55 protein-coding genes and 1 pseudogene (1 of these 56 running past the window's edge) are annotated in these 57,671 nt (G+C 65.2%); 20 read left to right on the top strand and 36 right to left on the bottom strand.

The features are described 5' to 3' along the window. The 5 genes in view from fadD3 to A5634_RS03860 are tightly spaced (at most 1 nt apart) and all read left to right on the top strand, a layout consistent with a single transcriptional unit that may run on beyond the window. On the top strand, positions 1–222 hold the end of the coding sequence (fadD3, locus tag A5634_RS03880) for a 3-((3aS,4S,7aS)-7a-methyl-1,5-dioxo-octahydro-1H-inden-4-yl)propanoate--CoA ligase FadD3 (protein ID WP_065142767.1). It extends 1,308 nt beyond the left edge of the window; only the last 222 of its 1,530 coding nucleotides appear in the window; its start codon lies beyond the left edge, outside the window; the stop codon is at positions 220–222. Between the two features lies 1 nt (position 223). Further along, positions 224–1,369 (top strand): acyl-CoA dehydrogenase family protein, encoded by a 1,146-nt coding sequence (locus tag A5634_RS03875; RefSeq protein ID WP_065142766.1) that lies wholly within the window; start codon positions 224–226, stop codon positions 1,367–1,369. After that, on the top strand, positions 1,369–2,301 hold the full coding sequence (locus tag A5634_RS03870) for an acyl-CoA dehydrogenase family protein (protein ID WP_065142765.1): 933 nt from the start codon (positions 1,369–1,371) through the stop codon (positions 2,299–2,301). The genes A5634_RS03875 and A5634_RS03870 overlap by 1 nt, the downstream gene beginning before the upstream one ends. Continuing rightward, positions 2,298–3,248, top strand: coding sequence for an acyl-CoA dehydrogenase IpdE2 (gene ipdE2, locus A5634_RS03865; protein ID WP_065142764.1), 951 nt, complete (start codon positions 2,298–2,300; stop codon positions 3,246–3,248). The genes A5634_RS03870 and ipdE2 overlap by 4 nt, the downstream gene beginning before the upstream one ends. Next, positions 3,245–4,411, top strand: coding sequence for a pyridoxal phosphate-dependent aminotransferase (locus tag A5634_RS03860; protein ID WP_065142763.1), 1,167 nt, complete (start codon positions 3,245–3,247; stop codon positions 4,409–4,411). The genes ipdE2 and A5634_RS03860 overlap by 4 nt, the downstream gene beginning before the upstream one ends. Here A5634_RS03860 and A5634_RS03855 read toward each other — a convergent pair. Beyond that, positions 4,376–5,221 carry an arylamine N-acetyltransferase family protein gene (locus A5634_RS03855; RefSeq protein ID WP_065142762.1) on the bottom strand — a complete coding sequence of 282 codons (846 nt, stop codon included), beginning with the start codon at positions 5,219–5,221 and terminating at the stop codon, positions 4,376–4,378. The genes A5634_RS03860 and A5634_RS03855 overlap by 36 nt on opposite strands. Positions 5,222–5,320: 99 nt before the next feature. Between A5634_RS03855 and A5634_RS03850 the strand changes: the two genes are divergently transcribed. Further along, positions 5,321–5,773 carry a hypothetical protein gene (locus A5634_RS03850; protein WP_065142775.1) on the top strand — a complete coding sequence of 151 codons (453 nt, stop codon included), beginning with the start codon at positions 5,321–5,323 and terminating at the stop codon, positions 5,771–5,773. 274 nt (positions 5,774–6,047) lie between these two features. On the opposite strand, the gene A5634_RS03845 is transcribed toward A5634_RS03850, so the two are convergent. Genes A5634_RS03845 through A5634_RS03805 form a run of 9 tightly spaced genes read right to left on the bottom strand, consistent with a single transcriptional unit; the run spans position 6,048 to position 14,505 of the window. Further along, positions 6,048–6,674: a hypothetical protein gene (locus tag A5634_RS03845; RefSeq protein WP_065142761.1), complete on the bottom strand. Its 627-nt coding sequence runs from the start codon at positions 6,672–6,674 to the stop codon at positions 6,048–6,050. Continuing rightward, positions 6,671–7,636, bottom strand: coding sequence for an MlaD family protein (locus tag A5634_RS03840; protein WP_065142760.1), 966 nt, complete (start codon positions 7,634–7,636; stop codon positions 6,671–6,673). The genes A5634_RS03845 and A5634_RS03840 overlap by 4 nt, the downstream gene beginning before the upstream one ends. Continuing rightward, positions 7,633–8,637: an MlaD family protein gene (locus A5634_RS03835; protein WP_065142759.1), complete on the bottom strand. Its 1,005-nt coding sequence runs from the start codon at positions 8,635–8,637 to the stop codon at positions 7,633–7,635. The genes A5634_RS03840 and A5634_RS03835 overlap by 4 nt, the downstream gene beginning before the upstream one ends. Continuing rightward, a complete protein-coding gene (locus A5634_RS03830; RefSeq protein ID WP_065142758.1) occupies positions 8,634–9,767 on the bottom strand; it encodes an MlaD family protein in 1,134 nt (377 codons plus the stop codon). Before A5634_RS03830 ends, A5634_RS03835 begins: the two co-directional genes overlap by 4 nt. Before the next feature lies 1 nt (position 9,768). After that, a complete protein-coding gene (locus A5634_RS03825; RefSeq protein ID WP_065142757.1) occupies positions 9,769–10,779 on the bottom strand; it encodes an MlaD family protein in 1,011 nt (336 codons plus the stop codon). Continuing rightward, a complete protein-coding gene (locus A5634_RS03820; protein WP_065142756.1) occupies positions 10,779–11,795 on the bottom strand; it encodes an MlaD family protein in 1,017 nt (338 codons plus the stop codon). Before A5634_RS03820 ends, A5634_RS03825 begins: the two co-directional genes overlap by 1 nt. Beyond that, entirely contained in the window at positions 11,792–12,751 is a 960-nt protein-coding gene (locus A5634_RS03815; RefSeq protein WP_065142755.1) for an MlaD family protein, read from the bottom strand. The genes A5634_RS03820 and A5634_RS03815 overlap by 4 nt, the downstream gene beginning before the upstream one ends. Positions 12,752–12,754: 3 nt before the next feature. Beyond that, on the bottom strand, positions 12,755–13,627 hold the full coding sequence (locus A5634_RS03810; protein ID WP_065142754.1) for an MlaE family ABC transporter permease: 873 nt from the start codon (positions 13,625–13,627) through the stop codon (positions 12,755–12,757). Next, positions 13,627–14,505 carry an MlaE family ABC transporter permease gene (locus A5634_RS03805; protein WP_081290180.1) on the bottom strand — a complete coding sequence of 293 codons (879 nt, stop codon included), beginning with the start codon at positions 14,503–14,505 and terminating at the stop codon, positions 13,627–13,629. Before A5634_RS03805 ends, A5634_RS03810 begins: the two co-directional genes overlap by 1 nt. Positions 14,506–14,828: 323 nt before the next feature. On the opposite strand from A5634_RS03805, the gene A5634_RS03800 reads away from it, so the two are divergent. Then, entirely contained in the window at positions 14,829–16,580 is a 1,752-nt protein-coding gene (locus A5634_RS03800) for a GMC oxidoreductase (RefSeq protein WP_065142753.1), read from the top strand. A gap of 8 nt (positions 16,581–16,588) precedes the next feature. Here A5634_RS03800 and A5634_RS03795 read toward each other — a convergent pair whose 3' ends face one another. The 5 genes from A5634_RS03795 to hsaA all read right to left on the bottom strand — a co-directional run bounded on the left by A5634_RS03795 (position 16,589) and on the right by hsaA (position 20,869). Then, positions 16,589–17,197 (bottom strand): hypothetical protein, encoded by a 609-nt coding sequence (locus tag A5634_RS03795; protein ID WP_065142752.1) that lies wholly within the window; start codon positions 17,195–17,197, stop codon positions 16,589–16,591. A gap of 141 nt (positions 17,198–17,338) precedes the next feature. Next, a complete protein-coding gene (hsaB, locus tag A5634_RS03790; protein ID WP_065142751.1) occupies positions 17,339–17,905 on the bottom strand; it encodes a 3-hydroxy-9,10-secoandrosta-1,3,5(10)-triene-9,17-dione monooxygenase reductase subunit in 567 nt (188 codons plus the stop codon). Positions 17,906–17,907: 2 nt separating this feature from the next. Further along, complete coding sequence (hsaC, locus tag A5634_RS03785) at positions 17,908–18,810, bottom strand: iron-dependent extradiol dioxygenase HsaC (protein ID WP_065142750.1); 903 nt, start codon at positions 18,808–18,810, stop codon at positions 17,908–17,910. Beyond that, positions 18,807–19,685 (bottom strand): 4,5:9,10-diseco-3-hydroxy-5,9,17-trioxoandrosta-1(10),2-diene-4-oate hydrolase, encoded by an 879-nt coding sequence (hsaD, locus tag A5634_RS03780; RefSeq protein WP_065142749.1) that lies wholly within the window; start codon positions 19,683–19,685, stop codon positions 18,807–18,809. Before hsaD ends, hsaC begins: the two co-directional genes overlap by 4 nt. Next, positions 19,685–20,869, bottom strand: a complete 1,185-nt coding sequence (gene hsaA / locus A5634_RS03775; protein ID WP_065142748.1) for a 3-hydroxy-9,10-secoandrosta-1,3,5(10)-triene-9,17-dione monooxygenase oxygenase subunit — start codon at positions 20,867–20,869, stop codon at positions 19,685–19,687. The genes hsaD and hsaA overlap by 1 nt, the downstream gene beginning before the upstream one ends. A gap of 183 nt (positions 20,870–21,052) precedes the next feature. On the opposite strand from hsaA, the gene A5634_RS03770 reads away from it, so the two are divergent. Then, a complete protein-coding gene (locus A5634_RS03770; RefSeq protein WP_155769345.1) occupies positions 21,053–22,126 on the top strand; it encodes a ferredoxin--NADP reductase in 1,074 nt (357 codons plus the stop codon). Between the two features lie 31 nt (positions 22,127–22,157). After that, complete coding sequence (locus A5634_RS03765) at positions 22,158–22,685, top strand: hypothetical protein (RefSeq protein WP_065142746.1); 528 nt, start codon at positions 22,158–22,160, stop codon at positions 22,683–22,685. A gap of 103 nt (positions 22,686–22,788) precedes the next feature. Here A5634_RS03765 and A5634_RS03760 read toward each other — a convergent pair whose 3' ends face one another. Next, on the bottom strand, positions 22,789–24,900 hold the full coding sequence (locus A5634_RS03760) for an acyl-CoA dehydrogenase (protein WP_065142745.1): 2,112 nt from the start codon (positions 24,898–24,900) through the stop codon (positions 22,789–22,791). Positions 24,901–25,115: 215 nt separating this feature from the next. Here A5634_RS03760 and kstR point away from each other — a divergent pair, with 215 nt between their 5' ends. Continuing rightward, positions 25,116–25,715 (top strand): cholesterol catabolism transcriptional regulator KstR, encoded by a 600-nt coding sequence (kstR, locus tag A5634_RS03755; RefSeq protein WP_065142773.1) that lies wholly within the window; start codon positions 25,116–25,118, stop codon positions 25,713–25,715. Positions 25,716–25,791: 76 nt separating this feature from the next. Here kstR and A5634_RS03750 read toward each other — a convergent pair whose 3' ends face one another. After that, on the bottom strand, positions 25,792–26,871 hold the full coding sequence (locus tag A5634_RS03750) for a LacI family DNA-binding transcriptional regulator (protein WP_065142744.1): 1,080 nt from the start codon (positions 26,869–26,871) through the stop codon (positions 25,792–25,794). A 174-nt stretch (positions 26,872–27,045) separates the two neighbouring features. On the opposite strand from A5634_RS03750, the gene A5634_RS03745 reads away from it, so the two are divergent. The 4 genes from A5634_RS03745 (at position 27,046) to A5634_RS03730 (ending at position 30,811) form a co-directional block, all read left to right on the top strand. Next, positions 27,046–27,759 carry a sensor domain-containing protein gene (locus A5634_RS03745; protein WP_065142743.1) on the top strand — a complete coding sequence of 238 codons (714 nt, stop codon included), beginning with the start codon at positions 27,046–27,048 and terminating at the stop codon, positions 27,757–27,759. Positions 27,760–27,893: 134 nt separating this feature from the next. Next, entirely contained in the window at positions 27,894–28,652 is a 759-nt protein-coding gene (locus A5634_RS03740) for a LamB/YcsF family protein (RefSeq protein WP_065142742.1), read from the top strand. After that, positions 28,652–29,566, top strand: a complete 915-nt coding sequence (locus A5634_RS03735; RefSeq protein ID WP_065142741.1) for an MBL fold metallo-hydrolase — start codon at positions 28,652–28,654, stop codon at positions 29,564–29,566. The genes A5634_RS03740 and A5634_RS03735 overlap by 1 nt, the downstream gene beginning before the upstream one ends. A gap of 3 nt (positions 29,567–29,569) precedes the next feature. Beyond that, entirely contained in the window at positions 29,570–30,811 is a 1,242-nt protein-coding gene (locus tag A5634_RS03730; protein WP_065142740.1) for an SLC13 family permease, read from the top strand. A 5-nt stretch (positions 30,812–30,816) separates the two neighbouring features. On the opposite strand, the gene A5634_RS03725 is transcribed toward A5634_RS03730, so the two are convergent. The 7 genes from A5634_RS03725 to carD all read right to left on the bottom strand — a co-directional run bounded on the left by A5634_RS03725 (position 30,817) and on the right by carD (position 39,262). Next, positions 30,817–32,196: a cytochrome P450 gene (locus A5634_RS03725; protein ID WP_065142739.1), complete on the bottom strand. Its 1,380-nt coding sequence runs from the start codon at positions 32,194–32,196 to the stop codon at positions 30,817–30,819. Positions 32,197–32,288: 92 nt separating this feature from the next. Further along, positions 32,289–34,910, bottom strand: a complete 2,622-nt coding sequence (locus A5634_RS03720; protein WP_065142738.1) for a helix-turn-helix transcriptional regulator — start codon at positions 34,908–34,910, stop codon at positions 32,289–32,291. A gap of 199 nt (positions 34,911–35,109) precedes the next feature. Further along, complete coding sequence (rlmB, locus tag A5634_RS03715; RefSeq protein WP_065142737.1) at positions 35,110–36,036, bottom strand: 23S rRNA (guanosine(2251)-2'-O)-methyltransferase RlmB; 927 nt, start codon at positions 36,034–36,036, stop codon at positions 35,110–35,112. After that, on the bottom strand, positions 36,037–37,443 hold the full coding sequence (gene cysS / locus A5634_RS03710; RefSeq protein WP_065142736.1) for a cysteine--tRNA ligase: 1,407 nt from the start codon (positions 37,441–37,443) through the stop codon (positions 36,037–36,039). 174 nt (positions 37,444–37,617) lie between these two features. Further along, positions 37,618–38,097: a 2-C-methyl-D-erythritol 2,4-cyclodiphosphate synthase gene (gene ispF, locus A5634_RS03705; RefSeq protein ID WP_155769341.1), complete on the bottom strand. Its 480-nt coding sequence runs from the start codon at positions 38,095–38,097 to the stop codon at positions 37,618–37,620. After that, positions 38,094–38,765, bottom strand: coding sequence for a 2-C-methyl-D-erythritol 4-phosphate cytidylyltransferase (gene ispD / locus A5634_RS03700; RefSeq protein WP_065142734.1), 672 nt, complete (start codon positions 38,763–38,765; stop codon positions 38,094–38,096). The genes ispF and ispD overlap by 4 nt, the downstream gene beginning before the upstream one ends. A gap of 8 nt (positions 38,766–38,773) precedes the next feature. After that, a complete protein-coding gene (gene carD, locus A5634_RS03695) occupies positions 38,774–39,262 on the bottom strand; it encodes an RNA polymerase-binding transcription factor CarD (protein WP_065142733.1) in 489 nt (162 codons plus the stop codon). A 307-nt stretch (positions 39,263–39,569) separates the two neighbouring features. On the opposite strand from carD, the gene A5634_RS03690 reads away from it, so the two are divergent. Genes A5634_RS03690 through disA form a run of 3 tightly spaced genes read left to right on the top strand, consistent with a single transcriptional unit; the run spans position 39,570 to position 42,698 of the window. Then, positions 39,570–40,127, top strand: a complete 558-nt coding sequence (locus A5634_RS03690) for a hypothetical protein (RefSeq protein WP_065142732.1) — start codon at positions 39,570–39,572, stop codon at positions 40,125–40,127. A 54-nt stretch (positions 40,128–40,181) separates the two neighbouring features. Beyond that, a complete protein-coding gene (radA, locus tag A5634_RS03685; protein WP_065142731.1) occupies positions 40,182–41,591 on the top strand; it encodes a DNA repair protein RadA in 1,410 nt (469 codons plus the stop codon). Between the two features lie 30 nt (positions 41,592–41,621). Beyond that, positions 41,622–42,698 (top strand): DNA integrity scanning diadenylate cyclase DisA, encoded by a 1,077-nt coding sequence (gene disA / locus A5634_RS03680; RefSeq protein WP_155769340.1) that lies wholly within the window; start codon positions 41,622–41,624, stop codon positions 42,696–42,698. A 79-nt stretch (positions 42,699–42,777) separates the two neighbouring features. Here disA and A5634_RS03675 read toward each other — a convergent pair whose 3' ends face one another. Both A5634_RS03675 and A5634_RS03670 read right to left on the bottom strand, forming a co-directional pair. After that, a complete protein-coding gene (locus tag A5634_RS03675; protein ID WP_155769344.1) occupies positions 42,778–43,569 on the bottom strand; it encodes a hypothetical protein in 792 nt (263 codons plus the stop codon). Positions 43,570–43,663: 94 nt separating this feature from the next. Then, positions 43,664–44,293: a carbonic anhydrase gene (locus A5634_RS03670; RefSeq protein WP_065142729.1), complete on the bottom strand. Its 630-nt coding sequence runs from the start codon at positions 44,291–44,293 to the stop codon at positions 43,664–43,666. On the opposite strand from A5634_RS03670, the gene A5634_RS03665 reads away from it, so the two are divergent. Next, on the top strand, positions 44,292–45,230 hold the full coding sequence (locus A5634_RS03665) for an A/G-specific adenine glycosylase (protein ID WP_065142728.1): 939 nt from the start codon (positions 44,292–44,294) through the stop codon (positions 45,228–45,230). The genes A5634_RS03670 and A5634_RS03665 overlap by 2 nt on opposite strands. On the opposite strand, the gene A5634_RS03660 is transcribed toward A5634_RS03665, so the two are convergent. After that, positions 45,179–45,958, bottom strand: a complete 780-nt coding sequence (locus tag A5634_RS03660) for an alpha/beta fold hydrolase (RefSeq protein ID WP_155769339.1) — start codon at positions 45,956–45,958, stop codon at positions 45,179–45,181. The two genes, A5634_RS03665 and A5634_RS03660, sit on opposite strands and share 52 nt — an antisense overlap. A gap of 14 nt (positions 45,959–45,972) precedes the next feature. On the opposite strand from A5634_RS03660, the gene mhuD reads away from it, so the two are divergent. Both mhuD and A5634_RS03650 read left to right on the top strand, forming a co-directional pair. Continuing rightward, the gene (gene mhuD, locus A5634_RS03655) at positions 45,973–46,290 is read left to right on the top strand and encodes a mycobilin-forming heme oxygenase MhuD (RefSeq protein ID WP_065142727.1); all 318 of its coding nucleotides are present in this window, start codon (positions 45,973–45,975) and stop codon (positions 46,288–46,290) included. Further along, the gene (locus A5634_RS03650; protein WP_065142726.1) at positions 46,265–47,623 is read left to right on the top strand and encodes a serine hydrolase; all 1,359 of its coding nucleotides are present in this window, start codon (positions 46,265–46,267) and stop codon (positions 47,621–47,623) included. Before mhuD ends, A5634_RS03650 begins: the two co-directional genes overlap by 26 nt. 50 nt (positions 47,624–47,673) lie before the next feature. Here A5634_RS03650 and A5634_RS29825 read toward each other — a convergent pair whose 3' ends face one another. The 9 genes and pseudogenes from A5634_RS29825 to A5634_RS29160 form a co-directional block, all read right to left on the bottom strand. Beyond that, positions 47,674–49,026 carry a PE family protein gene (locus tag A5634_RS29825; protein ID WP_065142725.1) on the bottom strand — a complete coding sequence of 451 codons (1,353 nt, stop codon included), beginning with the start codon at positions 49,024–49,026 and terminating at the stop codon, positions 47,674–47,676. A 126-nt stretch (positions 49,027–49,152) separates the two neighbouring features. Beyond that, complete coding sequence (gene clpC1, locus A5634_RS03640) at positions 49,153–51,693, bottom strand: ATP-dependent protease ATP-binding subunit ClpC (protein ID WP_065142724.1); 2,541 nt, start codon at positions 51,691–51,693, stop codon at positions 49,153–49,155. 334 nt (positions 51,694–52,027) lie between these two features. After that, positions 52,028–52,366 carry a histone-like nucleoid-structuring protein Lsr2 gene (gene lsr2 / locus A5634_RS03635; RefSeq protein ID WP_055577626.1) on the bottom strand — a complete coding sequence of 113 codons (339 nt, stop codon included), beginning with the start codon at positions 52,364–52,366 and terminating at the stop codon, positions 52,028–52,030. A 114-nt stretch (positions 52,367–52,480) separates the two neighbouring features. Next, positions 52,481–53,992 (bottom strand): lysine--tRNA ligase, encoded by a 1,512-nt coding sequence (gene lysS / locus A5634_RS03630; RefSeq protein WP_065142723.1) that lies wholly within the window; start codon positions 53,990–53,992, stop codon positions 52,481–52,483. Between the two features lie 312 nt (positions 53,993–54,304). Continuing rightward, the gene (locus A5634_RS03625) at positions 54,305–55,123 is read right to left on the bottom strand and encodes a type III pantothenate kinase (RefSeq protein WP_065142722.1); all 819 of its coding nucleotides are present in this window, start codon (positions 55,121–55,123) and stop codon (positions 54,305–54,307) included. 2 nt (positions 55,124–55,125) lie between these two features. Beyond that, on the bottom strand, positions 55,126–55,545 hold the full coding sequence (panD, locus tag A5634_RS03620) for an aspartate 1-decarboxylase (protein WP_065142721.1): 420 nt from the start codon (positions 55,543–55,545) through the stop codon (positions 55,126–55,128). Continuing rightward, positions 55,545–56,468 carry a pantoate--beta-alanine ligase gene (panC, locus tag A5634_RS03615; protein WP_065142720.1) on the bottom strand — a complete coding sequence of 308 codons (924 nt, stop codon included), beginning with the start codon at positions 56,466–56,468 and terminating at the stop codon, positions 55,545–55,547. The genes panD and panC overlap by 1 nt, the downstream gene beginning before the upstream one ends. Further along, a complete protein-coding gene (locus A5634_RS03610; protein WP_065142719.1) occupies positions 56,465–57,376 on the bottom strand; it encodes a Rossmann-like and DUF2520 domain-containing protein in 912 nt (303 codons plus the stop codon). Before A5634_RS03610 ends, panC begins: the two co-directional genes overlap by 4 nt. Positions 57,377–57,479: 103 nt before the next feature. Further along, positions 57,480–57,581 (bottom strand): annotated as a pseudogene (locus A5634_RS29160) (hypothetical protein); the annotation flags it as partial. Positions 57,582–57,671 lie beyond the last annotated feature (90 nt).

Below are 57,671 nucleotides of genomic sequence, written 5' to 3'. Positions count from 1 at the left end.
GACGCCGCGGTGATCGGCGTTCCCGACGAGCGACTCGGCGAAGTCGGCCGCGCGTTCGTGGTGCCCCGGCCCGGCGTCGAGCTGGACGAAGCCGCGGTAATCGCTTATACCCGTGAACATCTGGCGAACTTCAAGGCACCACGCTCGGTGCGGTTCGTCGAGGAGTTGCCGCGCAATGCGGGCGGCAAGGTGGTCAAACCACAACTGCGAGAGTTGGCTTGAATTGGACCTGAACCTAGACGAAGAGACGCTGGCTTTCCAGGCCGAGGTACGTGAGTTCCTGGCGGCCAATCGAGATCATATCCCGACGAAGTCCTACGATAACGCGGAAGGTTTTGCGCAGCACCGTATTTGGGACATGGTGTTGTTTGACGCGGGCCTGTCGGTGATCAACTGGCCGAAGAAGTACGGTGGCCGCGATGCGCCGCTACTGCACTGGCTGGTCTACGAAGAGGAATACTTCCGCGCCGGCGCCCCGGGTCGGGCCAGCGCGAACGGCACTTCGATGCTGGCACCAACGCTGTTCGCACATGGCACCGAAGAACAACTAGACCGCATCCTGCCGAAAATGGCGCGTGGCGAACAGATCTGGGCCCAGGCGTGGTCGGAGCCGGAGTCCGGCAGCGACCTGGCGTCGCTGCGGTCCACCGCGACCCAGACCGACGGCGGCTGGCTGCTCAACGGGCAGAAGATCTGGAGTTCGCGAGCGCCGTTCGCCGAGATGGGCTTCGGTTTGTTCCGCTCGGACCCGCAATCGCAGCGGCACAACGGGTTGACGTACTTCATGTTCGACTTGAAGGCCAACGGCATCACGGTCCGGCCGATCGTTCAACTCGGCGGCGACACCGGTTTCGGCGAAATCTTTCTCGACGACGTCTTCGTGCCCGACGAGGACGTGATCGGCGCGCCGAACGACGGCTGGCGCGCGGCCATGAGCACCTCGAGCAATGAGCGGGGAATGTCGCTGCGCAGCCCGGCCCGCTTCCTGGCCGCGGCCGAACGGTTGGTGCAACTGTGGAAAGACAGCGGGTCGCCGCCCGAATTCGCCGAGCGCGTCGCCGACGGCTGGATCAAGGCCCAGGCCTACCGGCTGCAGACATTCGGCACCGTCACCCGGCTGGCCGCCGGCGGCGAACTGGGCGCCGAATCGTCGGTCACCAAAGTGTTCTGGTCCGACCTCGACGTCGAACTGCACCAAACCGCGCTCGATATCCGCGGCGCCGACGGCGAGCTGGCCGGACCCTGGACCGAAGGTCTGCTGTTTGCGCTGGGCGGCCCAATCTATGCCGGCACCAACGAGATTCAGCGAAACATCATCTCCGAACGGCTGCTGGGTCTGCCCAGAGAAAAGACCGGAGTGAAGCGCTAATGGAATTCGCCATCGACGAACAGCAGCGGGACTTCGCTGCCAGCATCGACGCGGCCCTGGCAGCCGCGGATCTACCCGGCACTGTGCGCGCCTGGGCTGCGGGCGATACCGCACCCGGGCTCAAGGTGTGGGAGCAACTGACCAACCTCGGCGTCACCGCACTGATCGTGCCGGAGCGCTACGACGGGATCGAGGCGTCGCCGGTGGATCTGGTGGTCGCGTGCGAGCGTCTCGGGCGCTGGTGCGTGCCCGGACCCGTCACCGAATCGATCGCCGTTGCACCGATTCTGCTCGCAGACGACGAACGCAGTGCCGGTCTGGCTTCCGGGGAACTGATTGCCACCGTCGCACTGCCGCCAGAGGTTCCGCGGGCCGTGGACGCCGAGACGGCTGGGCTGGTCCTGTTGGCCGGACGGGAGGTCAGCGCAGCTGATCCCGGGGACGGGCACGAATCGGTCGATCCCAGCCGTCGCCTTTTCGACGTGACGGCATCCGGTGACTCCTGGCCTGCCGACATCCAGCGCGCCTACGAGTTCGGCGCGCTGGCCACCGCGGCGCAGCTGATCGGAGCGGCCGAGGCGCTGTTGGCCGGCAGCGTCGATTACGCCAAGCAGCGCACGCAATTCGGCCGGGTGATCGGCTCTTACCAGGCGATCAAGCACAAGCTCGCCGATGTGCACATAGCGATCGAGTTGGCCCGACCACTGGTCTACGGGGCGGCATTGACGCTGGAATCCCGCGACGTGAGCGCGGCCAAGGTCGCGGCCAGTGAGGCGGGTCTGCTGGCCGCCCGGTCGGCGTTGCAGACCCACGGTGCGATCGGCTTCACTCAAGAGCACGACCTGTCGTTGTTGCTGCTTCGGGTGCAGGCACTGAGATCGGCCTGGGGCACACCGGAATCGCATCGACGCAGGGTACTGGAGGCGCTGTGACCGAAGAACGGGAGATGCTGCGAGAGACCGTGGCTTCGCTGGTAACCAAGCATGCCGGTCCGGCGGCGGTGCGTGCGGCGATCGAGTCTGAACGCGGTTACGACGAGTCGCTGTGGCAACTGCTGTGTGAACAGGTCGGCGCAGCGGCCCTGGTGGTTCCCGAGGAGCTGGGCGGGGCCGGCGGCGAATTGGCCGACGCCGCAACGGTCTTGCGGGAGTTGGGTCGGGCATTGGTCCCCTCGCCCTTGCTGGGTACCACGCTTGCCGAGCTCGCGCTGCTGGCCGCCCCGGAGCCCGATGCGCAGACGCTGGAAGCACTCGCCGAAGGCACCTCCATTGGTGCGCTGGTTTTCGACCCCGACTATGTCGTCAACGGTGACGTCGCCGACGTCGTCGTTGCCGCCGACGGCGGTCAGCTGACCCGCTGGACCGAGTTCAGCAGCGAACCCGTCGTCACCATGGACCTCACCCGCCGGCTGGCCCGTGTCCAGCCGAAGGGCACCTCGCCGTTGGGCGACGACCCGGGACTGGCCGATATCGCGGCAGTGCTGCTGGCGGCCGAGCAGATCGGAGCGGCAGAACGCTGCTTGGACCTGACCGTCGAATACACCAAGAGCCGAGTGCAATTCGGCCGGCCGATCGGCAGTTTCCAGGCGCTCAAGCATCGGATGGCCGACCTGTATGTCGCGATCGCCGCGGCTCGCGCCGTCGTCGACGACGCATGCATCGACCCGACGCCCATCAACGCCGCAACCGCACGACTGGCCGCCACCGAGGCGCTCAATACCGTTGCGGCCGAGGGTATCCAACTGCACGGTGGCATCGCGATCACTTGGGAACACGACATGCACCTGTACTTCAAGCGTGCCCACGGCAGTGCGCAGTTGCTCGACACAACACGAGACGTGCTGCGCCGGCTGGAAACTCAGGTGTTGCAAACCAAGTGACCCATCACGTCGCACTGCGTGCCGGCATCCCACCGTTTTATGTGATGGATGTGTGGTTGGCTGCCGCGGAGCGCCAGCGTACCCACGGCGACCTGGTGAACCTGTCGGCCGGCCAGCCCAGCGTGGGAGCCCCGGAACCGGTGCGGGCGGCCGCCGCGGCAGCACTGCATTTGAACCAACTGGGCTACACCGTGGCGCTGGGCATTCCGGAGTTGCGGACGGTGATTGCCGAGGATTACCAACGCCAGCACGGCATTTCGGTCGAACCCGACGCGGTGGTGATCACCACGGGATCTTCGGGCGGGTTCTTGTTGGCGTTCCTGGCGTGCTTCGACGTCGGCGACCGGGTGGCGATGGCCAGCCCCGGCTATCCGTGCTACCGAAATATCCTGTCGGCGTTGGGGTGCGAGGTGGTCGAGATCCCCTGCGGCCCGGAGACCCGATTCCAGCCCACGGCCCGCATGCTCGCCGAACTGGACCCACCGATCAAAGGTGTCGTCGTCGCAAGTCCGGCCAATCCCACCGGGACCGTCATACCGCCAGCGGAATTGGCGGCGATCGCATCGTGGTGCGACGCCACCGGGGTGCGGCTGATCAGCGACGAGGTCTACCACGGACTGGTCTACGACGGAGCTCCGCAGACCAGCTGCGCATGGCAGACGTCACGAAACGCGGTGATCGTCAACAGCTTTTCGAAATACTTCGCGATGACGGGTTGGCGGCTGGGTTGGCTGGTGCTGCCGCAGGAGCTGCGACGGGCGGTGGACCGCCTCACCGGCAACTTCACTATCTGCCCGCCAGTGCTGTCGCAGATCGCGGCGGTCTCGGCGTTCAGTGCGGAATCGATCGCCGAGTCCGAGGCGAACCTGCAGCACTACTCCGTCAACCGCACGTTGCTGCTCGACGGCCTGCGCCAAATCGGCATCGACCGACTGGCACCGACCGACGGCGCATTCTACGTCTACGCCGACGTCTCCGACTTCACTTCCGATTCACTGGATTTTTGCTCAAACCTGTTGTCCGACACTGGTGTTGCGATCGCGCCGGGCATCGACTTTGACCCCGCCCAAGGCGATTCGTTCGTCCGGCTGTCCTTTGCCGGGCCGACCAGCGACATCGAAGCGGCGCTAGGCCGTATCAGCGATTGGTTGCCGGGTCGCTAGTTCGTCGATGCGCGCTTCGAGCGCGTCACGGTCGGGCACGTTGATACCGAAAGATCCACTCAGCGTGTCGACTACGGCGGCCCCACTGTCGAGCTGTATCTTTTCGCTCCCGTCGGCCCGATGGATGGATAGGGTGCGCCCGGCCAGGTTCATCCGGCCTTCCGCGGTGACCGCGGCCGCCATCAGGCCGGTGACAAAGTGGGAGGCCGGAAATGTCGAGACGTACCAACTACCGACGATCAGATCGATCTGCGGCGTGGTCTGGGTGGTGAATTCGTACAGCGGCTGCCACTCGTCGCGGACCTGCGCTTGCAATACCAATCCGTCCCCGCGGTCTTCGAGCCGATACGGCTCATGGGCGGTCTGCTGGACGCCACCGGTGAGTAGGCGCAACGGCGAGGTTGGCGTCTGCCCGCCGAAGCCGACGTCGACGAGATATGGGCCTGCGCAGCCCGGGAATGTCACCGCGAGCACGGTATGGGTCTGCGCCGGCGCCGGCGCGCCGGGAGGGGACATCCAGACCACCCGGCCGGCCAATCGGCGCACGCGGTAACCGAGTTCGGCGAGCACGTAGCCCATCAACCCGTTCTGTTCGTAGCAGTACCCGCCCCGGCGCCGATGAACCAGCTTCTCGGTCAGCGCCGGCGCGCCCAGATCGGCCACCGGCACGCCCAGGAACGGGTCGAGGTTCTCGAACGGAATCGCCTGCGTATGGGCTGTTATCAAGTCCTGAAGGACAGCCAATGTCGGGTCGGCAGGGCCGCGATAACCGATGCGGTCGAAATAAGCGGTCAGGTCCACATCAGACATTCTCCCCCAGGCCCGGGTTGTTTTAGTTTTGTCAAACAGGGGGACTCCTTACCCACTGGTGTCAAAGCCACTTAAACCGATCTATCGATGGAGCTCGCCATGAGTACCACAACTATCGTCTGGATTGTGATTGCCGCACTCGTGGCAGTCGCGTTGATTGTTGCCTTGATTGTGTTGTCCACCAAGGCAAAGCGTCGCCGCCAGGTCCGGCAGGCCGAAGAGATTCGTGAGCAGGCCAGGTTGGAGTCGAGCCGGGTGGAACGCCGCGAAGCCCTCGCCGAAGAGACGGCCGCGCGGGCGCGGGCCGCTCAAGCCGAAGCCGAGGCGAAGGCTGCGGAGGCTGCCCGCCTGCAAGACCGTGCTGCCGCACACCAGACCGAGGCGGCAAGCTCCCGCGAGCAGCTCGACGAGCAGTGGCGTCGCGCCGACGATCTCGACCCGAGCGCCGGAGTCGCGAAGACCGACCAGTCCCAGACTCGCGACGATGCAGGCATGCAGGAAGAGGCTTGGGGCAACGAACGGGGCAGGGAATCCGCGCGTACTCAGCGCTAGCCGATTGGGAACGGCCCGCCCCGGCGCGAACGCCCCGGCGCCAGAGACACTGCATTGGTTGCCCGGCTCTGCGCGACAGGAAACTTTGTCGCTCAGAGTCGGGCACGCGGGCATATGCTCCCGGAGACCGGCGACGCCACTAAGGAGACAGCACATCTGCCCGGCTCTCAGCGACAGGAAACTTTGTCGCTCGGAGCCGGGCATGTGCGCATATACCTGCGGAGCGACCACGAAGCTGCTCAACGGCGTCCCGCGTCCGTTGTGCCCGAAAAACTTAGCGACCCGGGCCGGTGCCAGGTCCGGGCGGTACCAATGAGTCCGGGCTGGGATGGCTGCCCGTCTTTGGGCCGATATCGGAGACCTGCCACTTGTCGCCGACCTTGTTTACGGTGACCTGCAGCAGGATTAACGACACCCGCGACTTTGGGTTCTGCAGGTTGCGGGTGGTCTGCGCGGCGGACACCACCACTTGATAGACTTGACCGGGTTGGGCCACCGCGTCGGTGGCGAGCACTTCACCCGAGGACGTGACCTGTGCCTGGGTCATGATGCCCTTGAGCAGTTCAGTGGCGTTGACGTACTTGTCCTTGAGCGCCTGCGAAACTCCGTCCTCGACCGAGCGGAAGAAGGCGTCGGGATCCTCGAAGGTATAGGTCAACGACTTCAGCGCGTAATCCTTGGCGAGCCCGGCAGCGGCCTGGCGGTCGGATTCGGTCTGCCGCAGTGCGGCGAGCTCACCGGCCACACTGCGGTACTTGTCGAACCCGAACCAACCGGCCACCAGGAGGACCAAAACCGCAAGCAGGGCGAACCGTAGCCGGCGCAACGGTTTTTGCCGCACCTCCTCGACCGTGGTTTCGTCGTCCTCGACTATCTCGTCAATCAAAGTGTCTGTACTCATTGATGTCCTTCCGGAACGGTCACCTGCACGCGAACTCCGCCCGCGTCGCTGAAGGTCGAGGCCCATATATCGACGAAATGTCCTGCGTCCACCTTGAATCCGCGCAGCGGCGCGGTCGCCGGCTCCAATGCCGCGGCGAAGGTGCTCAGTGGTCCTGCCAACATGTCGAGGTATCCCCTGAGGTTTGCCACCAGCGTGGGGATCGGTGCTCCTGGAGCGAAAGCGCCGTCACCGGCGTGCGCGTACTCGTCGACCTCGTGGGTAAGCTTGGCCAACGCCAGAATCGAACCGGGCAGCAGCTTTCCGCTTCTGGCGAGTACCCCGCCGACGTCCTGCTCACTGATGTGGTCGGTCAGGAGCGCCAGGTTGCCGAAGAGCGTGGCAAGCACCTGCTTGTTTTCCCGCTCCATCCGCGCTGCCGCGCCCGCAGTCTCGGCCAACGAGTCGATGGCGGCATCGTTGTCGGCGAATGCTTGCGAGATGTTGCCGACGATGTTGTTGACGTAGGTGGGGTTTAGCACCGACAGCAGCGCGTTGGCCTTGTTGAGCAGGTCGCTCACGGTGACGGCAGTAGCAACCCGATCCGCTGGAATCACCGTTCCGTCGTTGAAATACGGTGGCGCAATGTGTTTCGGCTGGAAATCGATGTACTGCTCTCCAACGAGGGATAGGTTCTGAATGCTGATCGCGCTGTTGGCTGGAATCGAGTGATCCCGGTTGAGTTCGATCGAAACCTTTAATCCACCAGCGCTGGTCCGAATCCCGGTCACTTTACCTACTTGAATACCCCGCATTGTCACCTGCGAAGTGGGCATCAACCCGCCGGAGTTGTCCAGTAGCAACGTGATCCGGGTGGGCTGTGCGGTGGGCTCGAAGTCGAGCACGCCGAATGTCAGATAACCCGCACCGAGCAACGTCACCAGCGTCAGGATCACTGCGGTGACACCGGCATTGAACTTCATGGCAGCATACCCATCGTCCGCATCGTCGAAATCGCCTCGTCCGCGCGCGTTCCCGGGCTCGCCGACACGCTCAGTCTGGGACCGCCGCTGCTGTAGAACGGGATGAGCTTGTCGCGGATCAGCGCGACCAACTTGTCAGCCATGGCCGGCAGGGTCACATCAGCAGAAGCAATGGTCTGCACCGTCGGCGTGATGTAGGACAACATCTGCAGCAAGTCGGGGGTGTTCGGCACCAACAGTTCGCCGCCGTAGCGGCCGAGATCCTGTGCGCACACCAGCAGGTGGACGATACCGGGCAACACCGCCGACATCGCCCTGAGCCGGACCGGGCCCTCGTTGATCAGCCGGTCGAAGGCCGCGGTGTCCGACACCAGGCCGTTGCTGACCCGCTCAGTGCTGCTGAGGATTTCGTCAAGCTTGTCTTGGTTGGCCGCCAGGTCGTGAAGCATGCCGGCCAGCTTCTGACGCATCCGGTCCAGCTCGGCAGGATCCTTGGAGAAGGCGTTATTGAAGTTGACCACCGACTCTTCAAGTGTGTTGAGCGACCCGCCGGACACCAGGGTCGACACCGAGCGCAGAATGTCTTCGACATTGTCGGCCGGGACAGTGTTGCGCAGCGGTATCGTGTCGCCCTCGTGCAGCGTAGCGGCAGTGGGGCTCTCCGATGGCAGCAGCGCAATGTAGATGTCGCCCAACACCGTTGCCTGTCGTAGCTCGGCGCGGGTATTCTGCGGCACCTTGACATTCCGGTTGACCTCGACGTAGGCGACCGCCGTGCTGCCCACCAATTGCACCCGGTCCAAGACGCCTACCTGGACACCACCCAAGTCGACCTTGGCCCGCGCGGGCAGGTTCAGCACGCTAGAGAACTCGATCTTGATGGTGTACTTGTCATTTGGCACGTATGCTCCGGGCACGGTCAGGCGAGTTGGGTCGAGCGAACAGCCACTCGCGAGGACGGAGATCGCCAGCAGCACGCCGAGCAGCACGCGTCGGATCATGACGCCGCTCCCAGCAGCAGGTCGGTCAAGCCGAACGTGATCGCATCGGAGGAGGCACCGGGTGCGCACGCCGCCGCGGCGCCCGGGATGTTGCGTTGTTGTAGAACATCGCAGATGGCGCTGGCCTGTGCTGGTGCGACGGCGCGCACCTGCGGCGGCAGGTATGTCACGTTGTGCGAGCCCCAGTCCGGTTGATACTGCGACGCAACCCAATTGGTCACTGGCGGTAGCGCATTGATCAGGCCGACGATTTGCGGGGTGTAAGCGGTCAGCACATCGCGCAGCCACGGGACCAGTTTGTCGCCGATGTTGTTGTACGCCCGGGGCGCAAACCGGTTCAAGGCCTCGACCAGCAGCGGTAACGCGTGGGACAGATGGCTTAGGGCCACACCGAACCCGGTCGACAAGCCTTCGATCATCCGCAAGCTTTCGGGCAGTGTCTGGAGCACGGTAGCGACGGTGTCCCAGTGCTGCAGCAGTTCCGAAGTAAGGATCTCGCTGTTGGCCAGCAGATTGCGATAGTCGGTGTCGGCATGGTTCGGGTCACCGATCAACGTGACCAGATCGCGCAGCGTTTGGTTGATGCCGGGTCCAGTGCCCTCCAGTGAGTGGCTCAATGCGGCCAGGCTCTGATTGATCGCCTCGGCGCCCGGCGCCCGCATTGGATCCTGGCCCGATTCGGTTCCCAAGATCGCGCCGGCCAGTTTGTCGACGGCAGAGAAGGTTTGACTAACACTGATCGGGGTCTTGGTAGAGACCAGTTTGATGCACTGCGGGCCCGAGAATTTCGGGCCGCCGGCGTAGGGCTTGGTGAGCTCGACGTGCCGGTCAGCGACGATCGACTGGGAATAGGTGAGTGCGCCGACATCGGCCGGCAGGTCCAAGTCGCTCGGCACCGTAAAGTCAACTTGGACATAATCAGGCTTGTTGGCGATCGCGGTTACCGAGCCCACATCAATGCCGAGCAACTGCACCTTGTTCCCGGGATAGAGACCGACCGCGTCGCTGAACTCGGCGCACATTGATTTGTCGATGGGTGTAATAACCTTGGCGCCCGTCACCGCCACCGTCAGCGCCAACGCGACCACAGCAGCCACCGCAACCCCGATCCAGGTCGACTTTCTCTTCATATCAGCACTGCCTCACCATGTTCGGCAGACAGATGTTCGGCACCTGCACCACCCTGTTGCTCTGGTCGACAACGATGCCCTTTCCCTGCAGCATCGGTAACAGCACGTTTACGATCTGAGTCAGTCCCTCGCTGGCCTTTCCGACCCGTTCCGGGTGTGCCACCAGGGCCGTGACGATGTCGTCGATCCCGTTGATCGACGGCGCCAACTCACGGTGGTAGAAGACCATGAGCCGGTCGATGATGCGAGTCAGTTCGCCGAGCAGCGTGAAAAACTCGATGATGTCAACGGATTTCGAAGTATAGCGCTGGCCGACCAACGCGAACTGCTCGATCAACGCCGTCAATTGCTGTCGTCCGGAGGCGAATGCGCTACTGGCATCGTTGACGAAATCCAACCCCCGGTGGAAATCCCCGCTCATCTTGCTCAGCGATCCGGTCAGACCCTGGGCGGACTGCAGGATTTCGCGTAGCGCGTTCGGATACTTGTTAGTGGCGTTAGCGAGTTCGGTGAAAGTGTCGTGGATGAGCTGCCCGTTGACGTCTCGGATGAACGGGGTCACCGTCTGGATGATGTCGTTGCCTTCGAAAGGTGTCTTGACCCGCTGCGGAGGAATCACGTTGCGGCCCAGCGGTGTCCGGCCTTGTGGGTCCAGAGCCAGGTAGTGGCCACCTAACGGGGTCAGCAACCGGATTTCCACAGTCGAGTCCGAGCCGATCCCCACCGCCCGGTCCACCTCGAAAGTCACTTCTACCAGGGTTCGTTTCAACCGAACGCCGGTGACCTTCCCAACCGAGACGCCGGCGATGCGTACTTCGTCGCCGGTACGCACACCGCCAGATGTGCTTGAGTGCGCCGTATAGCTGGCCTGTCCAGTCGGGTTCACATAGGCCACCCCGGTGGTGACCAGCGCGACCACAATCGCAAAGACGCCGACGATGCCGAGGCGGCGACTGCGGGTCGCTTCGGCACGGTCGTCGAGCACTCGACGGTTCTGCAGCCGGAAGGCCATTACCTGCACACCACCAAATCCTGTTGCGCGAAAGACACTTCCCCGATTCCGGGCAGGTGTACTTCGCCGTTCGAGCAGCTGAAGGCGGGCCGCTCGTCGTCGACCACGGAGTCGCGCAGGCTCTGGATCAGGGCGGGGGTCAACGACAACCCGGCGATCACGGTCGGCGTCTGCGGGAACATCCGGGTGGCCAGGCCGTATAACGGGGAAGTCGATGCATCGAAGCCGTGTTCCGCGGTTTGCAGGATCCGCACCAGGCTGCGCATCATCGGCAGTTCGATGTCGATGGAAGTCCGGAACTCCTCGGCTTTGGAGGTAAAGGTCGCCAGGGCATCGTTGAGCGCCCCGATCAGATTGAACAGTTGGCGCGACTTGCCGCCGAGATCCTGGGACAACTCGCCGAGATTGCGCAACAGGACGGTGATCACGGCCTGGCGGTTGACGGCATACTTAGAGATGGCATCGAGATCGCGTAGCACCGGGCCTATTCCGGTGTCGTCTCCCTGGATAAGTCGCAGCAGGTTCTCACCGAACCGATTGAGCTGCGCGGCATCCAAGGTCTGAAAGACGGGCCGAAAGCCGTTGAATAGCTTGGTGATGTCAAACGACGGCACCGTCTGCCCGACCGGAATGGTGGAGCCGGCGGGCAGTCGTTCACCCGCCCGTCCCCCCGCCGCGCCCGGTTGGACCAGTTCGACATAACGCTGCCCCAGCAGGTTCTGATAACGAACCGCCGCAATTGTGTTGCGATACAACAGATGCCGATCCAGGGCGGTGAACTCGACCTGCGCGGTGCGGCCGTTCAACCGGATGGCCGCCACCTTGCCGACCTGCACTCCGGAGATGCGGACGTCGTTGCCCACGTCCAGGCCGGAAACGTCGGTGAACGTCGCCGTGTAGTGCGACACGGGTCCGTTGACCGGACTTCGCAACGCGGTCAGCAGCAGGATCGCGCACACCGTCGCCACCGTGGTGAAGGTCGTCAACCAAAACAACGGCTTGGCAAGGTTTCTCATCGCGACGGCTCCAAAGTGACTTCGGTGCGCAGTTTGACCTGACCGTCGACGACGACGAAAGCGCCGTCGGTCCGATCCAGCAGAGCGGACAGTCGGTCATAGGCGGGCGCCAAGCTGCCGGCAGCGAACGACGCCGGGACACCGACATTCATGATCGCGTTGACCAACGACACGATCCAGGTGCTGTGTTGCGCGGAGATCTGACCAACGTCGACTAACAGCTGACCCGTCTGGGCAAACACCAGATCGGTGCGATCGACAGCGCCCGGCGTCACCAGCGGGGTCAGCCCGTCGAGCAGGTTGGTGGCCAGGTCGACGACTGGAAGCGCGTCACCCAGTCCGCTGACGAATGACGCCAGGACCGAAAGCGATTGTGCGACAGGCATCGTCTTCGTATCAGCGATGATCCTGGCCAGATCCGAGCCAGCCCGTGCCAGTGGTTCAACGATGTCGGCATGTCTGCGTAGCACTTCGATCACGTGCTCGAATTCCGGGTTGTCGAAGCTGCGACTCAGCTTCTGACCCTGGCGGAGCAGTCCGGTGATCGACGCAGCCTGTACGTCGGCACTCATTACCAACGTCTGGTTGGACCGTAACGGTGGCCCGTTGCCGTCGCTGACCAGTTCGACTGCGGCCGTGCCGAATACGTTGGACGAGGTGAATCTGGCTTTGGTGTCGGTGGTCAACGCCCTGGCCTGGTTGGAGTCGAGCACCACCGTCATCCGCTGTCTGTTGTACCCGACCGATTCGAGTTCTTTCACCGAACCGATGGCCAGACCGTGGAACTTGACCTCGGCGCCGGGTGCCAAGCCTTCGCCGATCGTGTTAGCGACGACGGTCAGCTTAAAAGTGTCGTCGTAGACGCCTTCGGCCGTCTGGTAGAGCAATATCGCGACGACGGCGAGCATTCCGGCGACGATCAGACCCCGGATACGCAATGCACGTGAACTGGTCATCTGCTATCCCGACAACCGAAGACCGGGATTGTTGCCCCAGAACACCAGGGTGAGCACCATGTCGGCAATGACGACGGAGATCAGGCTGGCCCGGATCGCCCGCCCCGAAGCGTGGCCTACACCCTCGGGACCGCCTCCGGCGTAATAGCCCTCGTAGCAATGGATTGCCACGATCAGCAGCACGAAGATCGCTGCCTTGAGCACCGAGAGCACCACGTCTGACGGCTGGATGAACGCGTCGAAGTAGTGGTAGTAGGTGCCCGATGACTGGCGGTGCACAACGTTGACCACCAGCGAGCAGAACAGGTAGCTCAGCACCAACGCCATCAGGTAGAGCGGAATGATCGTGATGATGCTCGCGATAACGCGCGGGGTCACGACGTAGGGAATCGACGGAATGCCCTGTACCTCAAGCGCATCGATCTCCTCGGAGATTCGCATGGCGCCGATTTCGGCGGTCATCCTGGTGCCGGCCTGAGCTCCGAACCCGATCGCCGCGATCATCGGCGCCATCTCGCGGGTGTTTGCGTACGCGGAAATGAAGCCAGTCAGCGGTCCCATACCGACCATGTCCAACGCGGCATACCCTTCGATGCCGACCGAAGCTCCGATCGCGGCACCCATGAAGGCCAGCACACCGACCGTTCCGCCGCCGACGATGAAAGAGCCGTTGCCCCAGATCATGTCGACCAGGATGGTGCCAATGTGGCGGCGGTAACGTCCGATGGTCCGGGGTACCGCGCCGACGGCTACGGCCAGGAAACTGGCCTGGTGACCGAGCCGCTCAAAAAACGAAAGGCCGCGATTGGTTACGGCCAGCGGCAGCCGGACCGCGGTGGCCAGTCCATGGGGGACGTACTTCGACGGGGTGGCCATCAGCCCACCTTCGTCGGCATGAACATGGTGACGAGTTCGGTGATCACCAAATTGAGGAAGAAGACCGCGACCACGCCGAGGACCACGGATGCGTTGACCGCGTCGGCCACCCCACGTGGACCACCCCTGGCTTCCAGGCCGCGCTGGCACGAGATCAACGTGACGATCACGCCGAAGAGCCAGGTCTTGAGCAACGCGACACCGAGATCGGCGGTGGTGGCGAAAGACCCAAACGAGGCGATGTAGCTGCCCGGTGTGCCGGACTGAAAGCCGACGTTGATGACATAACCGGCGGACAACCCCATGAAGATGATGAAGACGCACAACAACGGTGCCACCAGGATCATCGCCGCCAGTCGGGGCGTGACCAGGCGCTGCACCGGGTCGATACCCATCACGCGCAGCGCGTCGACCTCGTCGCGGATGCTGCGGGCACCCAGGTCGGTGGTGACCGCCGCGCCCGCCGCGCCACCCAGCAGCAGCGCGGCCACGATCGGAGCAGCCTGCCGGATGACGCCCAGACCACCGGCCGCACCAGAGATTGACGTCGCCCCCACCTGCTGGATGAGGCTGCCGACCTGCACCGCGACGATGACTCCGAACGGGACCGAAATCAGCAGCGCCGGAATGGCGGTGACACTGACGATGAACGATGCCTGGTTCAGCGTGTCCCGCCAGGGATGTCGCAGCCGGACCAAATCAGTGATCAGGTAGCTGGTGGACTGCGCCGTCAGCTCGAAGAATCGGCCCAATGTCTGCAGGGAGCCGTCCGTCTTGCGCACGGCGCGCTGGCCCACCTTCTTGACCGCGCCACCGAGGCGAACCGTGCCTTGTCGTGAACCGACCCGGACCGCCGGGCGGGCAGACGAAAACGACATGGCGAATCCTCGATCACATACGCGCTTGGAATTGGTGGACGCTGTTGCGTGAGTTCGCACAGTACAACACCGAGCGTTATTAAAGCGAGGCCCAATCGTTATTTATTTCAGCTTGTAAAGCGGGTGGACAAGACACGCAGAATGCCAAATGTAAAAGGCATTTACAGTCCGACGATTTAGCGCACGAAAAAGGCGCGGAGTAAAACACGCAGAATTTTCCGGGCAATTTCCGGTGAACCGTGGTAAAGGGGGCATATCCGGGTTTAGGCTGCGCTACACATTTACCGTCTTAGAAACCGGCCCTGACCCTGGAGGTTGCCGTCATGGCAAGACCAGCCCTGGACACCGCAAAAGCGCTGGCAACACCGCTGGAAGCGTTGCGCAGCGAATACGACGTCGTCATCCTCGGTTCTGGCTACGGCGGCGCCATCACCGCCGCCCGGCTCGGTGTGGCCAATGCCCGAAACGCCCAGACCGGCGGGCAGCCCCTGAACATCGCGGTCTTCGAGCGCGGCGCCGAACACCCGACCGGCACCTTCCCCGAGTCGGAAAAGGCGGCGGCTGCCCAGTTGCGGTCACCGGTGAACCCACTCGGCCTGATTGAACTCGAGCGGTTCAAGACCATCGACGTCATCCACGCAAACGGACTCGGCGGTACCTCGCTGATCAACTTCAACGTGGCCATCGTTCCTGATCGGGAGGTCTTCCTGGCGTCCTGGCCCAAAGAATTCCAGCGGTTGGTGGAGCAGCACGGGGAGGGTGTCGGGGGACTCGAGGAGTTCTACACCCGCGCCCGGCGCATGCTCGGCGCGGTGCCCTACGCCGAGAACGTGCCGCTGCGCCGCGTCGAAGCGTTCACCCAGATCGCCAAGAACGCGGGCGCCCAACTGCAACTGCTGAACATCACTGTCAGCACCGAGGACCGCGTCACCAAGTACGGCGTGCAGCGCCGGTCCTGCCCGAACCACGGCGGCGACGGGACCGGAGACAACACCGGATCGAAAAACACCCTGATGACCAACTACCTCCCGATGGCCGCACACTTCGGGGTCGAGCTGTTCGCGGGCATCGAGGCGCTTCGCGTCGAGCCGACCGACGACGGCCGCTGGCGCGTCATCGGCCGGCGAACAGCCAAAGCCAATGGCGACAAGGGTGCCGAGATCGCGGTCATCGCCCGTCGTGTCGTGGTATCCGCGGGCACGCTGGGCAGCAACGGCATCCTGCTGCGGTCCAGTCAGGCCGGGTTGGACCTGTCAACGCGGTTGGGCAAGAACTTCAGCGGCAATGGCGATAACTTCGGCATCGCCTACAACACCGACATGCAGACCGACACGCAAACCTGGGCGACCACAGACGGGCCGCCGCGTTCCCTGTTGGCCTGCGGACCCAGCATCACGGCCGCGATGCGGTTCGGTGCCGACCAGTCCGACCTGCGCAAACGTTTCACCGTGCAGGATCTCTCGCTGCCGCGCGCGCTCACCGACAGCTTCCGGTTCGGGTTGATGGGGCTAGCCGCCACCAGCTACCGCGACTACCGCAAGGCCAAGCTGGACCGGTGGCGCCGCGACATCGCGTTCAACACCGACGGGGCAATGAACCACTCGCTCGGGTTCCTGATCATGGTGCACGACAACTCCGACGGCGAACTGGTGCTCCGCAAGAACGGCACCGTCCGGATCGACTGGCCCGGCGCACCCACCGAGCGGGTCTACAAAGACGTCGACGCCGTCATGCGCCCGGCGGTCGAGGCCATCGGGGGCACCTATATCAAGAACCCGCGATGGGACAAGCGATTCCTGGGCAAACACCTGATCACCGCGCACCCGATGGGCGGTTGCACTACCGCGGACAACGTCGACGCGGGGGTGGTCGACCACGCAGGGCGGGTGTTCGCACCGAACGGCGGCACCTACGACGGGCTCTACGTCTGCGACGGGTCGGTGATCCCGCGCGCGATCGGCGTCAACCCGTTCCTGACCATCTCGATGTTCGCCGAACGGACCGCCAAACTGCTCAGAGAAGAGCTAGGTCTGCCCGGCTACGACCCGGCCGTCGAAGGCGACGACCGGGTCTAGCCGACACGCTAGGTGCGCAGCGCGAAGAACCCGATCATCTCGTAGTGATCGCGGGGCAGCCGGAACAGGATCTTGCCGAGATAGGTGCCCGGCACCACCTCGACCAGTTCGTCGCGGATGCTACGGATGATGACGTAGGGGTTCTCCTTGACGTCCGCGTAGTCGATGACCATCACCTGGACATCCGGGTCAAGCTTGCCGGCGTCTCGGTAGGTCTTGAAGTCGAAGGCGAGCTTGCCGTCTGCCGCGTCCTTCATTTTGTACAGCGGCCACAGCAACTTCGATGGAAGCTTGGCGTTCGAGGTCATCCGGTTATCGCCGCTGCCGGCCGCCAAGTCGAACCGCTTCCCCTGCCACGGCATCCACAAATTGGTGACAAAGCGGACGGCGGCGTCGACCACCGGATTGGTGGTTGTCATTACCAAAATGCCGTCGGTCGGGCCGTCCAAGCTGTCGGGCGCGGTGCCGTTTCGGAAGATCGCGTCGAGTTCGGCCTCGGCGGCGGCGCTGTTCGACTTCGCCTGTTCTTTCAGGTCGACGATCCATTGCCAGGCTTCTTCGGCTGCCGCGCGCTCTCTGAGCTCGGAGACCCGGGACTCCGTCGCTTCAATTGACATTTGTCGCCCTTATCTGTGGTCGGGATTGTATCGGCCAGATGTTAGCCCCGCCACAAAGAAATGGGAACAACTTTTACGAACGAATAATTGACAGTCTTTTTATTTATTCGACGCCGGGCGTCAAGTAATTTGACAATCCGCTTACAGCCAGGTGTCGTCGGTGGTGGTGGTCAGGAACGCTTCCAGATCGTCGCGCCACTGGGCAGGAGTGGTCTTGTCCGGCTCGATGCCGGTATAGGAGCCGCGATAGAACAGCAGCGGCCGGGGCTTGATCTTGGGTACCTCCGAGAGCGAGCTGACCGCGCCGAACACCACGAAGTGGTCGCCACCGTCGTGCACAGACGCCACCGTGCAGTCGATGTAGGCCAATGACCCGTCGATGATCGGTGATCCGAGTTCCGAAGGGTGCCAATCGATTCCGGCGAACTTGTCCGGCTCCTTGGATCCGAAACGCGCCGAGACGTGCTTCTGACTCTCGGTCAGTACGTTGACAGCGAAGCGCCCACTGGCCTCGATCGCCTGCCAGGACCGGGAGACCTTGGTCGGACAGAACAGCACCAGTGGCGGATCCAGCGACAGTGCCGCGAACGACTGGCAGGCAAAGCCGATCGGCACGCCGTCATGCACCGTGGTAATGATGGTGATCCCCGTGCAGAACTGGCCGAGCACGCTGCGGAACGCGCGCGGATCGATCGGCGCTGCGGCCACTGCTAGCTCTTGAAGCCGATGGAGAAGTCGTGACCCCACAGACTCACCGCGGTGCTTTCCCGGGCGATCCAGTCCCCGTCAGCGACCTGTCTTCCCTCGCAACCGAATTCGACGTCGAAGCCACCGGGTGTCTTCATGTAGAAGGACAGCATGAGGTCGTTGACGTGCCGGCCCAGCGTGGCCGACATCGGCACCTTCTTGCGCAGCGCGCGGTCCAGACAAAGTCCGACGTCGTCGGCGTTCTCGACCTCGACCATCAAATGCACGATGCCCGAGGGCGTCGGTGCCGGCATGAAAGCCAGGCTGTGATGGCGCGGGTTGCAACCGAAGAACCGCAGCCACGCCGGCGCCCCGTCTGCGGGCCGGCCCACGATCTGCGGCGGCAGGCGCATCGAGTCACGCAACTTGAAGCCGAGCACATCCCGGTAGAAATGCAATGATTCGGCGTCATCCTTGGTGGACAACACGACGTGGCCCAATCCCTGTTCGCCGGTAACGAACCTGTGCCCGTACGGGCTCACCACCCGACGGTGCTCGAGCGCGACGCCGTGGAAAACCTCCAAGCAGTTGCCGGACGGGTCGGAGAACCGGATCATCTCGTCGACCCGACGGTCCGCGAGTTCGGCGGCGGTGGCCTCCTTGTAAGGAGTGCCCTCCACGTCTAACCGCTCCCGAATTTCCTGCAGCCCTTCGGAATTGGCACATTCGAAGCCCGCCTCGGCGAGCCGGTCCTGCTCGCCGGGCACGATGACCAGTCGCGCCGGAAAGTCGTCCATCCGCAGGTATAACGCGCCCTCGGTATTGCCCTTACCTTCGACCATGCCGAGCACCTTGAGGCCGTACTCGCGCCAGGCGGCCATGTCGGTGGCCTCGATGCGCAGATAGCCCAGTGACCGGATACTCATCTCGCACCTCCTAAGAAATCACTTGTCAGCGTGTTGAATTCGTCGAACTTCTCCACCTGAGCCCAATGCCCGCACTGCCCGAACACGTGCAACTGGGCCCGAGGAATGGTCTTCAATGCCACCAGCGCGCCGTCGAGCGGGTTGACCCGATCCTCTCGGCCCCAGATCAGCAACACCGGCTGGCGCAGTTTGTACACTTCGCGCCACATCATGCCGAGCTCAAAGTCCGCCCCGGCGAACGACATTCCCATCGCCTTGGTGGCCGTCAACGACTCGGGCGTGCTGGCCAGCTCGAACCGCTGGTCGACCAACTCCGCAGTAATCAGCTTCTGGTCATAGACCATGACCCGCAGGAACGCCTCGAGATTTTCCCGGGTGGGTTGCATGGAGAACTTGCCGAGTCGCTTCACACCTTCGGTGGGATCGGGTGCGAACAGGTTGACACTCAATCCGCCGGGCCCCATCAGCACCAGCTTGCCGGCCAGGTCGGGATAGTCCAACGCGAACCGCACCGCGGTGCCGCCACCAAGCGAATTGCCCACCAGCGGAACGCGTCCCAGCCCCAACTGGTCGAACAGCCCCTTGAGCGCCCTGGCCGCATAGTGGTTGAACTGCCCATGTTCGGCGCGTTTGTCGGAGTGGCCGTAGCCGGGCTGATCGACGGCCAGTACGTGAAACCGCTGGGCCAGCACGGCGATATTGCGGGAGAAGTTCGTCCAACTCGACGCGCCGGGGCCACCGCCGTGCAACAGCACCACCGTCGGTGCGTTGCCGATACCGGCCTCGTGGTAGTGCAACTTCAGCGGGCCGTCAACGTCCACTTCCGCATAGCGCGAGGTGGATTCGAAGGTGATCTCTTCAGTCGGCGCCGTCATCAGACCATCGTGTCGCCGGGCGGCAACCCGAACTCGTTGTTACCAAAGATCACGTACGCCCGCTCCGGGTCATTGGCGGCGTGCACCCGACCCGCATGCGCGTCACGCCAAAAGCGTTGCACCGGTGCGTCGTTGGCCAGCGCGGTGGCACCGGATGCTTCGAACAGCCGGTCGATCGACGCGATCGCGCGACCGGTGGCGCGCACCTGGTCACGGCGGGCCCGGGCGCGCAGATCGAACGGGATCTCCTTGCCCGCGGAAAGCAACGCGTATTCATCGGCGACGTTGCCACTCAGTTGACGCCATGCCGCATCGATATCACTGGCCGCCTCGGCGATGCGCACCTTGGCGAACGGGTCGTCCTTGGCCTTCTCGCCGGCGAACGCGGCGCGCACCCGCTTGCCCTGGTGCTCGACGTGCGCGTCGTATGCGCCATAAGCCATGCCGACGATCGGAGCCGAAATGGTCGTGGGATGCATTGTGCCCCAGGGCATTTTGTACACCGGAGCGGTGTTGGTCTGATATCCGCCGGCGGTGCCGTCGTTCATCGCCTTGTAGGACAGGAACCGGTGCCGGGGCACGAAGACGTCCTTGACGACGACGGTGTTGCTGCCGGTTCCGCGCAACCCGACCACGTGCCAGACATCGTCGATGCGGTACTCGCTGCGAGGAATCAAGAAGCTGCCGAAGTCCACCGGGCGCCCGTCCTTGATGACCGGTCCGCCGAGGAAGGCCCAGGTGGCGTGGTCGCAGCCGGACGACCAGTTCCAGGAACCGTTCACCAAATAACCGCCGTCGACCACGACGCCGGCACCCATCGGGGCGTATGACGACGAGATGCGCGTCTTGGTGTCCTCGCCCCACACCTCTTCCTGGGCCTGCTGGTCAAACAGCGCCAGGTGCCAGTTGTGCACGCCAATGATGGAGCTGACCCAGCCGGTGGAACCGCACGCGCTGGCCAGCCGCCTAGTCGCCTCGTAGAACAAAGCGGGGTCGCATTGCAGCCCGCCCCACTGCTCGGGCTGCAGCAAGGTGAAGAATCCCACGTCTTCCAGATCCTGGACCGTCTCGTCGAGCAGGCGGCGGCGGTCCTCAGTGGCCTGCGCGCGCTCGCGGATCCGCGGCAGCAGATCATCGATGGCAGCTAAGACCGACTGCGCATCACGCTGTTGAATGGTGGTCACTTACGTTTGCCTCCTGGGAGAGCGGACAGAGCTAGCGAGAACCGATTTCGACTTAAACAAAGACTAGAACACGTTCCGATTTGTGTCGAGCAGGGTATTCCTGCGGCTGGTAGCGGTACATATCGGCTTTTCTATAACATGTTCTAGTTCATACCGAAGGAAGGGCAGGTCGTGACAGCGGATATTCCTGGGGACATCCCCGACGAGCCGCTCGGCGACCATGTGCTGGAGTTGCAGATCGCCGAGGTGGTCGCCGAAACCGACGACGCGCGGTCGCTGGTGTTCCAGGCACCGCCCGACGCGTCAGTACCTGCCGAGAGGTTGCGTTACGCGCCCGGGCAGTTCCTCACGCTACGGGTGCCCAGCGAGCGCACCGGTTCGGTGGCCCGCTGCTACTCGCTGTGCAGCTCGCCGTTCACCGACGACGCACTGACCGTCACCGTCAAGCGCACCGCGGACGGGTACGCATCCAACTGGCTGTGCGACAACGCGCACAAGGGAATGCGCATCCACCTCCTCGCCCCGTCGGGCACCTTCGTGCCCAAGACGCTGGATGACGACTTCCTGCTACTGGCGGCCGGCAGCGGGATCACCCCGATCATGTCCATCTGCAAGTCGGCGCTGTCCGAAGGCACCGGGCAGGTGACGTTGGTCTACGCCAACCGTGACGACCGTTCAGTGATCTTCCGCGACGCGCTACGAGAGTTGGCCGCCAAATATCCCGACCGACTCACGGTGCTGCACTGGCTCGAATCGCTGCAGGGGCTGCCCAGCGCTGCCGCGCTAGCGAATTTGGCAGCGCCTTTCACCGGCCGTCCGGCGTTCATCTGCGGACCCGGCCCGTTTATGGAGGCGGCACGAGTCGCGCTGGAAACGTTGAAAGTTCCTGCTCAGCAAGTGCACATCGAAGTGTTCAAGTCACTCGAGTCCGACCCCTTCGCGGCGGTGACGGTCGACGACAGCGCCGACGGGGACGAAGAACCGGCCACCGCGGTGGTGGAACTGGACGGTGAAACTCATACCGTTTCATGGCCACGCAACGCGAAGCTTCTCGACGTTTTGCTGGCCAAAGGTCTCGACGCGCCCTTCTCGTGTCGGGAGGGCCACTGCGGAGCGTGCGCGTGCACACTGCGTAGCGGCAAAGTCAGCATGGAGGTCAACGATGTGCTTGAGCAGGACGACCTCGACGAGGGGTTGATTTTGGCCTGTCAATCTCACCCGGAATCTGATTCGGTAGAGGTGACCTACGACGAGTAGTCGGCGGCGATTCAGCGGGAAGGGAAAGCAGATGAGGCGGCTGGCTATTGCGGTGAGTGGACTGCTACTGGCGTTATTGGCCGCACCTACCGCGGCGGCCGGTGACAACGCCGCCACCACGCTGTTCCCGGTCGACGAGGCGACGCAGATCGAGACGCACTCGTTCGTCAATTGCCACGGCGGCGGCACATGCGACTTCGTCGCGGGCGCTAACCTGCGCACGCCCGACGGCCCGGCCGGCTTCCCGCCCGGACTTTGGGCGCGGCAGACCACCGAGATCCGGTCGAACAACCGTCTGGCGTACTTGGACGCGCACGCCACCAGTCAATTCGAGCGGGTGTTCAAAGAGGGCGGCGTCGACACGATCACCACCCAGTACTTCGGCGAGGGCCCACCGGACAAATACCAGACGACCGGCGTAATCAACTCGACGAGCTGGAACACCGGACAACCGATGACGGCGAACACCCTGCTTTTCGTGTGCACGCACATCCAGGTGGTCTACCCCGGGGTGAACCTCACCTCGCCCAGCACCTGCGCCCAGACGCCGATCGTCTAGCCTTCCCGCCTTCCCGCCTTCCCGCCTTCCCGCGAGCGTAACCAGGCTGCGATTTCACACGCGGATTTTCGCGGTGCGGTTACATTCGCGGCTGCGGGGAAGATCAGCGCGGCAGGCCCAGCAACCGTTCGGCGGCGACGGTCAGCAAGATCTGCTCGGTACCCCCGGCGATGGTCAGACAACGAGTGTTGAGGAAGTCGAACACGGCGCGATTATGGACCAGTCCACCACCTTCGGAGACGTCCATCATGAACTCGGCCAGCTGCTGCCGGTACCGCACGCCGATCAGCTTGCGCACGCTGGATTGAGCGCCGGGATCCTTTCCGCCGACGGCCAGCACCGCGATGCGCTGGTCGAGCAGCGCACCGGTCTGCGCCAGCAGGATGAGATCGGCCAGCCTGTCCTGTTGGGCGACATCAAGATCGAGCTCGCCCAGCACCCTGAGCAGCTCCTCCATCGGGTTGCCCAACGCGGTGCCGCTGGCCATCGCGATCCGCTCGTTGGCCAGCGTGGTGCGAGCCAGCCGCCAACCGTCGTTCACCGTTCCGACCACCATCTCGTCGGGGACGAACACGTTGTCCAGGAAAACCTCGTTGAACAGTGAGTCGCCGGTGATTTCACGCAGCGGCCGAATTTCGATGCCCGGCGATTTCATGTCGATCAGGAAGTAGGTGATCCCCTTATGCTTCGGCGCGTCGGGATCCGTCCGGGCCAGGCACACACCCCAGGCCGCCTTGTGTGCCGCCGATGTCCACACCTTCTGACCGGTTAGCAGCCAGCCGCCGTCCCCGCGCACCGCCTTGGTGCGCAGCGAGGCCAGGTCCGAACCGGCGCCCGGCTCGGAAAACAGCTGACACCAAAGGAATTCACCGCGAAGTGTGGCGGGCACGAAGCGCTCGATCTGTTCGGGCGTGCCGTGTTCGAGGATGGTGGGCGCCGCCCACCAACCGATGACCAGGTCCGGTCGCTCGATACCGGCCGCGGCCATCTCCTGATCGATCAGCAGTTGCTCGCCGGGCCCCGCGCCGCGACCGTGCGGCGCCGGCCAGTGCGGTGCCTGCAGGCCGGCCTCGGCCAAAGCCACCTGTCGCTTCTCGGCCGACAATGCGGCCACTTCCGCGACGGCCGCGGCGATCTCGGGCCGTTGCACCTCGACCTCGCTCAGATCGATCGACAACTTGCGCCGTACCCCGTCCTGAGTCAGCGCGGCGACCCGGCGCAGCCAGCGCTCCGGACCACCAAGGAAGCGACCGATGCTGTGCGCGCGGCGCAGGTACAGGTGCGCGTCGTGTTCCCAGGTGCAACCGATCCCCCCGAGCACCTGGATGCAGTCTTTGACGTTGGCTTTGGCCGTCGCGATGCAGACGCTGGCGGCCAGGGCCGCCGCGATGGCGAACTGCTCGGCGTCAACGTCGGCGGCCGCCAGGGCAGCATCGGCGGCGGCCACCTCGGCCTGCTCGGCCCGGCAGAGCATTTGCGCACACAGGTGCTTGATGGCCTGGAAGCTGCCGATCGGCTTGCCGAACTGCTCGCGCACCTTGGCGTAGGCGACAGCGGTTTCCAGGGCATAACGGGTGATGCCGGCGGCCTCGGCGGCCAGCAGCGTCGCCGCCAGGTCGGTCACGGAAGGCTTCTCCAGCGGCATAGCCGGCACCGACGACAGCACCACCCGCGCCAACGGCCGGGAGAAGTCGGCGGCTTGCAGCGCCTCGAGCGTCACCCCCTCGCCGTCCAGGTCGACAACCAGCCATTTGCCGTCGGCGGGCACCAGCAGGACACCGCCACTGGCCGCACCCAGCGCCCAGGGCACGGTGCCCGACACCACCTGGCCGTCGAACCGCACTTCGCCGTCTAGTGCCAGCCCGGCGAATCGTTGACCGCTGACCAGTGCGGCCAGCAGCTCCGGGTCGGTGACCACGAGGGTGGCCAGCGCGGTGGTTGCTACCGGACCCGGAACCAGCGCCTTGGCGGCCTCCTCGACCATCGCGCAGAGGTCGCTGATGCTGCCGCCGGCGCCGCCGTCGTCTTCGGAGACCGCGACACCGAAGAGGCCGAGGTCGGCCAGCCCGGCGAACACCGGTCGCCAGGCGTCCGGATCGCCCTGTTCCACCGCGCGGGCGGCCGCGGACGCGGTTTCCCCCGAGGCCGCGCTGCGCGCCCAATCGCGCACCAACTCGCGCGCCGCAGACTGTTCATCGGTGACGGTCGCTACCACGAGCAGTCCTCCACGTCGTCAAATTCACATGCCAAGTAATCTTTCGTCCACACTAGAACGTGTTCTAATAGTGGGAACAATCAACCGTCAAGTCGACGGTTATCGAAGCAGTACACGCCGGTGTTGCCAGTTGCGGGGAGGTGCGAGATTTACGCGCAGAATGCGTACCGTTCGCCGACGAATCGCCCGATGTCCAGCCTCGCGAGGTTCTGAACATGGCAGTACTGGCTGAGTCTGAGTTGGGGTCGAAGGCACAGCGCGAGCGTCGCAAGCGCATCCTGGACGCCACCATGGCCATCGCGTCCAAAGGCGGCTACGAGGCAGTTCAGATGCGTGCCGTAGCCGACCGCGCCGACGTTGCGGTGGGCACGCTCTATCGCTATTTCCCGTCCAAAGTGCACCTGCTGGTGTCGGCGCTGGGCCGGGAGTTCAGCCGTATCGATGCCAAGACCGACCGTTCGGCAGTGGCGGGCGGCACCCCGTTTCAACGGCTGAACTTTATGGTCGGCAAGCTCAACCGCGCGATGCAGCGCAACCCGCTGCTGACCGAGGCGATGACGCGCGCCTACGTGTTCGCCGACGCTTCGGCGGCCAGCGAAGTGGACCAGGTCGAGAAGCTGATCGACAGCATGTTCGCTCGCGCGATGAGCGACGGCGAGCCCACCGAGGACCAGTACCACATCGCGCGGGTGATCTCGGACGTGTGGCTGTCCAACCTGCTGGCCTGGCTTACCCGTCGCGCCTCGGCCACCGACGTCAGCAAGCGGCTCGATTTGGCCGTGCGACTGCTGATCGGTGACCAGTCAGCCACCTGAGGGCGGATCGCGAGCGTAACGCCACTGCGATCGGAGCGCCGGTTTTTCGTAGCCTGGTTACGCTCGCGACGGGAGTTCAAGCCGGGGGTCCGGAGGTGCGTCCACGGATGAGCTCGGTATCTAGCAATTCGACCACCGGCAGACCGTTGCGCGGCGGCTTGAGCACTAGCTCGCCTGCGCGCCGACCCTTCTGCAAGCTGGGCTGCGCCACCGTCGTCAAACCGCGGCCGATCGCGTCCTCGACGCCGTCGAACCCGGTGACCGTCAGCTGACCCGGCACGTAAATGCCGTGTGCGCGTAGGTAATCCATCGCCGACAGGGCGAGAATATCCGCGGTGCACAGCAGCGCGGTGATTCGTGGATTGGCATCGAGCGCCACCTTGGCGGCATCGCCGCCCGAGGTCGGCAGGTGCTCGTAGCTTTCCACGACGGTCAGCGAAGCTGGGTCGATGCCGGCCGCCGTCATGGCTTCCCAGACGCCGATGATGCGTTCGCGCTGTACGTCGAAGGTCGGCGACTTTAGCCGCTCGGCTTCCACCAGGCCCTGCCGCCGGTCCCGGCCCAGACGCATTGTCAGCAAACCGATCTCGCGGTGCCCGAGTCCCAAGACATACTCGGCCAACTCGCGCATCGCCGCGCGGTCGTCGATGCCCACCCGGGAAACGCCCGCCAGCCCGACGGGCTGGTCGACGACCACTACCGGCAACCGCCTTTGCAGCACCACCTGCAGGTACGGGTCGTCGTCGCGCACCGAGTAGACCACGAACCCGTCCACCCCGGCACCCAATATCGCCGAGGTGCCGTCCTCGACGCTGCGCCCCGGACCGACGGCCACCAACAACAGGCCCTGCCCCAGTTCCTCACACGACTGCGCAAGTCCCGCAACGAAATCCCGCGCAGCCGGGTCGCTGAACGAATAGGTCAGCGCCTCGGTCATCACCAGTCCGACGGCGCCGGCCTTGCGGGTGCGCAACGACCGCGCCACCGGGTCGGGACCCGCATAGCCCAACCGCTTGGCGGTGTCGAGCACCCGCTGACGGAGTTCTGGGGAGAGCTGATCCGGTCGGTTGAAGGCGTTCGAGATCGTGGTGCGCGACACCTTGAGCTCGGCGGCCAACGACGCCAGAGTCGCCCGCCTGCGCGGTGTGGGACTCACGTTCGGTGAGGCTACCGGGCGCGCGCCCCGACTTTGTAATGGACGGTTTCATTAGTAGCTCTCGCGCACCGTCCGGTTGCTCGGCGCCGCTAAGCGCTCCATTTTGACGGCGGCAGCTACTAAGCTGGGTAGGCGCTCGCGACTAGTGCTCGCGGGGACCGGGGAGGGGAAGAAGTGCGCTTGCAGATCGCCGCGCTGGCCACACTGGTCAGTGCGTGCACGCTGGTCGCCGGTTGCGACGACGTCATCAATGGCACCGCGGTGGCCGGCGAGAAGGCGGGGCTGGCCAACCAGACGCCCATCGCGGTCAGTGCGCTCGACGGTTTGATGCTCGATACCAGCCAGATCAACAGCGCGATGGGTGCGACGTCGATGAAGGTCTGGTTCAACGCCAAGGCGATGTGGGACTGGAGCAAGAACGTGGCCGACAAGAACTGTCTGGCCGTGGACGGCGCGGCACAAGACAAGGTCTATGCCGGCACCGGGTGGACCGCGATGCGCGGGCAACGCCTCGACGACAGTATTGATGACTCCAAGAAGCGCAAGCACTACACCATTCAGGCGGTCGTGGCTTTCCCCAACGCCCAGGACGCCGCCAACTTCTACAACTCCCAGGTGCAGGACTGGAAATCCTGCTCCAACCGTCGCTTCAACGACGTCAGCGCGGGACAGCCCGACACGATCTGGTCGGTCGGTGACGTCCACAACGAAAACGGCATGCTCAGTAGCTCGCAGGTTCAGGAAGGCGGCGACGGTTGGACCTGCCAGCGTGCGTTAACCGTGCGCAACAACCTGTCCATAGACGTCGTGACGTGCGCCTATAACGAAACCGGCACATCGGCCATCGACATTGCCAACCAGATCGCAGGCAAGGTCGCCAAACTGTAGGGAGCCTAAGCTGAATCGCTCAGCTCCTTCTCGCGCCGCAAGCGGCGCGCATCGTCGCCGAGCCTAAGCTGAATCGCTCAGCTCCTTCTCGCGCCGCAAGCGGCGCGCATCGTCGCCGAGCCTAAGCTAGCCAGGTGGCCCGCATCGATCTCAACGCCGACCTCGGCGAAGGATTCGGCGTCTGGCAACTTGGTGACGACGACGCCATGCTCGGCATCGTCACCAGCGCCAATGTGGCGTGCGGCTTTCACGCCGGAGATCCGGCTGGGCTGTTGCGCGTGTGCCGGTCGGCGGCCGAACGTGGGGTGCGAATCGGGGCCCAGGTGAGCTACCGAGACCTGGCCGGGTTCGGCAGACGCTTCATCGACGTCACCGCCGAGGATCTGCTGGCCGATGTGGTCTACCAGATCGGTGCGTTGCAGGCGCTGGCCCAAGCCGCCGGCACCACCGTGTGCTACGTCAAACCACATGGGGCGCTTTATAACTCGATTGTGTCCCATCAGGAACAGGCCGCCGCTGTCGCCACGGCGGTAGCAAGCGTGGACAACTCGTTGCCGGTGCTGGGGATAACGGGTTCGGTGTTTTTCGACGAAGCCGCCCGGCGGGGCCTGCGCACGGTCGCCGAGGCATTCGCAGACCGGGCCTACCGGCCGGACGGGCGGTTGGTCTCGCGCCGCGAACCCGGTGCGGTGCTTGATGATCCGACCGCGATCGCGCAGCGAGTGGTGCGAATGGTGGGCTCGGGAGAAGTCACCGCCGTTGACGGCACCACTATCGGGGTGACAGTGGAATCTGTTTGCGTGCACGGTGATTCACCAGGCGCGGTGCAGATTGCGACCGCTGTGCGGGAAGCCCTGCAGGTCAACGACATCGAGATGGGGGCGTTCTGCTGATGCGACTAAGACTGGGACGCCCGGATCTTGATCGCTATTCGGACCGTTTCGATGTGCCTGCCGCAGCAGGTGGTTTGTCGGCGACGTGGATGGGCGTGGCGACGTTGCTGCTCGACGACGGCTCCTCGGCATTGATGACCGACGGCTACTTCTCTCGTCCGGGGTTGGCCAAGGTGGCGGCCGGGAAAGTCGCGCCCTCTCCGCCCCGGGTCGACGGCTGCCTGGCCCGCGCGAAAGTCACGCGTCTTGCCGCGATCATTCCGGTGCACACCCACATCGACCACGTCATGGACTCCGCACTGGTCGCCGACCGCACCGGCGCCCAACTGGTCGGTGGTCAATCCGCGGCCAACGTGGGCCGCGGCTACGGACTGCCCGAAGATCGGATCGTCGTCGCGGTCTCTGGTCAGCCAATAACGTTGGGCAGCTATGAGGTAACGCTAATCGAGTCGCACCACTGCCCGCCCGACCGATTCCCCGGCGTGATCAGCGCTCCGGTACGGCCGCCAGTGAAGGCCTCGGCATATCGATGCGGTGAATCGTGGTCGACGCTGATCCATCACCGAACTTCGGGCCGTCGCTTGCTGATCCAGGGCAGTGCCGGGTACGTGCCAGGGGCATTGGACGGGATGCGCGCCGAGGTCGCCTATCTGAGCGTCGGGCAACTCGGTCTGCAGTCGCGGTCCTACATCGTCGAGTACTGGAACGAGACGGTGCGTGCGGTGGGCGCGCACCGCGTCGTACTCATCCATTGGGACGATTTCTTCCGTCCGTTGTCAAAACCGTTGCGGGCCTTGCCGTATGCCGGCGACGACCTGAACGTCTCCATCCGGATCCTCGATGAACTAGCCACACGGGACGGCGTCGAGGTGCACCTGCCCACGGTCTGGCGGCGCGAAGACCCCTGGGCCTAGACGTTGACGCTGGCACTCTCGCTGCTGTTGCTGGCGGTCGTCCTCGGGTTCGCGGTCGCGCGCCCACGCGGGTGGCCGGAGGCGGTGGCCGCCGTCCCGGCAGCAGCGACCCTGATCGCGGTCGGCGCGATCTCGGCGCACCAGGCTCAGGCGCAGGTCTTCGGACTGGCGCGGGTGGTGGCCTTCTTGGGCGCGGTGCTGGTGCTGGCCAAGCTCTGCGACGACGAGGGCTTGTTCGAGGCGGCGGGCGCGGCAATGGCGCGCGGGACTTCGAGTTCGCGGGCTTTGCTGGGGAAGGTGTTCGTGGTCTCGTCCGTGATCACGGCCGTGCTCAGCCTCGACGCCACCGTCGTGCTGTTGACGCCCGTGGTGCTGGCCACGGTCCGTCGGCTGCGTACTGCGGTGCGGCCGTATGCGTATGCCACCGCTCATCTGGCCAACGCGGCCTCGCTGCTGCTGCCGGTGTCGAATTTGACGAACTTGCTGGCCTATCGCGGCGCGCAGGTCTCCTTCGTCAAGTTCACCGAGCTGATGGCGTTGCCGTGGCTTTCCGCGATCGCCGTGGTCTGTGTGACGTTTCGCTTGTTCTTCGTCCGGGACCTGCGTAGCCAGCCCGAACGTGCGGATCTCGGGCCGCCGCCGCGCCCACCCGTCTTCGTGCTGGTGGTGGTCGGGCTGACGCTGGGCGGCTTTGCCGTCGCCGAGGCCTTGGACATCTCCCCCGCTTGGGCGGCGCTGGCCGGTGCCTCGGTGCTGGCCGTGCGCAGCCTGCGACACCGACGGACGTCCGTGACAGAGATCGTGCACTCGGCCAACATTCCGTTCTTGGTGTTCGTGCCCGCGCTGGGCATCGTCGTTCAGGCCGTCATGCTCAACGGGGTTGCCGGCAAGATGACCACAGTGCTCCCGGACGGTTCCGGGCTAGGCGCACTTCTCGGGATCGCCGCGATCGCCGCGGTGCTGACCAGTGTCGTCAACAACTTGCCGGCGACATTGGTGTTGGTGCCGCTGGTGGCCGCCAGCGGGCCGGCGGCCGTCCTGGCTGTGCTGATCGGCGTCAACATCGGACCGAATCTGACTTACGTCGGGTCGTTGTCCAACCTGCTGTGGCGACGGGTGCTGCGTGATCATGACGTCGAGCCCGGCATCGGCGAATACACCGGTCTTGGTTTGTGCACCGTGCCCACCGCGCTGGTGGTTGCGGTGTGCGCGTTGTGGGCCAGCGTCCAGGTCTTCGGCCTTTAGGCACGCTAGGCGTTGTCCCGCAACGTGATTCGCGCGTGGACGGGGGCCGCGGCAACCGCGGTAAACGGTGTCGCCAACGGGAAATCCGCTTTCAGGGAAGTGATTTGGGCGGCGCGGACGATCGTGGCCAGTGCCAGCGTGGCCTCCAGCATCGCGAAGTGATCGCCCACGCAGGAACGCGGTCCGCCGCCGAACGGCAGGTACTGCCAACGGCTGCGACCTTGCGACCTTTCCGGCAGAAAGCGATCCGGATCGAAACGCAGTGGCTCCTCCCACAGCGAGGGATCGCGGTGCAGCGAGTAGAAGCTCACCGTGGCAAGGGTTCCGGCCTCGATCCGGTAGCCGTCGACGACGATGTCGGTGGTCGGCGTGCGCACCGTTCCGGTACCCGGTGGGCAGAGACGCAGCGCCTCGTGCAGTACCCGGACGGTAACGGCGAGGGCGGGGACGTCGTCTGGATCAAGCGGGCGGTTGCCCAACGCCGCGACCTCAGCCCGCACCCGTTCCTGCAGTTCGCTGTCGTGCCCGAGTGCCCACAACGCATATGTCAGTGTCGTCGAGGTGGTGTCGTGACCGGCGAGCATGAAAAGCACCAATTCGTCGCAGATTTCGTGGTCGGTCAGTGCGCGTCCGGTTTCCGGATCGATCGCATCGATAAGGGCCCGTACCAGCGGCGCCTCCCGCTCCGGGTCGGCACGAACTTCGGTGAGGATCTCAGCGGCCAGCTGGTGCAATACGTCGTTGCCTCGATATGCGGCACGCTGACCAGCGGTGGGCAACCAGCGTGGCAGGTTCACCGGCCGTGCGGCGCGGTCGGCGACCCATCCCAACGATGCCCGCAAGGCCTGGCCCACCTCGTCAGCGCGTTCGTCGAGGTCTATCCCGAACACCGAGCGTCCGAGGGCCCGCAGCGTCAACTTCCGACAGTGGCTGTCCAGGTCCACCACCGCCCCGTCCCGCCAATCGTCGACCACCGTCTGCGCCGCCCCGGCCATGTGTCCCGCGTAGCGAGGAATATGGCGCTTGGTGAACAACGGCTGCAACGTGCGTCGCCGCGGTAACCATTGTTCGTGCGGAAGATTGAGCAGATTGCCGCCCATCAGAGCCCGCAGCTCGACCATCGTGAAAGCGCGGCCGCGGTCGCAGACCTCGTCGGTGCGGCTCAACAGATCGTGGGCGCCCTGCGGGGTGGCGATCAGTACGACCGGCGGCAGCAACCACCTCGGCGCCAGCCGTAGCCGGGTGATCGGTCCGCCGGCGTCGAATAACTCAGCGAAGCCTTCGATGTAAGAGCGCACGGCCTTGAGTTGTCGCCGATACGAAAGCGGATTTACCGGTACCGAGGTGAGAGTCCCGGGTTGGGGTTTCGCCGAAATGTCGACCATGCCAACTCCTTTGTTCCAATCGCACCGTATGGCGGCTGGAATCTGGGCGCATGCGTAGTCGGCTACTCCACTTGACTAGCGCTAGCAGGTGGTCAGTGGCGTCCCGAGCGGACGATCGATGCCAGTTCCTCTCGTGACTGTGCTCCCACCCGCTGGCAGGCCCGGTAGACATGACCCTCGACCGTGCGAACGGACATGACCAGCTTCGCGGCGATTTCGCGGTTGCTCAGGCCAGCCACGACGAGCTCGATGACGTCGCGTTGCCGGCCCGACAACTTCACCCCGGCCGGCGTCCGCAACGCCGGCGTGCACAGGCCGCCGCAGGTGTCGGCGAGTTCTTTGGCCAGCGCCGCGGCGTAGCGCTCCCGTCGGTGCTGCTGGCGGGCGCTGAAGGTCGCCGCGGCCTGCGCTGCCGCGTCGGCGGCCGCCGCGCGATCACCGATTGCCCGGTAGGCCGCTGAACTGGCCAGCAGCCCCTCCCCGTCGCCGGACAGCAACGCCTCGGCGTGCATGGCGACTGCGTCGGCCAACGGCAGCGACAACGCCTCGGCCAGTTCCCGGGCTCGGATGGCCTGCGTGGCGTCGCCCCATTGCGCGGCGGCCTGGATGCAGGCCACCTCGTGGGTGGGCTGGTCGCGCTCGCGAGCCAGGTGGGCCGCCTCCTGGACGCCGGCTATCGCTTCTGCCAACTGGCCACTTGCTGCCGTCGCCCAACCAGCGGCCAGGGAAAGGCCGGTGTGCATGAAGACGAAATCGGCCGGTACACAGGACCGCGCTTGTGCGACAGCATCATTCGCCTCGCTGGGATGGCCTAGCTTGGCCTGGGCCTCGGCCAGGACAAAGTAGCTCGCCGGGCGCAATCCGGTTGTCACCGAATGCCTCTGCACACCGGCAAGCGCTTCATGACCCAGCCGAACGGACTCGCCCGCGGCACCGCGAACCAACTCCGCGTTGGCCATCAGGCTCGCCAGGTTCGCGTGGGCCAGACCGGGGATGTCCTTGGCGGTGTCAGCCAACTGTGTTGCAGTGCTGACGAATTCGTCTACGCGCCCAGTCAGGCGGCACGCGCGGCCGTACACCGCGCCGAACCAGAATCGCATATGGGAGGCCTGGAACGACGTCGTCGCGCGTCGCAAAGCCTGCTCAGCGACCTCTGAGAGACCGTCCACCTCACCGAGCGCCCCCATCGCCATGATCAACGCAAGCGCGGCCATCATCGCATGGAAGTCCGGTAGAACTCCCGATTTCATTGCAGCCCGCGCATTTTCGGCTGCGCACCGACAGCGCGCCGCGACCGCATCCAGGCAGGCCTGCACCGCCAGCCGCTCGGCCACTTGCTCCGGAGTTTCGGGGGCCGCGGCCAGCTCGTCCAAAATCTGGGACGCGGCACTGGGTTGGCCCAGCATCCACACCAAGTTGGCCGCCCGCACAGTCGCCCAGTAGTGGGCGTCGGAGACCAACGAGCTTGCAGAATCGGCAATCTCACGCAACGCCAGCTCAGCCTGCTCACCGCGGCCAAGCAGCACAAGATTCATCGCTCGCACTTCGGCGGCACCCGGTGCTCCCGCCCGCGCGGCGGCATCCGCCAGCCGGTCAGCTAAATCCAAGTCCAGCAGTGTCATCGCGTGCCGAGCCGAGTTCAGATACAACTCCGGATCCGGATCCAGATCCGATTCCAGCAGCAGCAGTGCCCGCCGAACGGTGGCCCGCATGTCGGCGGCATCGCCATCGCGGGCCAACCGCGTCGCCAGCCTCCCCCGCAGAGTCGACAGGTACATCTCGCCGGCGCTGGCTCGGCGCACCTCCCCGAACAGCGGGTGGGCAAGCCGTGCCGTCAGCCCGGCCGCGGTACGTTCCACGCTCACCAAACCCATGCGTTCGGCGGTCTCAAGGTCAGGCCGGCGCACCACATCGCACAACACCTCGACGCTCAGCGGCTCACACTGTGACAGCGTGTCCACCACCATGGCGGTCTGTGGATCCAGTCGTCCCATCTGCCGTGCCACGGTGTCGGACAGGCTCGGGGACACGGCGACGTCGTCGTCCCACATCCACACGCCGGCCAACTTTCGCATCCGGCCGGCCGTCATCTGATCGGCAAGGAGTTGCTGCAGGAACAAGCTGTTGCCGCCGGTCAGTTTCCGGAATCGCGCCGCGCTGCGTGAATCGATCGGACCGCCAAGCGTGCTCTCGATCACCTCGCGGGTCGCCGCCTCCGAAAGCGGTTCCAGGTCAAGGCGAGCCAACAGTCGGTCCTTCCACAACGCAGTGACCGCGTCGGGTTCCTCACTGCCGGTGCGGACCGTGACCACTAGTCGCGCCCCGCCGGACTGCGCCAATTGGTGAACGACCAAGGCGGACAACGCGTCCAACAGATGCGCGTCATCGACCCCGATCACCACCCCGCCCCCACGTTGTTGCGCGACAAAGGAATTGATCACGCGGCGCACATTCGTCATTGGATCCATGGCCTCACCCAGTGCGCCGATGAAGGCGCCCAATGGCAATGCACGCGCGGAATCGGTTCCGACTATCCACTTGATGCGCTCGCCGGACGCCTCGGCGCGACGCAGAACCTCGCGCGCCAGCCAGGTCTTGCCCACCCCGGCCGCCCCGGCGATCACCACGCCGGTGCGCGCGCCGGGCCGACTCAGGGCCCGGCGAATCACCCCCAGCTCACTATCGCGCCCAGTCAGCGGCAAAGCGCCGATCACGTGGCGACTATATCGGTCGACCGCACCGGGCGAAACGATTTTGTGGGCCCGGCTTCGTCAGTTGTCGGGGCGGGTGTCCGGCATTCAGATGACCCGCGCCGGGCCGCCGACCCAACCACACTGCGAAATTCCGAGCTGAAAACCGCGGTGTGGTTCGGCTCGCGGGTAGTGGTAGTGGTGGGGGGCCTGCCGGCCAAACTCAACGGCGCTGGCGGGCGATTTCGGCGAGTACCACGCCCGCTGCTACCGCGGCGTTCAACGACTCCATCTCACCGGCCATTGGGATGGACACCACCGCGTCGCAATTCTGCCGCACCAGACGGGACAAGCCCTTGCCCTCCGAGCCGACCACCACCACCGTCGGATCGGTGCCGTCGACGTCATCCAATACGGTGTCACCGCCGGCGTCCAGACCGATCACCCGCAAGCCGCGATCAGCCCAATCCTTCAGTGTCCTATTGAGATTGGTGGCCCGCGCTACCGGCAGGCGGGCCGCCGCCCCGGCACTGGTGCGCCATGCGACCGCGGTCACCGATGCCGAGCGACGCTGCGGGATCACCACACCGTGCCCGCCGAATGCCGCAACCGACCGCACGATCGCGCCCAGATTGCGGGGGTCGGAAATGTTGTCCAGGGCGACCAGCAACGCCGGCGGCGACTCTAAAGCGGCAGCCACCAGATCGTCCGGATGGGCATAGTTGTACGGCGGCACCTGCAGTGCGATGCCCTGATGCAGGCGGTTTGCGGTCATCCGGTCCAGGTCGCTGCGCGGCACCTCAAGGATTGCGATGCCCGAATCAGCCGCGCGCGCAACGGATTCGGTTATCCGCTCATCGGCATCGACGCCGAGAGCAACATACAATGCCGTCGCCGGGACCCCGGCGCGTAAGCATTCCAGCACCGGATTACGGCCCAGCACGTTCTCCGTCTCGTCGACGCGCTTAGCCGGGCGCTGCGAAGAAGTTTTACCCCGCTTAGCGGCGGGATGGTTGGGTCGCATATGTGCCGGCGGGGTGGGACCGCGCCCCTCCAGGCCGCGACGACGTTGGCCGCCCGATCCGACGGTGGGGCCTTTCTTGGTGCCGGCTTTGCGTATCGCCCCGCGGCGCTGGGAATTTCCGGCCATCTACTTGCCGTCACCGCCGAGCGTCCACTGCGGTCCGTCGGCGGTGTCGGTGACCTCGATACCGGCCTGCTTGAGGCGGTCCCGGATCTCGTCGGCCAACGCCCAATTGCGCTGCTCACGCGCCTTTTCGCGATTCTGCACCTCGGCCTGAACCAGCACGTCGACGGCCGCCAACGCGGCCGCCGTCTCGTCGCGGGTCTCCCAGCGCTCATGCAGCGGGTCGCAACCGAGAATGCCCATCATCGCGCGGATTGCGCCAGCGCTGCGCAGGGCACCGTCGTGGTCACCGGCGTCCAGGGCGCGGTTGCCATCAGCGCGGGCGTGGTGAATTTCGGACAGCGCGATCGGGACGGACAGGTCGTCGTCAAGTGCTTCGGCGAAGCGAGGCGTCCATTCGCCCGGGCAGACGGCGCCCACCCGGCTACGCACGCGGTGTAGGAAGTCCTCGACGCCGACGTAGGCCTTCACCGCGTCCTGCAGTGCGGTTTCGGAGAACTCCAGCATCGACCGGTAGTGCGCACTGCCCAGGTAGTAGCGCAGTTCGGCGGGGCGGACCCGCTGCAACATCGCCGGGATGGACACCACGTTGCCCAGCGACTTGCTCATCTTTTCCCCGCCCATCGTCACCCAGCCGTTGTGCAGCCACAACTGGGCGAACCCGTCCCCGGCGGCACGACTTTGCGCGATCTCGTTCTCGTGGTGGGGAAAGATCAAATCCATTCCGCCGCAATGGATATCGAATTCGGAACCGAGGTAAGTGCGGGCCATGGCCGAGCATTCGATGTGCCAGCCGGGACGCCCCCGGCCCCACGGCGACGGCCAGGACGGCTCGCCCGGCTTTTCGCCCTTCCATAGCGTGAAGTCACGCTGGTCACGCTTGCCGGTGGCCACGCCCTCGCCCTGGTGGACGTCGTCAATGCGGTGCCCGGACAGCTGCCCGTAATCGGGGTAGCTGAGCACGTCGAAGTAGACGTCGCCGGCGGCGGGATAAGCGTGACCGGTTTCGATCAGCCGCTCCATTAATTCGATCATCTGGGTGATGTGCCCGGTGGCGCGCGGCTCGGCCGAGGGTGGCAGTACGTCCAGTGCGTCGTAGGCCGCGGTGAACGCCCGCTCGTGGGTGGCGGCCCACTCCCACCACGGCCGGCCCGCGGCGGCCGCCTTGGTGAGGATCTTGTCCTCGATGTCGGTGACGTTTCGGATGAAGGCGACGTCGTAGCCGCGCGCGATTAACCAGCGGCGCAGAATGTCGAAGGCCACGCCGCTGCGGACGTGCCCGATATGCGGAAGCCCCTGCGGGGTGGCTCCGCACTGGTAAATGGAGACGTGCCCGGCGCGCAGCGGCACGAATTCACGGACGACACCCGTCGCCGTGTCATGTAGCCGCAATTCGGCACGATTGGTCACGACGTGCCAGCTTACTGCCTGCGGTCGAGAGCCCCGCGTCTCCGGCCTGCGCCGAACGTCACGCCAGAGTGCATCTCGCCGTCGAACGTCACGCGAGAGTGCGCACGCAGGCGTCGCAGGCGTCGCGGGCGTCGCGGGCGTCGCGGGCGTCGCGCCTCGCTACCGAGCCGCTCCTCAGCGCAGCGAAACGACCAACGCGGTAGCGATGGCGGCCAGGCCCTCACCCCGCCCGGTCAGGCCGAGCCCGTCGGTGGTGGTGGCGGCCACCGACACCGGCGCGTTGAGCAGCCGGGAGAGCACCGCCTGGGCCTCGTAACGGCGCCAACCGATCTTCGGCCGGTTACCGATCACCTGCACGGCGGCGTTGCCGACCCGGAAGCCACTGTCGGTGAGCAACTCGAGCACGTGGCTCAACATGTCAGCACCGCTCACGCCCGCCCAGCGCGGGTCGTCGACGCCGAAGACCCCGCCGATATCGCCCAGCCCGGCCGCAGAAAGCACCGCGTCGCACAGCGCGTGGACGGCGACGTCTCCGTCGGAATGTCCAGAGCAACCGTCGGCACTGGGGAACAGCAGGCCCACCAGCCAACATGGCCGGCCGGGTTCGATCGGGTGCACATCCACGCCCATACCGACGCGGGGGATCTGCATCACTGGCGCACTATAGCTTTGGCGAGCAGCAGATCCAGTTGAGTGGTGATTTTGAACGCCAGCGGGTCGCCTTCGACCACCTGGACCTGTCCGCCGATCTGCTCGACCAACGATGCGTCGTCGGTGAAATCGGCGGTCCCGGCATGTTCATATGCGCGCAGCAGCACGTCCGTGGCAAAGCCTTGCGGAGTCTGCACGGCCCGCAGGCCAGCGCGTTCCGGTGTGCCGAGTACAGCGCCGTTGGCATCGATTGCCTTGACGGTGTCCGAAAGCGGCAACGCCGGGACCACGGCCGGGTTCCCGGCCCGCAGCGCCTCGACCACCCGCACGACTAACGGCGGAGGTGTCAGCGCCCGGGCGGCGTCGTGCACCAGCACGTACTTCGGGGCCGTCGGGGCCAGCGCCGCTAAAGCCAGGCTCACCGACTCGGTACGGGTCGGCCCGCCGGCCACGATGGTGGCGATGTGACCCAGGATCAGCTTGGCCTCGTCGGTGCGGTCTGGAGGCACCGCGACGACGACGGTATCGACGACGCCGGACGCCCGCAGACCCTCAACCGCCCGCTCGACCAGTGATTGCCCCTCGAGCTGATAGAACGCTTTCGGAACCCCGGCGGCCAACCGCCGGCCCGACCCTGCGGCCGGTACTACTGCAACTACGTTTCCGTTCAGGTGCGCGTTCAGGAAGCGGCAGCCAGAACCTCGTCCAGAATGATCGACGCCTTGGCGTCGTCAGTGCTCTCGGCCAACGCCAACTCGCCGACCAGAATCTGCCGTGCCTTGGCCAGCATCCGCTTCTCGCCAGCCGACAGGCCACGCTCCTGGTCGCGACGCCACAGGTCGCGCACTACCTCGGCCACCTTGTTAACGTCGCCGGAGGCGAGCTTCTCGAGGTTGGCCTTGTAACGACGGGACCAGTTGGTCGGCTCCTCGGTGTGCGGAGCACGCAGAACCTGAAATACCTTGTCGAGGCCTTCCTGGCCGACAACGTCACGGACACCGACATATTCGGCGTTATCAGCGGGCACTCGAACGGTCAGGTCGCCCTGCGCAACTTTCAAGACGAGATACTCTTTTTGCTCCCCTTTGATGGTTCGGGTTTCGATCGCCTCGACTAACGCAGCACCGTGATGTGGGTAGACGACGGTGTCACCGACCTTGAAGATCATCTGATTCGAGCCCCTTTCGTTAATTCATTCTAACACGGGGCCCCAACCCACGCGGATCAACGGTGCAGGTCAGAGGCACGATAGGCGCAGATTAGGGGTTGACAGGCGGCCTTTGACGTGCAGGGGGTCACATTTGCCTGCACATCCGGGTCCTCGGATATACGAGGGATGTACGAGGGAGATACGAGCTTCGCGACCTGTCTTGGCCGCTAGCCATCCCACCGCTACCGCCCGAGGTACCTACCTACTACTGTGCATAGTCGAAACCCGAACAGCGCTTGGTAGTCGGTCCCGCAGGAGGCATTGAGTGAACCGCTTAAACATCCGCCTGCCCAGGGTCAGCGCGTGGCTGGCCAGTGCCATTCTGGCCGTAGTGGCACTCAGCGGCTGCGGAACCGGTCAGCTCTCGCAGACCGCCGCGCAGGAGCCTGCGGTGAACGGAAACCGGGTCACGATCGAAAATGTGGCGCTGCGCGACATCCGCATCCAGGCCAACCAGACCGGAGCGTTCGTGGAGCCGGGTAAGACCGTCGACCTGGTGCTGGTGGCGGTCAACAATTCGCCGGATGTCAACGACCGCCTTACCGGCATCACCAGCGAAATCGGCAACGTGACAGTCTCCGGCGACACGAAGCTGCCGGCCGGCCGAATGCTGATCGTCGGGACGCCCGACGGCCAGGCCGTGGCACCGGGTCCCGCGGAGGGCAACTCGGCCGCCAAGGCGACGGTCAACCTGACCAAGCCGATTTCCAACGGGCTGACCTACAAGTTCACCTTCAAGTTCGAGAAGGCCGGCGAAGCCAGCGTGGAGGTCCCGATCTCGGCCCCGCTGCCCCAGTCACACGAACCCGGAAACCACGCCTAGCCGCTGCGGCGTTCCTTCCACGGAGCTGTCACCGGTTGCCGATACGGTCACGGGGTGGCCAACGCACGTTCTGAATACCGGTGCTCCGAATGCCGCCATGTCAGCGCGAAGTGGGTCGGCCGCTGCGCTGACTGCGGCAGCTGGGGCACCGTCGAACAGGTGGCTCTACTGGCCGCTGTCGGCAGCGGCAGGCGCTCCGTAGCTTCCGGCTCGACGGCGGTGCCGCTCAGCGCTGTAGAGCCCAATAAGAGCCAGCACCGAAGCACCGGGGTCGACGAACTCGACCGGGTGCTGGGCGGTGGTGTGGTCCCCGGTTCGGTCACACTGCTCGCGGGGGATCCCGGGGTCGGCAAATCGACGTTGCTACTCGAGGTCGCACACCGCTGGGCCCAGCGGGGGCGGCGCGCGCTGTACATCTCGGGTGAGGAATCGGCCGGCCAGGTCCGCCTGCGGGCCGACCGGATCGGCTGCGGCGGGGACGAGGTCTACTTAGCAGCCGAATCCGACCTGCACACGGTGCTGAACCACATCGAGACGGTACGGCCGGCGCTGGTCATCATCGATTCGGTGCAGACGATGTCCACCAGCGAGGCCGACGGCGTCGCCGGCGGAGTCACCCAGGTGCGTGCGGTAACGGCCGCGCTCACCGCCGCAGCCAAGTCCAACGGCGTCGCCATGATTCTCGTCGGGCACGTCACCAAAGACGGAGCCATCGCCGGACCCCGTTCGCTCGAGCACCTGGTCGATGTGGTGCTGCACTTCGAGGGCGACCGCAACGGCATGTTGCGGATGGTGCGCGGTATCAAGAATCGTTTCGGCGCGGCCGACGAGGTCGGGTGTTTCCTGTTGCACGACAACGGGATCGAGGGCGTGGCCGACCCATCGAACCTGTTCTTGGATCAACGCCCGGCACCCGTACCCGGCACCGCGATCACGGTAACGCTGGACGGCAAGCGTCCACTCATCGGCGAGGTCCAGGCGCTGTTGGCCACGCCCAACAGCGGCTCCCCGCGCCGAGCGGTCAGCGGCATCGATCATTCCCGCGCGGCGATGATCACCGCGGTGCTGGAGAAACACACCCGGCTGACCCTCGCCGTCAACGACATCTATCTGGCCACCGTCGGCGGCATGCGGTTGACCGATCCCTCGTCGGATCTCGCGGTAGCGACCGCACTGGCCTCGGCATACGCCAACCTTGCGCTGCCCACCACCGCGGTGATGATCGGCGAAGTCGGGTTGGCGGGCGACCTGCGGCCGGTCCACGGCATGGAGCGGCGGCTGGCCGAGGCTGCCCGGCAGGGATTCAACATCGCGCTGATCCCGCCGGGCTGCAAGACGATTCCATCCGGTATGCGGGCGCTGTGCGCACCGACTATCGGCGACGCGCTGCACCATCTGGTCGACATCGCCGACTACCACACCGCCGCCGCGCCGACGCTGCATCGCCTGGACAACCCGGACTAGGGGTCCCACGAAGCGGCTTGTCATAGCAGAATGCTCGCTGTGACTCGTCCGACCCTCCGTGAGGCCGTCGCCCGACTGGCACCGGGCACCGGGCTGCGCGACGGCCTGGAACGCATCCTGCGCGGCCGCACCGGCGCCCTGATCGTGCTCGGCCACGACGAGAACGTGGAAGCCATCTGTGATGGCGGCTTCCCGCTCGACGTCCGCTATGCGCCGACCCGGCTGCGGGAACTGTCGAAAATGGACGGCGCGGTGGTTCTGTCCACCGACTGCAGCCGCATCGTGCGAGCCAACGTGCAGCTGGTTCCGGATCCGTCGATACCCACCGACGAATCGGGGACCAGGCACCGCTCAGCTGAGCGCGCTGCGATCCAGACCGGCTACCCGGTGATTTCGGTCAGCCACTCGATGAACATCGTGACCGTTTACGTCGGCGGCGAGCGTCATGTGCTGACCGACTCGGCGACCATCCTGTCGAGAGCCAATCAGGCCATTGCGACCTTGGAGCGATACAAGACCAGGCTCGACGAGGTCAGCCGTCAACTGTCGCGGGCCGAAATCGAAGATTTCGTCACGTTGCGCGACGTGATGACGGTGGTGCAGCGGCTCGAGTTGGTCCGTCGTATCGGTCTGGCAATCGACTACGACGCAGTCGAACTGGGCACCGACGGCCGCCAGTTGCGGCTGCAGCTAGAGGAACTGCTGGGGGGCAATGACATCGCGCGAGAGCTGATTGTGCGCGACTACCACGCCAGCCCCGAGCCTCCTGCCAAGGCGCAGATCGGCGCAACCCTAGACGAATTGGATGCGCTGTCAGATACCGACCTACTCGAACTCACCGCGCTGGCAAAGGTTTTCGGATACCCGACGACGGCCGAAGCCCAGGATTCGGCGCTGAGCCCGCGCGGTTACCGGGCGATGGCCGGTATCCCCCGATTGCAATTCGCCCACGTCGATCTGCTGGTGCGCGCATTCGGCACGCTCCAGGGTTTACTGGCGGCCAGTGCCAACGATCTGCAGTCAGTGGACGGCATCGGCGCTATGTGGGCCCGTCACGTGCGGGAGGGCCTTTCCCAGCTGGCCGAATCCACCCTCACCGACCACTAACTTTTTTGACCGCGAGCCAAACCGCACTGCGATTTTCGACGCGATATTTCGCAGTGCGGTTCGGCTCGCGCTTAAGAAATTAGCCCGGGGGCGCTTCCGGCGGCGGCGCCTGCGCCGGCCCCGGAGCGGGCGCCGGACCGGGCGGTTGCGGCGGCTGGTTCAGCACGAACGGAACCGGCTGCGAGCGCAGGTTTCCCAGCTGGACCACCAGGTTGTAGGTGCCCGGACCGATCGCGGGCCGCGGCAGCGGGCATCGCGGCGCCGAGCCCATCCCGGTCCAGGTCACCGCGGTTGTCACCTGTTCACCGGGGGTGAATGTCTTCACCAGCGTCTCGTTGGACGGCGCGCAGTCCAGGTTTGACCACAGCCGCTTGTTGTCCAGCGAATACACGTAGGCCGCCAACACCGCCGCGCCGACATCGCGCTTGCAGGAAACCAGCCCGATATTGGTCACCACCATGGTGAATTTCGGCTGGTCACCGATGTAGTACTGCGGCGAATTGGTCAGGCCTTTAACGGCCAGGGTCGAATCGGGGCAGTCGTCACCCTCCTTGAGCACCGGCGGCGGCTGCACCGCCGCGGTCGGCGTGGGCGACTCCGGGTTCACGGTTCCCGGCGGCGCGCCCGGAGCGGGGGCCTCGGTCTGTCCCGCAGGCTGCGGCGTTTGCGGAGCCTGCGGGGCGTTGGAGCCCGGATGCCCCTGGGCCGACGCGGGCTTGTCGGCGGGTTTTGCCCCGGCGTTGCTACTGACGAAGGCGATGACGATGGCAACTGCGATACCGATCACGACGACCGCGATACCCAGGGCAAGTCCCCTGCGCCGCCAGTAGATCTCGGTGGGTAGCGGGCCACGCGGTTCCAGATCCAGCACGTTTACACCGTAGGGCCAGGTCACGCCGTCTCGTTTGACCCGCCTCGGCGTGTCGCGCGGTTAACTGGCCGACGGCCGTGTTAGTGGCGGACCGCTATACCTCCGGCTGATCTCCGATGTCACCCTCGTGATGGACCAGGACGGCCCGTCCCTCGGAAAGGCGGTAGGTGGCCCCGGCGATTGCCAGCACACCGTCGGCCACCCTCTCCGAGATGATCGTCGAACGCTCCATGAGTTGCGCGGCCGTCTCCTTCACGTGGCGGGCCTCGAACTCGTCCACCCGGGTCAGCCCGTCGCGGCGGCCCAACAGGATTGTCGTCACAACCCGTTCCACCAGGTCCCGCACGAACCCGGTTTGAATGTCACCGTCATCCAGCGCGCTCAGCGCGGCCTTGACCGCGCCACAGCTGTCGTGGCCGAGGATCACGATCAGCGGCACCTCGAGAACTGCGACCGCGTACTCGATTGATCCCAGGACTGCCGCGTCGATGGCCTGTCCCGCGGTGCGCACCACGAACACGTCGCCGAGGCCCTGATCAAAGATGAGTTCGGCGGCCACCCGGCTGTCGGCGCAGCCGAAGATGACCGCGGTGGGCTTCTGGCCGGTGGCCAAGCTGGTGCGGTGGTCGATGCTCTGGCTGGGGTGCTCGGGCTTACCGGCGACGAATCGCTCGTTACCCTCTCTGAGTGCTTTCCAGGCGCTTATCGGGTTGCTGTTGGGCATGCCAGCCATTGTGCCGGACCGGCCAGTGATTGGCCCTACCCACATACCGGCCACCAATCTTCTCGCCTGGTATGAGCGGTCGCGTCGCGACCTACCCTGGCGCGAGCCGGGGGTCAGCGCGTGGCAGATCTTGGTCAGCGAGTTCATGCTGCAACAGACGCCAGTGGCCCGGGTACTGCCGATCTGGACGGACTGGGTGCGCCGCTGGCCCACCCCATCGGCTACCGCGGCGGCCACCGCCGCCGATGTGTTGCGGGCCTGGGGCAAGTTGGGCTATCCACGCCGGGCCAAGCGGTTGCACGAGTGCGCGACCGTCATTGCGCGTGACCACGACGACGTGGTTCCCGCCGACGTCGACGTCTTGCTGACGCTGCCGGGCGTCGGCAGCTATACCGCGCGCGCTATTGCCTGCTTCGCATATGGGCAGCGGGTGCCGGTGGTGGACACAAATGTGCGCCGGGTGGTGGCACGCGCCGTCCACGGCTGCGCCGATGCGGGCAATCCGTCGCCAACCCGGGACCACGCCGATGTTGCCGCGTTGTTGCCCGATGATGATCGGGCACCGCGCTTTTCGGTGGCGTTGATGGAACTTGGTGCGACGGTGTGCACGGCTCGGGCGCCCCGGTGCGGGCTGTGTCCGCTTGAGGTGTGCGCATGGCGTGCTGCCGGATACCCGCCTTCCGCGGGGGCGGCCCGACGGGTTCAGACCTACGCCGGAACCGACCGGCAGGTTCGCGGTCGGCTGCTGGATGTGTTGCGAGACAACGAATTCCCGGTGACCCGAGCTCAGTTGGACGCGGCCTGGCTCAGCGACACCGCCCAGCGTGACCGAGCGTTGTACTCGCTGCTGGACGACGGGTTGGTCACCCAGACGGCAGACGGCCGCTATGCGCTGGCCGGCGAGGAGTTCAAAAAGGACTCGACCGCCCGGCGGTAAGGCTCGATCGCGTCATCATGCACCAAGTGGCCCGCTTCGGTTATCTTCAGATATGTTGTTGGACAATCTGTTTCGTGCATCTGAAGCATCTGGCCGGGTGGGGCGACCGAGTTGCCCGCCTCGATGAGCAACGCCGGTGAACGCACCGCACGCCACTGCGACCAGTAATCGCGAGTACCCCACTCGGCGGCGATCTCGATCCAGCGCAAGGGGTGGCCGTGCAGCCGCCAGCCGGTAGCGGTGCGGTCGAAGGCTTCCAGGAAGTATTGGCCGGCGATTGGCCCGAACTCGGCGAATACTTGTTCAGCAGAATCGAATTCGACTGGCAGGGCGTGCAGCCACGGCTCCCACGGGCCGGTGGTGCGACCGACGAAATCCGGGGCCATGTCCTCGACCACCAGCGCCGCAACCAGCTCGGGCCGCTCGGCCGCCAGGCACCAGGAGTGCAGGGCACCCATCGAATGCCCGACCAGCACGGCCGGCGTGCCCAGTGGAGCCACCGCGTCAGCCAGATCGGCCACGAACCGCTCGGTGCTGATCGGATATGGATCGTCCACCTCCCGACCCCGGTGCCACGGCGCGTCGTAGGTGTAAACCGCCCCCAGTCGCGTCAGCCACGGCACCTGACGGCCCCAGGTGGTGCCCCGACCCATCAGCCCGTGTACCAGGACCAGCGGTCGGCCCTCCCCACCGCGATAGGTCAAGAGATCGGTGGGCATGTCCGGCACGGTAACCTAGCCGCATGCCAGTGGTGAAAATCAATGCAATCGAGGTGCCCGCTGACGCTGGACCGGAGCTGGAGAAGCGGTTCGCCCATCGCGCTCACGCGGTGGAGAATTCACCCGGCTTCCTCGGCTTCCAGCTGCTGCGTCCAGTCAAGGGTGAAGACCGCTACTTCGTGGTGACACACTGGGAGTCCGATGAAGCGTTCCAGGCCTGGGCGAATGGGCCCGCGATCGCGGCCCACGCCGGGCAGCGCGCCAACCCGGTGGCCACTGGCGCTTCGCTGCTGGAATTCGAGGTCGTGCTTGACGTTGCCGGAAACGCGACGGCTGAGTAACCGCCCGCGTCGTGTCGCGGCGCTGAGCGCCGCCGCCGCGCTGGTTGTATCGCTGGCCCCAGGTTGCGCGTCTTCGCCCACCCCGTCGGCTAACGCGGCCAACGTCGGGCACCGGATCGACACCACTACCCCGCCGGGTTTGCGGGCGCGGCAGACCATGGACATGCTCAACTCCGACTGGCCGATCGGTCCGGTCGGAGTCGCCACCCTGGCCGCGCCGAGCATGGTGGACGCCGTCGAAACCACCATGGAAGGGCTGTGGTGGGACCGTCCGTTCACCCTGGCCAGCGTGGACATCGGTGCCAGCGTGGCCACGCTGCACCTGATCTCGTCTTACGGTGCTCGGCAGGACATCCGCATCCACACCGACGACGGTGGCTGGGTCGACCGCTTCGACGTGGACACGCAACCGCCGCCGCCGATCAACGGCTGGCCCGACGTCGACGCCGTGTTGAGTAAGAGCGGTGCCCGCTACTCCTACCAGGTCGCCAAGGTTAACGGTGGTCGCTGCGAACCGGTGGCGGGCACAAACACCGGCGAATCTCTGCCTCTGGCATCGATTTTCAAGCTGTACGTGTTGCACGCCCTGGCCGGGGCGGTCAAAAACGGGACAGTGTCGTGGGACGACCAGTTGACGGTCACCGCCAAAGGCAAGGCCGTCGGCTCGTCCGGCTTGGAATTGGCTCCCGGCGACCATGTTTCGGTCCGCAAGGCGGCCGAAAAGATGATCGCCACCAGTGACAACATGGCCACCGACATGCTTATCGACCGGATGGGCACCCGTGCGATCGAAGAAGCCTTGGTCACCGCCGGCCACCACGACCCAGCCAGCATGACGCCGTTCCCCACCATGTACGAGCTGTTCTCCATCGGGTGGGGCCAGCCCGATGTGCGCGAGCGCTGGAAGCAGGCGTCACAGCAGGAACGAGCGGCGATGTTGGAGCAGGCGAATTCCACTCCATATCAACCTGATCCGCTTCGCGCGCACACCCCCGCGTCGGTCTACGGCGCCGAATGGTATGGCAGTGCCGAAGACATCTGCCGGGTGCACGTGGCGTTGCAGGCCGATGCCGTCGGTCCGGCTGCGCCCGTCCGACAGATCCTGTCCGCCGTCGCGGGCATTCGGTTGGACAGCAACGTGTGGCGATACATCGGCGCGAAAGCCGGTGGTCTGCCAGGGGATCTGACGTTCAGCTGGTATGCCGTCGACAAGACGGGCCAAGCGTGGGTGATCAACTTTCAGTTGAACTGGCCGCGCGACCACGGGCCGACGGTGACCAGTTGGATGCTCAAGGTCGCCCAACAGGTGTTCGCCCTGGTAGCGCCGCGCTAGCTCTCCGGCTCGATGGCGCAATGTCGATGCGCCAGAACGACTTCGGACGATCAGCCGTCGGCGCCGGCTTGCCCCGGCGCCCCGTCGTCGCCGTCGTGACCGTGGTCGCCAGGACGCCCATCGCGCCCGGGGTGCGCATCCCCCCGTCCGCCATCTCCGCGTCTACCGGGATCTCCGCCGTCGCCTCCCTGGCCCCCGCCACCGGCAGCACCGCCATGACCCGCGTCGCCAGGTTTGCCCAGCAGTCCGGCGGCGCCCCCCGCACCGCCCCGTCCGCCGTCGCCGCCGTCGCCGCCGATGCCACCAGGACCCCCGTCGCCCGCTGTACCTCCGGTACCACCAATTGACTTGTCGGCGGCCGAGCGCCCGCCCTCGCCGCCGTCTCCACCCCTGCCACCTGCGTCACCGGCGCCGCCCATACCGCCGCTGCCTCCAGCACCACCGTGGCCGCCGTCGCCGATCAGTAAACCGCCGCGACCTCCGCTGCCGCCCACGCTGCCTGTCCCACCGGGCGCGCCCTCGCCTCCCTCGCCGCCTTTGCCGCCCTCGCCGCCTAACTCGCCACTGCCGCCGTCGCCGCCGCGCCCGCCGATCTCTCCGAAGCCGCGGCCGTCCCTACCATCTCGGCCATCGCCCCCTGTCCCTGAGGGATGAGAAGCTCCGTCGGGACCGTTCGGTGCTCTGCCGCCAGTGTTGGCACCGTCAGGGCCGGTAGCACCGTCCCCGCCGAGGCCACCGGCACCGCCGTTCCCAAAGAACGACGCGTTTCCCCCGGCACCACCGGCGCCGCCGTTCTGACCGAAAATCGTTGCCGCTCCGCCGTTTCCGCCAGCACCGCCATTACCCCAGAGCAGTCCGCCACTTCCTCCGTTGCCACCGGTGCCACCAGGGCCGCCAGTCCCGCCGCCACCACCATTGCCCCATAGCCCGGCCGCCCCGCCGTTACCGCCGCTAGCGCCGGCATCGACGCCTGCGGCGCCATTGCCGCCGTTGCCGTACAAGATGCCGCCCGCGGCCCCGGACTGACCGGGCGCGGTGCCGTTCGCGCCGTCGCCAATCAGCGGTCGGCCCAACAACGCCTCGGTTGGAGCGTTGAGCAAGCCCAGCAGGCTCTGCTGAGCGTTGGCTACCTCGGCGCTGATGTAAGCGGTCGCGCCGCCACTCAATGTCCGCACAAACTGTTCGTGGAACGCCGTTACTTGCGCACCGAAAGCTTGATACGCCTGGGCGTGCGCACCGAAGACCGCCGCGATAGCCGCCGACACTTCGTCCGCACTAGCAGCGGCCAACACGGTGGTGGGCGCCATCGCCGACGCATTAGCTGCGCTGATGGTCGCACCGATACTGGCCAAATCGTTCGCCGCAGCCGAGACCGTCTCTGAACCGAAGATTACGAAAGACACTGGGCCCCCAGAGTCAGTTGCTGACGGCGAGAAAATGGTGCGGTCAGGCTATGCCAGACCACGATGCCAGACCACTATGCCAGACCGGAGCCTACTAGCGGTTTCTGTTCCGGCGATCTTGCCGAGCTACTGCCCGTCCGGCCCGCCTGCACTGTGCGCTCCGGACTTGGCCAGGTCCGGCTCAGCCGGCGGCTTGCGAGTCCCGGTGAAGGTGAACACCGCATCGTCGCCGGCGCTCTCGCCGTCCCAGTTCTCGACATCGACCGTGACGACCTGACCCGGACCGACCTCGTCGAAGAGGATTTTCTCCGACAGTTGGTCCTCGATCTCGCGCTGGATGGTGCGCCGCAACGGACGGGCACCCAGCACCGGGTCGAAGCCCCGCTTGGCCAGCAGCGCCTTGGCGTTGTCGGTCAGCTCGAGTGCCATGTCCTTGCTCTTGAGCTGGTTGGCGACGCGGCCGATCATCAGGTCGACCATCTTGATGATCTCGTCGCGGGTCAACTGGTGGAAGACGATGATGTCGTCGATGCGGTTGAGAAACTCCGGACGGAAGTGCTTCTTGAGTTCGTCGTTGACCTTCTGCTTCATCCGCTCGTAGTCGTTCGCGCCGCCGCCTTGGCTGAATCCGAGGCCGACCGGCTTGGAGATGTCGGAAGTCCCCAGGTTCGACGTGAAGATCAGGACGGTGTTCTTGAAGTCGACCGTGCGACCCTGACCATCGGTGAGCCGACCGTCCTCGAGGACCTGCAACAGGCTGTTGTAGATCTCCTGGTGCGCCTTCTCGATCTCGTCGAACAGGACCACCGAAAACGGCTTGCGCCGCACCTTTTCGGTGAGCTGCCCGCCCTCTTCGTAGCCGACGTACCCGGGCGGGGCACCGAACAGCCGCGAAGCGGTGAAGCGGTCGTGGAACTCGCCCATGTCGATCTGGATGAGCGCGTCGTCGTCGCCGAACAGGAAGTTGGCCAGCGCCTTGGACAGCTCGGTCTTACCGACACCGGACGGACCGGCGAAGATGAACGAACCCGACGGGCGCTTGGGGTCTTTCAGCCCGGCTCGCGTCCGGCGGATCGCCTTCGAGACCGCCTTGACCGCGTCGGCCTGACCGATGATCCGCTTGTGCAGCTCCTCCTCCATGCGCAGCAGACGGGTGGTCTCAGCTTCGGTGAGCTTGAACACCGGGATTCCGGTCCAGTTGCCCAGCACCTCGGCGATCTCGTTGTCGTCCACTTCTGCGACAACGTCGAGATCACCTGAGCGCCATTGCTTTTCGCGCTCGGCGCGCTGCGCGACCAATTGCTTTTCGCGGTCGCGGAGGCTGGCGGCCTTCTCGAAATCCTGGGCGTCGATTGCCGATTCCTTCTCGCGGCGAGCCTCGGCGATCTTCTCGTCGAACTCCCGCAGGTCTGGCGGCGCGGTCATCCGACGGATCCGCATCCGGGCACCGGCCTCGTCGATCAGGTCGATCGCCTTGTCCGGTAGGAACCGGTCGTTGATGTAACGGTCGGCCAGAGTAGCGGCCGCGACCATCGCCGAGTCGGTGATGGACACCCGGTGGTGCGCCTCGTAGCGGTCGCGCAGACCCTTGAGGATCTCGATGGTGTGCTCCACCGTCGGCTCGCCGACCTGCACCGGCTGAAAGCGACGCTCCAGCGCGGCGTCCTTCTCGATGTACTTGCGGTACTCATCGAGCGTGGTGGCGCCGATGGTCTGCAGCTCGCCGCGGGCCAGCTTCGGCTTGAGGATGCTGGCGGCGTCGATGGCGCCCTCTGCCGCACCGGCACCGACCAGCGTGTGCAGCTCGTCGATGAACAGGATGATGTCACCGCGGGTGTTGATCTCCTTGAGCACCTTCTTCAGGCGCTCTTCAAAGTCACCGCGGTAGCGGGAGCCGGCCACCAGCGAGCCCAGGTCGAGGGTGTACAGCTGCTTGTCCTTGAGCGTCTCGGGCACCTCGCCGTGCACGATGGCTTGCGCCAGGCCCTCGACGACGGCGGTCTTGCCGACCCCGGGCTCACCGATCAGCACCGGGTTGTTCTTGGTGCGCCGGGACAGCACCTGCATGACCCGCTCGATTTCCTTCTCGCGGCCGATGACCGGATCGAGCTTGCCCTCCATGGCGGCGGCGGTCAGGTTGCGGCCGAACTGGTCGAGCACCAACGACGTCGACGGGCTGCCGGACTCTCCGCCTCGCCCACCGGTGCCGGCTTCGGCGGCCTCCTTGCCCTGGTAGCCGCTCAGCAGCTGGATGACCTGCTGACGCACCCGGGTGAGTTCGGCGCCCAGCTTGACCAACACCTGTGCCGCAACGCCTTCGCCTTCGCGGATCAGACCCAGCAGGATGTGCTCGGTGCCGATGTAGTTGTGCCCCAGCTGCAACGCTTCACGCAGGCTGAGTTCGAGAACCTTCTTTGCGCGCGGGGTGAAGGGGATGTGGCCCGAGGGCGCCTGCTGGCCCTGGCCGATGATCTCCTCGACCTGGCTGCGCACGCCTTCCAGCGAGATACCCAGCGACTCCAGCGACTTGGCTGCGACGCCTTCGCCTTCGTGAATCAAACCCAGCAGAATGTGCTCGGTGCCGATGTAGTTGTGGTTGAGCATCCGGGCCTCTTCTTGCGCCAGGACGACGACCCTGCGGGCACGGTCGGTAAATCTTTCGAACATCGTCGGTTACCTGCTCTCCCTCACCTTTCGGTACTCCGTGATTGTCGACACACGGCCGACTGCGCGCACCTTCGTCCACTGTAGTGGTCGGCCCGCCAGGGTTCATAACCACGCGGTGCGCATCGGTGCCAAAGCGCAACAGGTTAACGAGGAAAAGCCCCAGTGCGTTTCCCGCGATGAGCGGCAATTAGTTCGCCTTCAGCGAAAACAACAAATCCGGCGCTGCGGGCGTTACCCCCAAGCGCCGGATTTGTATTGGTGCGCGCGGTGTAGCCGGGCGCAGCGGACCGGCTACACGTCGGCCCGTCAGCACACCGGCTAGTCCGGCAACCGCCTAGGTTGCAGCGTGGAACGCGTCAATGACGTCGGCCGGGATCCGGCCACGCGTCGACACGTTGTGCCCGTTACGACGCGCCCATTCCCGAATCGCGGCGCTCTGCTCGCGGTCGATCGCGCCACGTCCCCGACCGGAGCCGGAACGACCGCGCCGCCTGCCACCAACACGGCGGCCAGCGGCCACCCATTGCTTCAGGTCGTTACGCAGTTTCGTCGCATTCTTACTTGAAAGGTCGATCTCATAGGTCACCCCGTCAAGCCCGAATTCGACCGTTTCGTCGGCGGAGCCGGCACCGTCGAAATCATCGACCAAGGTGACGGTCACTTTCTTCGCCATTGGCTTACCCTCACGTTTCTTGCTACGCAGTTACAGATCCAGTATGGATAGACTCCCCGACGACTAATGTGCCATAAGAACGACAAATGCACAATCCGACACAACTTCAGTTGTTCAGTTGGAGTGTGGCCGAACAATCGGGAACAAAACCGTCTCTCTAATTGACAGTCCTGTCAGGCACATCAACAAGCGATCAATACCCATTCCCGTTCCCGTACACGGCGGCATGCCGAACTCGAGAGCGGCTAGAAAATCCTCGTCAAGTTGCATCGCCTCGTCATCCCCCGCGGCCGCGGCACGGGCCTGATCGGCAAATCTCTCCCGCTGCACTACAGGGTCGTTTAATTCCGAGTAACCGGTGGCCAGCTCCATTCCCCGCAAGTAGAGATCCCACTTCTCGGTTACTCCCGGGATTGTACGGTGCTGCCGGGTCAGCGGTGTTGTCTCCACTGGGAAATCCCTGACAAATGTGGGTGCTGTCAGCTTGTTACCCACCGTATGCTCCCAGAGTTCCTCGACGAGTTTGCCGTGGCCAAAGCCACGGTTGTCGTCAATCTCCACACCGAGTTGAGCGGCGATCGCACGCAACCGTTCGACCGTCGTCTCGGGTGTGATCTCTTCGCCCAGCGCATCAGACAGAGAGGAATACATCTGCAGAGTTGCCCATTCTCCGTCGATGTTGTAGACACTGCCGTCAGGCATCGGAAGTTCTCTGGTGCCGATCGCCTCGTCGGCTACCTCTTGAATAAGCTCTCTAGTGACTACTGCCGAATCGTCATAGGTTCCGTACGTCTGGTAGGTCTCCAACATGGAAAATTCCGGGGAATGCGTAGAATCGGTTCCTTCGTTTCGAAACACCCGATTAACTTCGAAGACCTTGTCGAAACCGCCGACGATACAGCGCTTGAGGAACAGTTCCGGCGCGATCCGCAGGTAAAGGTCGATGTCCAGCGCATTCGAATGGGTAACGAACGGACGAGCAGCCGCTCCGCCGGCCAGCGTCTGCAAGATCGGAGTTTCGACTTCGAGGAACCCGCGGGCCTCCAGCGCATTCCTTATCGCCCGGATAACAGCAATGCGTTGCCGGGCCACCGAACGCGCCTGCGGGCGGACAATCAGGTCCACGTAGCGTTGCCGCACCCGCGCCTCTTCGCTCATGTCTTTATGCGCAACCGGCAGCGGCCGCAGCGACTTGGCCGCCATTTGCCAAGAATCGGCCAGGACGGACAGTTCGCCTCGTCGTGAACTGATTACGGTGCCGTGCACGTAGACGATGTCACCCAGGTCGACGTCGGCCTTCCACGCGTCCAGGGCTTCTTGACCGACCTTGTCGAGGCTGATCATCGCCTGCAGTTGGGTGCCGTCGCCGTCCTGCAGGGTCGCAAAGCACAGTTTCCCGGTGTTGCGCGCGAACACCACGCGACCCGCTACGCCGACAACGTCTTCGGTTGCGGTGTCAATCGGCAGATCGGGGTGAGCCGCCCGAATTTCGGCCAAGGTGTGCGTCCGCGCGATGGCCACCGGGTAGGGGTCATGGCCCTCCGCCAACAGGCGAGCACGCTTATCCCGACGGATCCGGAACTGCTCGGGAAGGTCCTCGACAGGGTCTTGATCGGCGGCACTCACGACGTGCCAGCTTAGCCGGGTTATTAGCGCAGGGTTTTCAGCCTGCCGCGCATCGCTGCCTACACGCACCCACCCCCAGCGACAGATAACTCAGGCACATGACACGCCGCGGAACGTGTACGTGCGTTATCTCTCGACGCTCCACCGGGGCCTGGAAGTGCCAGCTCAGCCCGGTTATCAGCGCGGTTTCAAGCTGCCGCGGCATCGCATTTCCCAGGCACCCACGCGCCGCGACATATAACTCAGCCACACGACACGCCGCGAGAAGTGTGCGTGAGTTATCTCTCGACGCAACCAACAACCCGGGCGCTATCAGCGCGCGGTTTTCAGCCTGCCGCGCTGGGCGTCCCGGTTGCGCTCGAAGACCAATCGCAACCCGTGCAGGGTCAAATGCTGGTCGTAGTGCTCGACGGTGTGCAGTTCGGGCAGCAGCAGCGGCGCTGTGTGGCCGGTGGCTACCACGGCCACGTCGTCGTCCCGGGAGAATCCCTTGACGTCATCGCGGACCCGGCCGACCAATCCGTCCACCAGCCCGGCGAAGCCGAACACGGCACCGGACTGCATGCATTCCACGGTGTTCTTGCCGATCACCGATCGCGGCCGGGCGAGCTCCACTCGGCGCAGCGCGGCCGAGCGCGCGGCCGCGGCGTCGGAGGACACTTGCACGCCCGGGGCGATCGCCCCACCGAGGAACTCCCCTTTGGCCGAGACCACATCCACGCAGATCGACGACCCGAAGTCGACGACGATCGCGGCCTTACCGAACTTGTTGAACGCCGCAAGACAGTTGACGATGCGGTCAGCCCCAACTTCTTTCGGGTTGTCGACCAACAGTGGAATACCGGTGCGCACCCCCGGTTCGATCAGCACGTGCGGCACCGACGGCCAGTACTGCTCGAGCATGATCCGGACCTCGTGCAACACCGAGGGCACGGTGGACAAGGAGGCGGCACCGGTGAGCCGCTCCGCGTCCTCACCGATGAGACCGTCTATGGTGAGTGCGAGTTCGTCCGCGGTGACCTCAGCTTCAGTGCGAATCCGCCACTGCTGCACAACTTTTGCGTTTTCTTTGACGCCGGACAGCAGTCCGACGACGGTGTGGGTGTTGCGGACGTCAATCGCCAGCAGCACGGTTACCGCACACCGATCCGCGGATCTAGCAGTTCTTCGACACCATCCGGGACGAAGGCCGGGTCGTGACCGAGGTCGATCTGCTTGTTGGCAGCATCGACGAAAACGATCTTCGGCTGGTATTCCCGCGCTTCGGCGTCCTGCATGGTGCCGTACGCGATCAGGATCACCAGGTCGCCTGGGTGAACGAGATGCGCAGCGGCACCATTGATTCCGATTACGCCGGTGCCGCGTTCGCCGGTGATGGCGTAGGTGACCAGGCGGGCTCCGTTGTCGATGTCGACGATGGTGACCTGTTCGCCTTCGAGTAAGTCGGCCGCATCCATCAGGTCGGCGTCGATGGTGACCGATCCGACGTAGTGCAAGTCGGCCTGGGTGACGGTGGCGCGATGAATCTTCGACTTCAGCATGGTCCGTAACATCAGTTCCTCCAATGTGATTGCTCGTCCGGCCCAGGGGTGCCGGCGAAATTGCCGATTTGGATTGCAACGTTGTCCAGCAGTCTGGTGGTGCCGAGCCGCGCCGCGATCAACAGTCGACCGGATCCGTTGAGCGGCACCGGACCCAGCTCGGTGTCGCGCAACTGCAGGTAGTCGACCGCCACGCCGGGCGTGGCGTCGAGGACGGCTCGAGCCGCATCCAACGCAGCCTGCGCACCGTGGGCAGCCGCGTGCGCGCCAGCCGACAATGCGGCTGAAAGTGCCACGGCCGCTTCACGTTCCACTGGATCGAGGTAGCGGTTGCGCGACGACATCGCCAGCCCGTCAGGTTCGCGCACCGTGGGCACGCCCACGACTTGCACACCGACGTTCAAATCGGCGACCATCTGCCTGATCAGCACCAGCTGTTGATAGTCCTTCTCACCGAAGAACGCCCAGTCCGGACGCACGATCTGCAGCAGCTTCAGCACCACTGTCAGCACCCCGGCGAAATGCGTTGGCCGCGAGCCACCTTCGAGCTCAGCGGCCAGCGGGCCGGGCTGCACATTGGTGCGTAGGCCGTGGGGATACATGTCCGCGGCGGTCGGCGCGAAGACGATTTCCACTCCTTCGGCCCGCAACATCGCGATGTCGGAGTCCAGGGTGCGCGGGTAGGCGTCGAGATCTTCGCCGGCGCCGAATTGCAACGGGTTGACGAAGATCGACACCACCACAACCGCGCCGGGCACCCGCTTGGCGGCACGCACCAAAGTCAGGTGTCCCTCGTGCAGCGCCCCCATCGTCGGTACCAACATGACCCGCCGGCCCGTGTGCCGCAATGCACGGCTGACCTCGGTAACTTCTTTGGGCGCCGAATACACGTTGAGTTCGCCCGGTTTGAACTTGCGGGGCTGTCCGGCCTTCACCGCGCCAGCACCTCCACGACGTCCTCGGGGGCGTGCGCTCGCTGCGCGGTCCGCAGCGCGTTCACGCGGTATGCCTGGGCGAGTTGCGGGTCGGCTTGAGCGAGTGCGTGCAGATGACTCGCGACTGCCGCCGCGTCGCCGCGGGCAATCGGCCCGGTGAGCGCGGCTTGACCGCGCTGCAAGGTGTTCTCCAGGGCTGCCCTGGCGAGCGGTCCGATGATGCGTTCGGCGATCCCGGCCGGCTGGTTGTCTACGCGCTGTTGCCCGAGCAGTTCGTCGCCGCGGACCGCTGCCCGCAGGGCCTCGATGGCATCGGCCAGCACCGTGACCAGGTGGTTGGACGCATGCGCTAGCGCGGCGTGGTACAGGACGCGGTTATCTTCGCGCACGCAAAACGGCTCCCCGCCCATTTCCAGCACCAACGACTGTCCGATCGCATAACCGACCTCGTCGGCAGCTGTGACGCCGAAGCAGGTGCCGGGCAGCCGGGCGATGTCCTCGTCGGAACCGGTGAACGTCATGGCCGGGTGAATTGCCAGTGGAATGCTGCCCTGCTGGGCGAGGGGCTGCAGGATGGAGATCCCGTTGGCGCCGGACGTGTGCACCACGATGGTGCCTGGCCGCACCGCCGAGGTGGCGGCCAATCCGGCCACCAATCCGGCTAGCTCGCTGTCGGTGACCGCCAAAATCAGCAGCTCAGCGGCCGCGGCAACGTCCGGTGGCGACAGCACCGGGGTGTCGGGTAGCCGGCGCTCGGCCCGCTGCCGGGATGCGTGGGAGATGGCGCTGCAGGCCACCACCACGTGGTCGGCGCGTTCCAGCGCGACTCCCAGCGCGGTGCCCACCCGGCCGGCGGAGATGATCCCCACCTTGAGCCTGGCCGGGCGCAAACCGTCGAACTGCTCCATCGCAGACGACCTCACAGATTTTGTTCGTTCGTTCCAGTCCCGATTCTGGGGTACCGGACGGTCACTAAGACTTTAGTTGATTCACCTGGGACAGCACAGCGTGTCAACCGTCACGCCGGCGGCGACGCCCGCCTCCGCTCGGCTGGACCTGCAACCTTGCCAGCAAATCCGCGACGGTCTGGCCACCGCTGGGCGGGTCGGAGTCGTCCACCTCTTCCTCGGCACTGCGCAACCACAATTCCAGCCCTATTCACCACCGCCTCCACCGCAGCAGCCGGCGGCATGGCGTCCGGTC

Source organism: Mycobacterium asiaticum (assembly GCF_001673365.1).
Classification (GTDB): Bacteria; Actinomycetota; Actinomycetes; order Mycobacteriales; family Mycobacteriaceae; genus Mycobacterium; species Mycobacterium asiaticum_A.
This window is presented reverse-complemented; position numbering and strand designations above follow the sequence as displayed.

Bases quoted from the DNA above. Each gene is read 5' to 3' on its own strand.
- A5634_RS03835 (WP_065142759.1), bottom strand. From the start codon at position 8,637: ATGATCCGACGCGTGCTGCTCGGCGTGCTGCTGGCGATCTCCGTCCTC.
- hsaD (WP_065142749.1), bottom strand. From the start codon at position 19,685: ATGACGGCGCCGACTGAAGAGATCACCTTCGAATCCACCTCGCGCTAT.
- carD (WP_065142733.1), bottom strand. From the start codon at position 39,262: ATGATCTTCAAGGTCGGTGACACCGTCGTCTACCCACATCACGGTGCT.
- lsr2 (WP_055577626.1), bottom strand. From the start codon at position 52,366: ATGGCGAAGAAAGTGACCGTCACCTTGGTCGATGATTTCGACGGTGCC.
- A5634_RS03670 (WP_065142729.1), bottom strand. From the start codon at position 44,293: ATGCCCAACAGCAACCCGATAAGCGCCTGGAAAGCACTCAGAGAGGGT.
- A5634_RS03845 (WP_065142761.1), bottom strand. From the start codon at position 6,674: ATGAGTACAGACACTTTGATTGACGAGATAGTCGAGGACGACGAAACC.
- A5634_RS03830 (WP_065142758.1), bottom strand. From the start codon at position 9,767: ATGAAGAGAAAGTCGACCTGGATCGGGGTTGCGGTGGCTGCTGTGGTC.
- disA (WP_155769340.1), top strand. From the start codon at position 41,622: ATGCTCGCTGTGACTCGTCCGACCCTCCGTGAGGCCGTCGCCCGACTG.
- mhuD (WP_065142727.1), top strand. From the start codon at position 45,973: ATGCCAGTGGTGAAAATCAATGCAATCGAGGTGCCCGCTGACGCTGGA.
- A5634_RS03850 (WP_065142775.1), top strand. From the start codon at position 5,321: ATGAGTACCACAACTATCGTCTGGATTGTGATTGCCGCACTCGTGGCA.
- A5634_RS03825 (WP_065142757.1), bottom strand. From the start codon at position 10,779: ATGGCCTTCCGGCTGCAGAACCGTCGAGTGCTCGACGACCGTGCCGAA.
- A5634_RS03765 (WP_065142746.1), top strand. From the start codon at position 22,158: ATGAGGCGGCTGGCTATTGCGGTGAGTGGACTGCTACTGGCGTTATTG.
- panD (WP_065142721.1), bottom strand. From the start codon at position 55,545: ATGTTACGGACCATGCTGAAGTCGAAGATTCATCGCGCCACCGTCACC.
- A5634_RS03870 (WP_065142765.1), top strand. From the start codon at position 1,369: ATGGAATTCGCCATCGACGAACAGCAGCGGGACTTCGCTGCCAGCATC.
- A5634_RS03800 (WP_065142753.1), top strand. From the start codon at position 14,829: ATGGCAAGACCAGCCCTGGACACCGCAAAAGCGCTGGCAACACCGCTG.
- A5634_RS03810 (WP_065142754.1), bottom strand. From the start codon at position 13,627: ATGGCCACCCCGTCGAAGTACGTCCCCCATGGACTGGCCACCGCGGTC.
- A5634_RS03665 (WP_065142728.1), top strand. From the start codon at position 44,292: ATGCCAGCCATTGTGCCGGACCGGCCAGTGATTGGCCCTACCCACATA.
- A5634_RS03820 (WP_065142756.1), bottom strand. From the start codon at position 11,795: ATGAGAAACCTTGCCAAGCCGTTGTTTTGGTTGACGACCTTCACCACG.
- A5634_RS03735 (WP_065142741.1), top strand. From the start codon at position 28,652: ATGCGACTAAGACTGGGACGCCCGGATCTTGATCGCTATTCGGACCGT.
- A5634_RS03795 (WP_065142752.1), bottom strand. From the start codon at position 17,197: ATGTCAATTGAAGCGACGGAGTCCCGGGTCTCCGAGCTCAGAGAGCGC.
- A5634_RS03610 (WP_065142719.1), bottom strand. From the start codon at position 57,376: ATGGAGCAGTTCGACGGTTTGCGCCCGGCCAGGCTCAAGGTGGGGATC.
- kstR (WP_065142773.1), top strand. From the start codon at position 25,116: ATGGCAGTACTGGCTGAGTCTGAGTTGGGGTCGAAGGCACAGCGCGAG.
- A5634_RS03855 (WP_065142762.1), bottom strand. From the start codon at position 5,221: ATGTCTGATGTGGACCTGACCGCTTATTTCGACCGCATCGGTTATCGC.
- A5634_RS03725 (WP_065142739.1), bottom strand. From the start codon at position 32,196: ATGGTCGACATTTCGGCGAAACCCCAACCCGGGACTCTCACCTCGGTA.
- hsaC (WP_065142750.1), bottom strand. From the start codon at position 18,810: ATGAGTATCCGGTCACTGGGCTATCTGCGCATCGAGGCCACCGACATG.
- clpC1 (WP_065142724.1), bottom strand. From the start codon at position 51,693: ATGTTCGAAAGATTTACCGACCGTGCCCGCAGGGTCGTCGTCCTGGCG.
- rlmB (WP_065142737.1), bottom strand. From the start codon at position 36,036: ATGGCCGGAAATTCCCAGCGCCGCGGGGCGATACGCAAAGCCGGCACC.
- A5634_RS03815 (WP_065142755.1), bottom strand. From the start codon at position 12,751: ATGACCAGTTCACGTGCATTGCGTATCCGGGGTCTGATCGTCGCCGGA.
- A5634_RS03840 (WP_065142760.1), bottom strand. From the start codon at position 7,636: ATGAAGTTCAATGCCGGTGTCACCGCAGTGATCCTGACGCTGGTGACG.
- A5634_RS03805 (WP_081290180.1), bottom strand. From the start codon at position 14,505: ATGTCGTTTTCGTCTGCCCGCCCGGCGGTCCGGGTCGGTTCACGACAA.